54 protein-coding genes and 2 tRNA genes (1 of these 56 only partly in view) are annotated in these 55,743 nt (G+C 62.3%); 34 read left to right on the top strand and 22 right to left on the bottom strand.

What is annotated here, in order from left to right; genetic code table 11:
* Positions 1-9: 9 nt before the first annotated feature.
* The 4 genes from AB5Y59_RS13820 to yjjG all read left to right on the top strand — a co-directional run bounded on the left by AB5Y59_RS13820 (position 10) and on the right by yjjG (position 2,602).
* Positions 10-86: transfer RNA gene (locus tag AB5Y59_RS13820), tRNA-Met, on the top strand.
* Between the two features lie 96 nt (positions 87-182).
* Positions 183-259: transfer RNA gene (locus AB5Y59_RS13825), tRNA-Met, on the top strand.
* 144 nt (positions 260-403) lie between these two features.
* A complete protein-coding gene (locus tag AB5Y59_RS13830; protein WP_368212165.1) occupies positions 404-1,888 on the top strand; it encodes a leucyl aminopeptidase family protein in 1,485 nt (494 codons plus the stop codon).
* 33 nt (positions 1,889-1,921) lie between these two features.
* A complete protein-coding gene (gene yjjG / locus AB5Y59_RS13835; RefSeq protein ID WP_010674855.1) occupies positions 1,922-2,602 on the top strand; it encodes a pyrimidine 5'-nucleotidase in 681 nt (226 codons plus the stop codon).
* 71 nt (positions 2,603-2,673) lie between these two features.
* On the opposite strand, the gene AB5Y59_RS13840 is transcribed toward yjjG, so the two are convergent.
* The 4 genes from AB5Y59_RS13840 to elyC all read right to left on the bottom strand — a co-directional run bounded on the left by AB5Y59_RS13840 (position 2,674) and on the right by elyC (position 8,027).
* A complete protein-coding gene (locus AB5Y59_RS13840; protein WP_368212167.1) occupies positions 2,674-3,930 on the bottom strand; it encodes an amidohydrolase in 1,257 nt (418 codons plus the stop codon).
* A gap of 1,305 nt (positions 3,931-5,235) precedes the next feature.
* A complete protein-coding gene (gene pfkA, locus AB5Y59_RS13845; protein ID WP_368212169.1) occupies positions 5,236-6,207 on the bottom strand; it encodes a 6-phosphofructokinase in 972 nt (323 codons plus the stop codon).
* A 143-nt stretch (positions 6,208-6,350) separates the two neighbouring features.
* The gene (gene tpiA / locus AB5Y59_RS13850; RefSeq protein WP_029314576.1) at positions 6,351-7,106 is read right to left on the bottom strand and encodes a triose-phosphate isomerase; all 756 of its coding nucleotides are present in this window, start codon (positions 7,104-7,106) and stop codon (positions 6,351-6,353) included.
* Positions 7,107-7,241: 135 nt separating this feature from the next.
* Positions 7,242-8,027, bottom strand: a complete 786-nt coding sequence (gene elyC / locus AB5Y59_RS13855; RefSeq protein ID WP_041215094.1) for an envelope biogenesis factor ElyC — start codon at positions 8,025-8,027, stop codon at positions 7,242-7,244.
* Positions 8,028-8,155: 128 nt separating this feature from the next.
* On the opposite strand from elyC, the gene cmoM reads away from it, so the two are divergent.
* The 13 genes from cmoM (at position 8,156) to AB5Y59_RS13920 (ending at position 20,999) form a co-directional block, all read left to right on the top strand.
* Positions 8,156-8,932: a tRNA uridine 5-oxyacetic acid(34) methyltransferase CmoM gene (gene cmoM, locus AB5Y59_RS13860; protein ID WP_368212171.1), complete on the top strand. Its 777-nt coding sequence runs from the start codon at positions 8,156-8,158 to the stop codon at positions 8,930-8,932.
* Positions 8,933-9,046: 114 nt separating this feature from the next.
* Positions 9,047-10,366 (top strand): chromosome partition protein MukF, encoded by a 1,320-nt coding sequence (gene mukF / locus AB5Y59_RS13865; RefSeq protein ID WP_039040724.1) that lies wholly within the window; start codon positions 9,047-9,049, stop codon positions 10,364-10,366.
* A complete protein-coding gene (gene mukE, locus AB5Y59_RS13870) occupies positions 10,347-11,084 on the top strand; it encodes a chromosome partition protein MukE (RefSeq protein ID WP_368212173.1) in 738 nt (245 codons plus the stop codon). Before mukF ends, mukE begins: the two co-directional genes overlap by 20 nt.
* A 45-nt stretch (positions 11,085-11,129) precedes the next feature.
* Positions 11,130-15,557, top strand: a complete 4,428-nt coding sequence (gene mukB, locus AB5Y59_RS13875; protein ID WP_368212175.1) for a chromosome partition protein MukB — start codon at positions 11,130-11,132, stop codon at positions 15,555-15,557.
* A 171-nt stretch (positions 15,558-15,728) separates the two neighbouring features.
* Positions 15,729-16,130: a septal ring lytic transglycosylase RlpA family protein gene (locus AB5Y59_RS13880; protein ID WP_368212177.1), complete on the top strand. Its 402-nt coding sequence runs from the start codon at positions 15,729-15,731 to the stop codon at positions 16,128-16,130.
* Between the two features lie 382 nt (positions 16,131-16,512).
* Entirely contained in the window at positions 16,513-16,878 is a 366-nt protein-coding gene (locus AB5Y59_RS13885; RefSeq protein WP_168967601.1) for a RidA family protein, read from the top strand.
* 13 nt (positions 16,879-16,891) lie between these two features.
* Entirely contained in the window at positions 16,892-17,545 is a 654-nt protein-coding gene (locus AB5Y59_RS13890) for a transcriptional regulator (RefSeq protein WP_368212179.1), read from the top strand.
* Positions 17,535-18,341: a PhzF family phenazine biosynthesis protein gene (locus AB5Y59_RS13895; RefSeq protein WP_017787996.1), complete on the top strand. Its 807-nt coding sequence runs from the start codon at positions 17,535-17,537 to the stop codon at positions 18,339-18,341. Before AB5Y59_RS13890 ends, AB5Y59_RS13895 begins: the two co-directional genes overlap by 11 nt.
* A gap of 295 nt (positions 18,342-18,636) precedes the next feature.
* A complete protein-coding gene (locus tag AB5Y59_RS13900; protein ID WP_368212180.1) occupies positions 18,637-19,110 on the top strand; it encodes a cupin domain-containing protein in 474 nt (157 codons plus the stop codon).
* Positions 19,111-19,127: 17 nt separating this feature from the next.
* Positions 19,128-19,613, top strand: a complete 486-nt coding sequence (locus tag AB5Y59_RS13905) for a GNAT family N-acetyltransferase (protein ID WP_042889034.1) — start codon at positions 19,128-19,130, stop codon at positions 19,611-19,613.
* Positions 19,614-19,866: 253 nt separating this feature from the next.
* On the top strand, positions 19,867-20,175 hold the full coding sequence (locus AB5Y59_RS13910; RefSeq protein ID WP_010674842.1) for a putative quinol monooxygenase: 309 nt from the start codon (positions 19,867-19,869) through the stop codon (positions 20,173-20,175).
* Between the two features lie 92 nt (positions 20,176-20,267).
* Entirely contained in the window at positions 20,268-20,480 is a 213-nt protein-coding gene (locus AB5Y59_RS13915; RefSeq protein ID WP_316287543.1) for a hypothetical protein, read from the top strand.
* Between the two features lie 66 nt (positions 20,481-20,546).
* Positions 20,547-20,999 (top strand): histidine phosphatase family protein, encoded by a 453-nt coding sequence (locus AB5Y59_RS13920; protein WP_368212182.1) that lies wholly within the window; start codon positions 20,547-20,549, stop codon positions 20,997-20,999.
* A gap of 66 nt (positions 21,000-21,065) precedes the next feature.
* On the opposite strand, the gene AB5Y59_RS13925 is transcribed toward AB5Y59_RS13920, so the two are convergent.
* The 4 genes from AB5Y59_RS13925 to AB5Y59_RS13940 form a co-directional block, all read right to left on the bottom strand.
* Positions 21,066-21,656: a hypothetical protein gene (locus AB5Y59_RS13925; RefSeq protein ID WP_263308929.1), complete on the bottom strand. Its 591-nt coding sequence runs from the start codon at positions 21,654-21,656 to the stop codon at positions 21,066-21,068.
* Between the two features lie 121 nt (positions 21,657-21,777).
* Positions 21,778-21,981, bottom strand: coding sequence for a hypothetical protein (locus AB5Y59_RS13930; RefSeq protein WP_039040737.1), 204 nt, complete (start codon positions 21,979-21,981; stop codon positions 21,778-21,780).
* A gap of 134 nt (positions 21,982-22,115) precedes the next feature.
* Positions 22,116-22,751, bottom strand: a complete 636-nt coding sequence (locus AB5Y59_RS13935) for a LysE family translocator (protein WP_323956078.1) — start codon at positions 22,749-22,751, stop codon at positions 22,116-22,118.
* A gap of 522 nt (positions 22,752-23,273) precedes the next feature.
* Positions 23,274-23,852, bottom strand: coding sequence for an alkylphosphonate utilization protein (locus AB5Y59_RS13940; protein ID WP_039040739.1), 579 nt, complete (start codon positions 23,850-23,852; stop codon positions 23,274-23,276).
* 179 nt (positions 23,853-24,031) lie between these two features.
* Between AB5Y59_RS13940 and AB5Y59_RS13945 the strand changes: the two genes are divergently transcribed.
* The 6 genes from AB5Y59_RS13945 (at position 24,032) to AB5Y59_RS13970 (ending at position 28,667) form a co-directional block, all read left to right on the top strand.
* Entirely contained in the window at positions 24,032-25,225 is a 1,194-nt protein-coding gene (locus AB5Y59_RS13945; RefSeq protein ID WP_368212184.1) for a methyltransferase, read from the top strand.
* Positions 25,226-25,413: 188 nt separating this feature from the next.
* Complete coding sequence (locus tag AB5Y59_RS13950) at positions 25,414-26,859, top strand: chitinase (protein ID WP_139737403.1); 1,446 nt, start codon at positions 25,414-25,416, stop codon at positions 26,857-26,859.
* Positions 26,860-26,981: 122 nt separating this feature from the next.
* A complete protein-coding gene (locus AB5Y59_RS13955) occupies positions 26,982-27,347 on the top strand; it encodes a VOC family protein (RefSeq protein WP_221365486.1) in 366 nt (121 codons plus the stop codon).
* Positions 27,348-27,554: 207 nt separating this feature from the next.
* On the top strand, positions 27,555-27,953 hold the full coding sequence (locus tag AB5Y59_RS13960) for a GFA family protein (protein WP_041211468.1): 399 nt from the start codon (positions 27,555-27,557) through the stop codon (positions 27,951-27,953).
* A gap of 29 nt (positions 27,954-27,982) precedes the next feature.
* Positions 27,983-28,210: a DUF4287 domain-containing protein gene (locus AB5Y59_RS13965; RefSeq protein ID WP_368212185.1), complete on the top strand. Its 228-nt coding sequence runs from the start codon at positions 27,983-27,985 to the stop codon at positions 28,208-28,210.
* Between the two features lie 46 nt (positions 28,211-28,256).
* A complete protein-coding gene (locus AB5Y59_RS13970; protein ID WP_201997566.1) occupies positions 28,257-28,667 on the top strand; it encodes an SRPBCC domain-containing protein in 411 nt (136 codons plus the stop codon).
* A 90-nt stretch (positions 28,668-28,757) separates the two neighbouring features.
* Here the strand turns inward: AB5Y59_RS13970 and smrB are convergent, their stop codons facing one another.
* Positions 28,758-29,282, bottom strand: a complete 525-nt coding sequence (gene smrB, locus AB5Y59_RS13975; protein WP_041211465.1) for an endonuclease SmrB — start codon at positions 29,280-29,282, stop codon at positions 28,758-28,760.
* 65 nt (positions 29,283-29,347) lie between these two features.
* Between smrB and prmB the strand changes: the two genes are divergently transcribed.
* Together prmB and aroC are read left to right on the top strand one after the other, a co-directional pair.
* Entirely contained in the window at positions 29,348-30,283 is a 936-nt protein-coding gene (gene prmB / locus AB5Y59_RS13980) for a 50S ribosomal protein L3 N(5)-glutamine methyltransferase (RefSeq protein WP_041211581.1), read from the top strand.
* Between the two features lie 16 nt (positions 30,284-30,299).
* Positions 30,300-31,388, top strand: a complete 1,089-nt coding sequence (gene aroC, locus AB5Y59_RS13985; RefSeq protein WP_010674829.1) for a chorismate synthase — start codon at positions 30,300-30,302, stop codon at positions 31,386-31,388.
* Between the two features lie 93 nt (positions 31,389-31,481).
* Here the strand turns inward: aroC and AB5Y59_RS13990 are convergent, their stop codons facing one another.
* A complete protein-coding gene (locus AB5Y59_RS13990; protein WP_368212219.1) occupies positions 31,482-32,267 on the bottom strand; it encodes a substrate-binding periplasmic protein in 786 nt (261 codons plus the stop codon).
* A gap of 338 nt (positions 32,268-32,605) precedes the next feature.
* On the opposite strand from AB5Y59_RS13990, the gene AB5Y59_RS13995 reads away from it, so the two are divergent.
* The gene (locus tag AB5Y59_RS13995; RefSeq protein WP_368212186.1) at positions 32,606-34,012 is read left to right on the top strand and encodes a DEAD/DEAH box helicase; all 1,407 of its coding nucleotides are present in this window, start codon (positions 32,606-32,608) and stop codon (positions 34,010-34,012) included.
* Positions 34,013-34,098: 86 nt separating this feature from the next.
* Here AB5Y59_RS13995 and AB5Y59_RS14000 read toward each other — a convergent pair whose 3' ends face one another.
* The 4 genes from AB5Y59_RS14000 to cra form a co-directional block, all read right to left on the bottom strand.
* Positions 34,099-34,788, bottom strand: a complete 690-nt coding sequence (locus tag AB5Y59_RS14000; RefSeq protein WP_368212187.1) for an RES family NAD+ phosphorylase — start codon at positions 34,786-34,788, stop codon at positions 34,099-34,101.
* Entirely contained in the window at positions 34,788-35,192 is a 405-nt protein-coding gene (locus tag AB5Y59_RS14005) for an antitoxin Xre-like helix-turn-helix domain-containing protein (RefSeq protein WP_039040750.1), read from the bottom strand. Before AB5Y59_RS14005 ends, AB5Y59_RS14000 begins: the two co-directional genes overlap by 1 nt.
* A 243-nt stretch (positions 35,193-35,435) precedes the next feature.
* Complete coding sequence (locus AB5Y59_RS14010; protein ID WP_041211460.1) at positions 35,436-36,629, bottom strand: aromatic amino acid transport family protein; 1,194 nt, start codon at positions 36,627-36,629, stop codon at positions 35,436-35,438.
* Positions 36,630-37,242: 613 nt separating this feature from the next.
* Positions 37,243-38,229 (bottom strand): catabolite repressor/activator, encoded by a 987-nt coding sequence (cra, locus tag AB5Y59_RS14015; protein ID WP_010674823.1) that lies wholly within the window; start codon positions 38,227-38,229, stop codon positions 37,243-37,245.
* 307 nt (positions 38,230-38,536) lie between these two features.
* Between cra and fruB the strand changes: the two genes are divergently transcribed.
* Genes fruB through fruA form a run of 3 tightly spaced genes read left to right on the top strand, consistent with a single transcriptional unit; the run spans position 38,537 to position 42,347 of the window.
* A complete protein-coding gene (fruB, locus tag AB5Y59_RS14020; RefSeq protein WP_010674822.1) occupies positions 38,537-39,637 on the top strand; it encodes a fused PTS fructose transporter subunit IIA/HPr protein in 1,101 nt (366 codons plus the stop codon).
* Positions 39,637-40,626 (top strand): 1-phosphofructokinase, encoded by a 990-nt coding sequence (gene pfkB, locus AB5Y59_RS14025; RefSeq protein ID WP_368212188.1) that lies wholly within the window; start codon positions 39,637-39,639, stop codon positions 40,624-40,626. Before fruB ends, pfkB begins: the two co-directional genes overlap by 1 nt.
* On the top strand, positions 40,623-42,347 hold the full coding sequence (gene fruA, locus AB5Y59_RS14030) for a PTS fructose transporter subunit IIBC (RefSeq protein WP_048207769.1): 1,725 nt from the start codon (positions 40,623-40,625) through the stop codon (positions 42,345-42,347). Before pfkB ends, fruA begins: the two co-directional genes overlap by 4 nt.
* A gap of 82 nt (positions 42,348-42,429) precedes the next feature.
* Here the strand turns inward: fruA and AB5Y59_RS14035 are convergent, their stop codons facing one another.
* A complete protein-coding gene (locus AB5Y59_RS14035; RefSeq protein ID WP_039040754.1) occupies positions 42,430-42,681 on the bottom strand; it encodes a DUF1289 domain-containing protein in 252 nt (83 codons plus the stop codon).
* Positions 42,682-42,831: 150 nt separating this feature from the next.
* Between AB5Y59_RS14035 and mltA the strand changes: the two genes are divergently transcribed.
* Positions 42,832-43,983 (top strand): murein transglycosylase A, encoded by a 1,152-nt coding sequence (gene mltA, locus AB5Y59_RS14040; protein WP_029314565.1) that lies wholly within the window; start codon positions 42,832-42,834, stop codon positions 43,981-43,983.
* Positions 43,984-44,099: 116 nt separating this feature from the next.
* Here the strand turns inward: mltA and yfaE are convergent, their stop codons facing one another.
* From yfaE to ubiG, 5 genes are all read right to left on the bottom strand, one after another.
* Complete coding sequence (gene yfaE, locus AB5Y59_RS14045) at positions 44,100-44,399, bottom strand: class I ribonucleotide reductase maintenance protein YfaE (RefSeq protein ID WP_269472855.1); 300 nt, start codon at positions 44,397-44,399, stop codon at positions 44,100-44,102.
* Between the two features lie 69 nt (positions 44,400-44,468).
* Positions 44,469-45,602, bottom strand: a complete 1,134-nt coding sequence (nrdB, locus tag AB5Y59_RS14050) for a class Ia ribonucleoside-diphosphate reductase subunit beta (protein WP_010674816.1) — start codon at positions 45,600-45,602, stop codon at positions 44,469-44,471.
* A 79-nt stretch (positions 45,603-45,681) separates the two neighbouring features.
* Positions 45,682-47,949, bottom strand: coding sequence for a class 1a ribonucleoside-diphosphate reductase subunit alpha (nrdA, locus tag AB5Y59_RS14055; RefSeq protein WP_182975747.1), 2,268 nt, complete (start codon positions 47,947-47,949; stop codon positions 45,682-45,684).
* Positions 47,950-48,536: 587 nt separating this feature from the next.
* Positions 48,537-49,223: an HAD family hydrolase gene (locus tag AB5Y59_RS14060; RefSeq protein WP_029314563.1), complete on the bottom strand. Its 687-nt coding sequence runs from the start codon at positions 49,221-49,223 to the stop codon at positions 48,537-48,539.
* Positions 49,223-49,939 (bottom strand): bifunctional 2-polyprenyl-6-hydroxyphenol methylase/3-demethylubiquinol 3-O-methyltransferase UbiG, encoded by a 717-nt coding sequence (ubiG, locus tag AB5Y59_RS14065; protein WP_042017105.1) that lies wholly within the window; start codon positions 49,937-49,939, stop codon positions 49,223-49,225. Before ubiG ends, AB5Y59_RS14060 begins: the two co-directional genes overlap by 1 nt.
* A 199-nt stretch (positions 49,940-50,138) precedes the next feature.
* Here ubiG and gyrA point away from each other — a divergent pair, with 199 nt between their 5' ends.
* Both gyrA and AB5Y59_RS14075 read left to right on the top strand, forming a co-directional pair.
* The gene (gene gyrA, locus AB5Y59_RS14070; protein WP_041211452.1) at positions 50,139-52,886 is read left to right on the top strand and encodes a DNA topoisomerase (ATP-hydrolyzing) subunit A; all 2,748 of its coding nucleotides are present in this window, start codon (positions 50,139-50,141) and stop codon (positions 52,884-52,886) included.
* Between the two features lie 304 nt (positions 52,887-53,190).
* A complete protein-coding gene (locus AB5Y59_RS14075; RefSeq protein WP_164882096.1) occupies positions 53,191-53,364 on the top strand; it encodes a hypothetical protein in 174 nt (57 codons plus the stop codon).
* Between the two features lie 6 nt (positions 53,365-53,370).
* Here AB5Y59_RS14075 and AB5Y59_RS14080 read toward each other — a convergent pair whose 3' ends face one another.
* Positions 53,371-54,426: a PA0069 family radical SAM protein gene (locus AB5Y59_RS14080; RefSeq protein ID WP_139737381.1), complete on the bottom strand. Its 1,056-nt coding sequence runs from the start codon at positions 54,424-54,426 to the stop codon at positions 53,371-53,373.
* Positions 54,427-54,600: 174 nt separating this feature from the next.
* Here AB5Y59_RS14080 and AB5Y59_RS14085 point away from each other — a divergent pair, with 174 nt between their 5' ends.
* Positions 54,601-55,191, top strand: a complete 591-nt coding sequence (locus AB5Y59_RS14085) for a tetratricopeptide repeat protein (protein ID WP_368212189.1) — start codon at positions 54,601-54,603, stop codon at positions 55,189-55,191.
* A 3-nt stretch (positions 55,192-55,194) separates the two neighbouring features.
* Here AB5Y59_RS14085 and AB5Y59_RS14090 read toward each other — a convergent pair whose 3' ends face one another.
* The gene (locus AB5Y59_RS14090) at positions 55,195-55,407 is read right to left on the bottom strand and encodes a hypothetical protein (RefSeq protein ID WP_368212190.1); all 213 of its coding nucleotides are present in this window, start codon (positions 55,405-55,407) and stop codon (positions 55,195-55,197) included.
* 325 nt (positions 55,408-55,732) lie between these two features.
* On the opposite strand from AB5Y59_RS14090, the gene thrS reads away from it, so the two are divergent.
* Positions 55,733-55,743, top strand: partial view of a threonine--tRNA ligase gene (gene thrS / locus AB5Y59_RS14095; protein WP_151027421.1) — the start only. It continues 1,918 nt past the right edge of the window; the window shows 11 of its 1,929 coding nt (coding positions 1-11); it begins with the start codon at positions 55,733-55,735; its stop codon lies beyond the right edge, outside the window.

Below are 55,743 nucleotides of genomic sequence, written 5' to 3' on the forward strand. Positions count from 1 at the left end.
CAATTCGGACGCGGGGTGGAGCAGCTCGGTAGCTCGTCGGGCTCATAACCCGAAGGTCGTCGGTTCAAATCCGGCCCCCGCAACCAACCATTTGTATCCATGGCAAGCGCTAGCGCCTGTGGTGGAGACGAAGACAGCAAGAAGCAACTGCTCTGCTTTTTGTGGTGGCAATACAATTCGGACGCGGGGTGGAGCAGCTCGGTAGCTCGTCGGGCTCATAACCCGAAGGTCGTCGGTTCAAATCCGGCCCCCGCAACCAACTTCTGACTGATTTTCTTCTGCATTACCTCTCTGATCCCCTCCAGCATCTGTTGCTTGCACACAATAATGTGTGTTTTTCCGATCCCTCTCGCCATTTGTTCGGTATCATCCTGCTTTCTGTTCATGGATGAGGCCGCACCCTGTGATGACCCCTTTTAGCTATTCTTCTCCCCAAATCACGATGCAGAGCACCTCCCTCGCCGAAGTAATGGCAGGGCCGGCTGCTGTCAAACTCCTGCTCATTGCCGACTCAGCGCGCGATACCTTGCTGGCGACGCCTCCCTTTGCCGCCGTGGCAACCCAGATAGCCCTGGGTCAGAAGGCCCCCTATTCCCTTGACGACAGTCAGGGGCTGCAACGGGTGATCTTCATGGATGCCCGCCCGGCCCTGGATAATCGGCTCTACAAGCAGGTGCGCAGCTGGATGGGCTCGCTGGCGGGCCTCAAGGCGACGCACCTGGCGCTCCATCTGGAGGGCTTTGACGATGAGCATCGCGCCCAACTGGCAAGGGTGGTGCTCGCCTGCCTGCTCGCCGCCGATGTGACCCTGCCGACCCAGAAACGGAGTGAGGCGACAAGACCGGGTTATCAGCAGTTGCAACTTTCCCCCCCTTGCGAGCTGGACATGGCCCGCCTGAGCGCAGAAACCGAAGGCAATGGTCTGGCTCGCCACCTGGCGGTGCTGCCAGCGTCCGAGCTCAATGCCCGTCATTACCGGGCCTATGCCCGGGAGCTGGCGCAGCAGGAGGGGTGGCAGTGGCAGGAGTTTGATGAGACGACCCTGGCACAGAAGGGTGCTGGCGCCTTCCTGGCGGTGGCCCGTGGTTCGGCGGACGGTCAGGCCGCCATCGTCAGGCTCAGTTACTGTCCGGCCAACCCGGTGCGCCGCGTTGCGCTGGTGGGCAAGGGGATCTGCCACGACTCCGGTGGCTACAACCTGAAAGTCGGTGGCAGCATGTATGGCATGCACCTGGACATGGGGGGCAGCGCGGTGGCCCTTGGCACGTTGTTGGCCATCAGCCGGGCGAAACTCCCCATTGAGGTGCACTGCTGGCTCGCCATCGCCGAGAACCACATCGGCCCGCAGGCCTTCCGGCCCGGTGAGGTGGTGACCGCCCTCAACGGCACCACCATCGAAGTGGTGGACACCGACGCCGAGGGTCGCATGGTGCTGGCGGATGCCCTGACCCTGGCGGCCGGGGACAAACCCGACTTGCTGATCGACTATGCCACCCTGACCGGCGCCTGCAAACGGGCGCTCGGCAGCCGTTACAGCGGCGCCTTCACCAACCGCCCCGAGTGGCTCACCACTCTGATAGCGCTGGGACAGCAGAGCGGGGAGCGAGTCTGGCCCTTCCCCCTGGACGAGGATTACGATGACAACCTCGATAGCGAGTGGGCCGATCTGTTACAGTGCGCGCCGGGCGCCTCCCCGGATCACATCGATGCCGCCCGTTTTCTCACGCGCTTCGTGCCCGCCGAGCTTCCCTGGTTGCACCTCGACCTGAGTGGTTTTCGCAACAAGGGGGGCAATGGCGTGGTGGGCAGCGAGGTAACCGGCTTTGGTGTCAGGCTGACCCTGGCCCTGCTCGACAGCCCTCTGGGGATGGGTGCGCCCGACGCATGACAACGTGGCCAAGCACAATCAATAAGGACAAGCGTGAAACAAGCAAGCTATGACTGGGTGCTGTTCGATCTGGACGAAACCCTGCTCGATTTTCCGGTCGCCAGGGCGCTGGAGCGGACCCTGCAGATCTACGGCGTGGCGCCGACTCCCCCCAAGATGGCGGAGTACCATGCCCTCAACCAGCGGCTCTGGCAGCAGTACAACTCAGGGGAGATTGACGCCACCCACCTGCAGCAGACCCGTTTTTCGCTCTTTGCCGAGCAGGTCAACGTGGCGCCCATGGCGATGAACGAGACCTTCCTGCAGCAGATCATCGCCCTGAGCGTGCCGCTGGAGGGGGTGGAGGAGACCCTGCAGGCCCTGAAGAGCAAGGTCAGAATGGGGATCATCACCAACGGCTTCAGCCTGCCCCAGCGCGGGCGCCTCGACAAACTGGGCTGGAACAGCTGGTTTGAGCCTCTCGTTATCTCTGACGAGGTGCAGGTGACCAAGCCGGCGGCGGCCATCTTCCAGCATGCCCTGGCGCAGATGGGTCAGCCGAGCCCGGCGCGGGTGTTGATGGTGGGGGACAATCCCAAGACCGACATCGCCGGTGCCGCCGCCCAGGGGCTTGCCACCTGCTGGTACAACCCGGGACGGGAGACAGGCCCGTGCGAGGCGACCCACGAGATCCACCACTTCGCCCATCTCTGCGCGATCGTGCTGGGAGAGTAGGTCCCCTATGCCCGCAAGGATGTAAAAAAACAAGGCAGCCCATGGGCTGCCTTGTTTGCATCCGGCGTCTGCTAGCGGCCGAGGCGGGCGAGCAGCCAGGTCTCCAGCAAGGCCACTCCGGGGGCCAGCACGGTTTCGTCGAAGTCGAACTCCGGATGATGGTGGGGGGCCGCGAGGTTGGCTCCCAGGATGAGATAGGCGGCTTCGCCGCCGTGCTGCTGTACCCGCTCGATGAGGAAACCGGCATCCTCGCTGGCCCCGAAGCGGCGGGTGTGGATGGTATCAAGGGAGATCCCCTCTGCGAGAGGCACGATTTCCTCGATGAGGGCTGGGCTGTTCTCGATGCCGATCGCTTCCCCCTGTTTGCGGATGTGGTAGGTCGCGCCCTGCATCAGGGCCGCCCCCTCCACAATCTGCTGCACCTGATTGAACATGTAGTCGTTGAGGGCCGGCGTCGCGCCACGGGTCTCCCCCATCAGGCGGGCATGGCCCGGGATGACGTTGCGTCCACTGCCGCCGTTGAGCTGCCCCACGTTGATGCGGGTCATGCCGTCCCGATGGCGGGGAATGCCGAGCATGGCGGTGGTGGCCATGCAGGCCGCCGCCAGGGCATTGTGGCCCGCGTTGGGCTCGAGCCCCGCATGGGCGGCTTGCCCCATGAACTCCACGTCGAATTTGGTTGAACAGAGAAACTCGGTGGGGTTGACCACCAGCTCACCGCTGCTCGCGTGAATGCCGATGTGCAGTGCCAGCAGAGCGTCCACGTCGTCGAGCTGCCCCCCTGCCGCGAGCGCCTTGCCGCCTCGGCAGCCCTCTTCAGCCGGCTGGAAGAAGAGCTTGATGCGGCCAGTGAGGCGATCGGCGAGGGCCGCGATCCGCTCGGCCAGCACCAGCCCGATGGCGGTGTGACCATCGTGGGCACAGGCGTGCATCCAGCCCGGGTTGGCGGAGTGCCAGCCTCCCTGGCCGGGCAGGTGTGACGCCTCCTGGCTCTCTTCGACCTCCACCGCATCGATATCGAAGCGAAACGCCAGGGTGGGGCCGGGGCGCCCGCTCTCCCAGAGTCCCATCACGCCGGTGAGTGCGTCGATCCGCGTCAGCCACTCCGGATGCGCCCCCTGGTGTAGGGCACGGGCCTTCTGGGCCTCGGCGTCTATTTCCCGTCCCATGATGAGGGTGCTGGCGAGCAGTTGATCCCCCAGCATGATGGAGAAACCGAGTTCACTGAGGTGTTGGGCGATGAGGGTGGTGGTGCGAAATTCACACCAGGCGGCTTCGGGGTGACGATGAAGGTCGCGGCGCCAGTGGCGCAAGGCATCCTGAGTCATGGTGGTTCCTGCGTGGCAAATCCAGCGGCCATTGTGACGGGCAGGGGGGCAAGAGTAAATCCCGCAGGGGGAGATGCGACAAGGGGAGCCCGGGCTCCCCTTGAAAGATGGCATGGATGTCGACGAGGTCGTTTTGTGCGCGCAGATCGCGCTCAATGATGGCTTGGCATCATCCTTTGCCAGAGCGCGTCAAAAAACCATGTTGCAGTCTTTTTTTTGAACCACCCCTCTGGGACAGAGGTGGCAGATGGCTGATTGACCGACTTAGAGCTGTGCCAGCGACGGCATGGAGACGGCAACCAGAGTGAAAAACACGGTGAAAACGGCGGTAACTACGAACTCTTTCATGATTTTATCTCCCTTGGTTGGCTCATGATGGAACCAAGATACCACAATAGAACGATAAAACAACGAAAAATGTAATTATGAGGCGAAAATGGTTTGGCGGTGAAATATGGCTGTATTTTTCCAAGTTTAAGGGCGTTTTTTGTCCTGGGAAGGGTTTTGTGGTGATACCAGTGAAAGGGGAGTGCATATAAAATCTTTAAATACATTGAGTTATGTTGTTTTTGTGACCCTCCCCTTGGTGGTTCCGATTGGGGTCTTTGTGGTTATCTCCATTTTTCGGCAGCAAAATGGCCTGCGGGATGCGCCGATTGATGTCGTCCTAGGGGGGTTGGTGGCTGTCAGCCAGGTTTTGTCATCTCATGTCATGTTTTCTCACGACTTGTGTCCCAACCCCAGTCTGCAAAGCTATTGCCAGCCAGTGTTATCCGATGAAGGCTCAATTTTCTGCTCATCCCAAACAGGATGGGAGCAAAAAGAGTACGAAAAAACGACAAAATGGCCGTCAAAGGAGCATGGAAGGGAAGGGGGAAGGCGGGAAAATGGGGGGGCGATCTTCATGGGGTCTTGGGTGGCCGGAAGCCCCGTTTTTCGCTGTTTTCTTGGGGGGACGAGCCGCTGGGCCCGCGCGGGGAAGCGGGCGATATCGTCGGCCCACCCGGGTTGCTATATGGCGCCAGTGTGATGGGATGAAGGGCAGGGGAGGCCTGGCGCAGGGCCGTGGCACTGCGCCACCAAGGCCTTTATCCATAACCGTCGTGAACAAGGTGAGCAAGCAGAAAAGCGGGGGAAAGAAGTAAAGGAGAAGGTCGTGGGGTCAGAGGCTCAGGGCCGCCGGGCAAGGGGTAAGACATGGCGACAGTGGCCAGTGGATAGTCGGGCCCCAGCAGAGGGAGGAGGGGGTGAGGAGCACGCATAAAAAAACCCTCCAGAGGAGGGTTTTTTGTCAGACCACAGCCTTTAGAACAGGGTGGTGGAGAGATCGTAGAGCTCCTGATCGAACGGGCGTTTGAGGTTCTCGATGCAGTCGATGATGTCGTGGTGCACCATCTCGTTGCGCTGGATGCCGACGCAGCGGCCACCGTGACCGGCCAGCAGCTGCTCGACGGCGTAGGCGCCCATGCGGCTAGACATGATGCGGTCACGCGCGGTGGGGGTGCCGCCGCGCTGGATGTGGCCCAGGATGGTGGCACGGGTTTCGCGGCCGGTCAGGGCTTCGATGTCCTTGGCCAGGGCATTCACATCGGTGACGTGCTCACAGATGGTGATGATGGCGTGCTTCTTGCCCTTGGCTTCGCCTTCCTTGATCTGTTGCAGCAGCTTGTCCTTGTCGAACGCCACTTCCGGCACGATCACGTACTCGGCACCGCCGGCAACGGCGGCGGACATGGCCAGATCACCACAGTGACGGCCCATGATCTCGACCACGGAGATGCGATGGTGGGAGCTGCAGGTATCGCGCAGACGGTCGATGGCGTCTACCACCACGTTCAGCGCGGTATCAAAGCCGATGGTGAAGTCGGTACCGGCGATGTCGTTGTCGATGGTGCCCGGCAGGCCGATGCAGGGGAAACCCTCTTCGGTCAGCTTCTTGGCACCCATGTAGGAGCCGTCACCGCCGATGACCACCAGGGCATCGATGCCGTGTTTCTTCAGGTTTTCGACCGCTTCGGCACGGACTTTCGGATCCTTGAAGGCGGGGAAACGGGCGGAGCCGAGGAATGTACCGCCACGGTTCACGACGTCGGAAACGCTGTGACGCTCGAGCTTGACGATACGGTCCTGGTGCAGACCGAGGTAGCCATCATAGATGCCGTAAACTTCCAGGCCATGATGCAGACCGGCGCGCACCACGGCGCGGATGGCTGCGTTCATACCCGGTGCGTCACCACCACTGGTCAAAACACCAATACGTTTGATTTGTTTGGTCATGAGTGCCTCTGGATCTGAGTTGTCGAAAATCAAGATTCTGAAAAATACGGCTGGCCGCTTTTACTATATCGGCTTTCCTATGGCGAGAGGGTCCATAGGAAAGCGATATGCAAAGAGGGGCGGGGCCCCTCTTTGCTTGGCGCTTACTTGGCGGCGCCAGCGATGATCTGGGAGAAGTCGTCCACTTTCAGGGACGCGCCACCCACCAGGCCACCGTCGATGTCCGGCTGGCCGAACAGGTCGGCAGCGGTGGCGCCAGTCACGGAGCCGCCGTACAGGATCTGTACCTTGGCAGCCACGGCTGCATCAAAACCGGCCAGGTATTGACGGATGTGAGCATGCACGGATTGTGCGATCTCCGGGGTGGCGGTCTTGCCGGTGCCGATGGCCCATACCGGCTCGTAAGCGATGACGGCGTTCTCGAAGGAGGCGATGCCGCAGCGATCGATCACGGCCTTGAGCTGGGTCTCGACCACCTGATTGGTGGTACCGGCTTCGAACTGGGCCAGGGTTTCACCGATGCACAGCACGGGGATCAGGCCGCCCTTCTGGATGGCTTCGTACTTGGCAGCCACCACGTCGTCGGTCTCTGCGTGCAGGGTACGACGCTCGCTGTGACCGACCAGGGAGTAGGTGCAGCCGAAGGCTTTGAGCATGGAGGGGGCGTTTTCGCCGGTGAAGGCGCCGGACTCGTGAACGTCGGCGTTCTGGGCACCGTAGGCGATCTTGCTGCCAGCGGTCAGCTGTTCAACCAGACCCAAAAAGATAACCGGCGGGCAGACGGCCACTTGCACGGAAGGATGAGCGGCAGCGGCCGGGGTCAGTCCTTTGATCAGGGCTTCTACAGAAGCCTTGGTGCCGTTCAGTTTCCAGTTACCCATTACCAGGTGCTGTCTCATCTTCTATATCTCCTAGGCATTTGATTGCGCAACATTATATGAATTGAACCGAGCCCAAGATAGCTGACCCGGCGGCAAATGACGTAATTTTTTTTCGCTTTCCTGATCCAAATCAGGAATGCAAGGCGCGATTGCTCACTCGGTGACCTGCCCACGCAAACGGGCCCACCATACCCCAATCCACTCGTGAATGGCAGCCTCGGAATACATCAGATAACGCCCCTTTGGGAGGTAGCTGTAGAGGGGTTGTGGCTCCTGACTCTGCTTGGCGGTGTAATCGGTGGGAGCCGGCACCGCATCGAGTCCCTGACTGCGATAGAGAGCCATGGCCCGGGGCAGGTGGGTGGCCGAACTCACCAGTGCCACCCGCTTGCCGTTGAGGTGGGCGGCGATGCTGACCGCCTCATCATGGGTGTCTTTGTTGTTTTCAAACAACGTCATGCGCGCACGCGGGATGCCAAGGCTGGCCGCCATGCGGGCGTTGACCTCGGCGTTCGACAGGGGATCCCCGGTCACGGCACCGGAGAAGACCAGCTCGGCTTCTGGATAGGCCAGAGCCAGGCGAACTCCTTCCAGGGTGCGCGCCAGGGAGATGTTGTTTTGCCAGGCGCGCTCTGGGATGGCCGGATCGCTCACATGACCGTTGCCCAGCACGACGATGGCCTGGATGTCCGGATGCAGGCTCACCTCGAAGGGGGGATAGGTCTGCTCCAGGCTGCGGGCCAGCTCGTAGCTCACCGGCCGCGTCCCCATCAGGGCAATGATCACCAAGGAGAGGGTCGCCAGCAGCCTGCCGCTTTTTTGAAAGCGGGTGAACCAGAGCAGCACGAGCGCCAGCACCAACAAGGAGAGAGAGAAGGGGAGCGGCATCAGCAGATGACCCAGCCATTTCTTGATGACAAAGAAGTTGAGCTCGAACACGACAGACACGTCCTTGAGTTTTCAGCAAATTCGGGATGTGACAGAATACCCCTCTTTTTTCCTGTGGCCCAATCCTGTGTGGTTCCTCCTGCGGCCCTCATGGCGGGGCGGTCGAAGATGAGTGTGTCTTGAAGCAAGATCAGAGTTTTGACGGGCGCGCGGACAAGTTCGCTCGCAACATTTACGACTCCACCAAGGGGCGCATTCGCACCACCATTGTCTGGAGTGACATCGAAGCCTGCCTGGCGCGCCTGGGCAACCGGCCGCTGCGCATCCTGGATGCTGGCGGCGGCTTTGGCTACTTCGCCCAGAAACTGGCGGCCATGGGCCATCAGGTGGAGCTGTGCGATTTGTCGGCAGAAATGCTGGATCTGGCCCGGGAGCAGATCGCCCATAAGGGCTTGGAAGACAGAATTCGTCTCATCCATTGCCCCATTCAGGAGCTCAAGCAACACGTGACCGGCACCTTCGATCTGGTGCTCTGTCACGCGGTACTGGAGTGGCTCGCCGAGCCGCGCCAGACCTTGCTGGGTCTGTTCCCTTTCGTCAAGGCAGGGGGCATACTGTCGCTGCTTTTTTACAATCGTCACGGTCTCCTGTTCCAGAGCCTGGTGGTGGGCAATTTCGACTATGTGCGCCTGGGCCTTCGCAAGAAACGCCAGACAGCCCTGACTCCCACCAATCCCCAGTTGCCAGAGCAGGTCTATGACTGGATAGGCCGGGGGGGATTGCGGATCATCGGCAAGACCGGGGTACGCGTCATCCACGACTACATGCGCCACAAGCAGGATCAGGTCGAGAAGTTTGAGGACCTGCTGGCCATGGAGCAGCAATATTGCCGCCAGGAGCCCTTTGTTTCCCTGGGGCGCTACATCCATGTGATGGCCCAGAAACCGGCCGGTTGAGACACACCGGCGTGAATACGATGCGGGCTCCAGCCGCCGGGGCGCCACCGACCCCGGCCTATATCACCACGGCGGGCAAAGACCTGCCGACTATAACAACGAGATGATAACGTCATGATGAGTACATCCCGTACCCTGCCAGAGACGGTGGGATGGGTCAGACAGGAGGGGTTGGCGCTGAACCTCCCCACCGACAGGCTGGCCTTTCTGATAGCGATCAAGACGCTCTCCGAGGACGAGTCTGATCTCTCGGAGGCCGCGCTGCACGATGCCTTTGGCTATGTCAGCAGTGCCTTCGGCCAGATGGACGAGACCCTCACCGGTCGCGCCAACAACGCCATCAACGATCTCATTCGCCAGCAACTGCTGTCGCGTTTCACCACCGACATGGTGGCGGGGGAGAGCCTCTACCGCCTGTCGCGCCTTGGCATGAGCATCGTCGATTTCTTCATGGATCAGCGCCAGGTAGACTCCATCAAGCTCTCCATCCTGCTCGAGCACCTGGCGGCCGAGCTCGACACCGCCCGCAAGGCGGCGCTCGAGACCAACACCCGGGAGCAGTGGGACGCCGAGGTGCTGCCGCGCCTCTCCTTCTCCCTGGAAGAGACGCTCGGGCGCATCGATCTCACCCAGCGCGCCATGGACGAGCAGCAAAACCAGGTCAAGAGCGAGATCGCGGCCCTGCTGACCCAGAACTGGGTCGATGCCATCCACAGCTGCGAGAAGCTCCTGCACGAGACCGGCCAGACCCTGCGCGAGTTGCAGGACACCCTGGACGCCGCTGGCCACCGCCTGCAGGCGGGGCTGCTCAACATTCAGGAAGCGGCCCAGGGGCGTGATGATCTGTTCCACGTCGAGGAGCTGACCCACGCCCTGCAGGGGCGTCTGGACGTCATCACCGCCTGGGGCCAGCAGTGCATCGAGCTCTGGTCCCGTTATGACAGGCACGTCCACAAGTTCATCCGCAACGCCATCGACATGGACAAGAACCGCGCCTTCAGCCAGCGGCTGCGGGAATCCATCCGCAACTTCGAGCAGCACAGCTGGTTGTTGCGGGTGGCCGAAGAGCCCCGTTTGCTGGAGCTGCGGGATGAAACCATCGCCATCCACGACGAGGAGGTGACCGGCGAGGTGCCCCTCGAGATGGAGTACGTGGAGATGGTGGACATCAACCAGGAGCTGGCGGAGCGCATCGAGCGCTACCTGGCCCGCTACCCGGAGCAGGGAGATCGGCTGGATCTTGCCGACGTGCTGCGGGAATACCTGCTGGACTACCCGGCTCATGCCCACTTCGACGTGGCGCGCCTCCTGATCGATCAGGCCGTGCGTCTCGGCCATGCCAGCGGTGAGCGCGAACACCACCGCCAACCCGCATGGAAACCCATCAACCAAGCTGGATCCAAGGTTCAGGCCTATGTCATCGATCAATACTGAATTCCCCTTGCCCCTGCGCCTCGCAGAGGCCATCGCCAACCCCTTGTTTCCGCGCATCGACACCGCCCTGCGCTCCGGTCGCCACATCAGTGCCGACGAATTCGAGCAGCACTCGGCCCTGGTGGAGTACCACCAGGAGCTGGAGATCTTCTACGGTCGCTATCAGGTGGAACTCATCAAGGCGCCGGAAGGCTTCTTCTACCTGCGTCCGCGCCCGAGCGCCGACATCGGTACAACAGTGTTATCTGAGCTCGATATGCTGGTGGGCAAGGTGCTCTGCTACCTGTTCCTGAGCCCGGATCGCCTCGCCTCTGAAGGGGTGTTCGCCATGGGCGAGCTGCAAGAAGAGGTGCTGAATCTGGCGGACGAGAAGCAACTGCTGCGCATGGTCAACAGCCGCTCCGGCGGCACGGATCTGGACAAGAAGAAGCTGCTCGAGAAGATCCGCACCTCCATGCGTCGCCTCAAGCGCCTCGGGATGATCACCCCCCTTGGCAACAGCGACAAATTCCGGGTCAACGAGTCGGTGTTCCGCTTCGCCGCCGATGTGCGCTCCGACGAGGATCCCCGTGCGGTGCAACTGCGGATGATCCAGGAAGGGGAGGCCATTTTCCACGACGACGAGATGCCGAGCAGCGATTCCCTGTTCGAGGATATCGAAGAGGATCTGGACGAAGAGCAGCTGGAGCTGGAGGTGGAAGATGATCTGCAACGTTAATGTGCCGGCACTGATGGTGTCTGCCGGTTTGATGGAGAGTGTGGCGTGAGAGGCAAATTCAAATCCCTGACCATGGTCAACTGGAACGGCTTCTTCGCCCGCACCTTCGATCTCGACCAGCTGGTCACGACCCTGTCCGGCGGCAACGGCGCGGGCAAGTCCACCACCATGGCGGCCTTTATCGCGGCCCTCATTCCCGACCAGTCACTGCTTCACTTCCGTAATACCACGGAAGCGGGTTCCAGCAGTGCCTCCCGCGACAAGGGGCTCTACGGCAAGCTGCAGCGCGGCCACTGCTATTCGCTGCTGGAAGTGATGAACAGCCGCGAGCAGCGGATCTGGGTTGGCGTCCACCTCGAGCAAGTGGCCAACCGTGACAACAAGGTCAACATCACCCCGTTCGCCTTGGTGGATGTGCCTGAGCACCTGGCGCCCACGGATCTGCTGCTGGAGAAGCTCGACGACGGCAAGGGCCGGGTACGTGCCTTTGCCGATCTGAAGGGGGCGGCAGCGGAGCTTGGCGCCATCAAGGTCGCCAAGTTCAATACGGTGACCGATTATCACAACTTCATGTTCGAGTTCGGCATCACCCCGAAGAAGCTGCGGGATCAAAAGGATCGCGGCAAGTTCTACCGCCTGATCGAAGCCTCCCTCTACGGCGGTATTTCGTCTTCCATCAGCCGCTCCTTGCGTGAATACCTGCTGCCGGAGAACTCCGGGGTACGCAAGGCGTTCCAGGACATGGAGGCGGCCATCTACGAGAACCGCCGCACCCTGGAAGCCATCAAGGAGACCCAGGGTCAGCGGGATCTCTTCAAGAATCTCATCACCGAGACCACCCACTATGTGGCCGCGGAGTATGTGCGGGGCGCTGCCGAGAAGAGCCGCCTCTCCGAGCTGGCCCTCAAGGCCCGCCAGGAGCTGGCAGGCAAGCGTCGCCTGCTGGCCGAGGAGAAGCAGCGCGCCATCTATCTGGCCGACGAGGTGGAGCAGCTCACCAATCGCGAGAAGCTGCTGACCGACGAGCTGGAGTCTGCCGCCGAGCATCTGGCCAAGGTGATGGCGGCTGTCAGCTTGCAGAAGAAGATAGAGATGTATCGCGCCGATCTGGCGGATCTCTCTGACAAACTCGAACAGCAGCAGGCAGTAGTGGAGGAGATCCACGGCCAGCTGCTGGAAGTGGAAGAGCGCAAGGAGCTGGCTCAAGCAGAAGTAGATAGCCTCAAGACCCAGCTGGCCGACTATCAGCAGGCGCTCGATATCCAGCAGACCCGCGCCATCCAGTACCGTCAGGCGGTGCAGGCTCTCGATGCTGCCCGCGAGCAGTGCGAGCTGCCGGGGCTGACCGCCGAACAGGCGAGCGACACCCTGCACCAGTTCCGCGCAGCCGAGCAGAGCCTCACCAGCCGGGTGCTGGGGGCCGAGCAGCAGCTGGCGCTGGCCAAGGCGGCGGTGGCCGAGCACGAAGCGGCGCTGGCGCTGCTTTTGAGCATCGCCCCCGAGACAGTGCGCGAGGCCGCTTGGCCTACCGCCCAGTCGCTGCTCAAGCGTCACATCGAAGACAAGGCCCGCATTGCCCAGGGGCAGGGGCTGCGCGCCGCACTGGCTCGCCTCGAGAAAGAGAGCGAAAGCCAGAAAAATCTCTTCAAGCTGCGCGATGAGCTGCAGCAGACCTCTGGCCAGCTTATTGCCAGCAGCGATGAGCTGGAGATCTTCCTCGAAGCCCAACGTACCCGTCAGGAGGAGCTCTCCGAGCAGCAGGCAGAGGTGAACCAGCGCCGCGCCAGCCTCGAGCATCAGGGCACCCAGCTGGGTCGCGATATTGCGGAGCTCACCAAGCTGGCTCCGCGCTGGCTCAAATCCTTTGAAAAGCTCGAGCAGCTGCGCGAGCAGAGCGGCCTGCCGCTCGCCACCGCCGAAGAGCTTTCGGCCGGCATGCAGACCGTGCTCGACAAGGAGCGCGAGTTCGAGCAGGAGAGCAACCGCATCGCGGCGCAGAAACAGGCGCTGGAGCTGCAAATTCGCAACCTGCAGTTGGGTGCTGGCGAGGCGGATCCCCGCCTTGCCCGCATCGCCGAGCAAGTGGGGGGCGTGCTGCTCTCCGATGTCTACGACGACATCTCCATCGACGATGCCCCTTACTACTCCGCGCTCTATGGCCCGGCTCGCAGCGCTTTGGTGGTGCTCGACCTTGAGGGTGCCATCGAGCGGCTGAAAAAGCTGGAAGATTGCCCGGAAGATATCTACCTCATTCAGGGCAACCCCGACTCCTTTGACGAGGATCTGGTGGAAGCGGACGAGCTGGGAGACGCCGTGCTGGTGCGCACCAGCAAGCGTCAGGTGCGCTTCTCCCGCTACCCCGAGCTGCCGCTGTTTGGCCGCGCCGCTCGGGAAAAGCGGATCGAGCAGCTCGACCTTGAGCGCGAAGGGCTCATCGAGGGTTACGCCAAGGCCGCCTTCGAGCAGCAGAAGTACCACCGTCTCTACGGCCACTTCCGCGACTTTATCGGCCAGCATCTGGATATCGCCTTCCGCCCGGACCCCGAAGCCGAGGTGCAGGCCAAGCAGCACGAGCAGCGTAAGCTGCAAGAAACCATCGCCGAGTGCGACAAGCAGCTGAGTGATGCCAAAGCCGCCGCCGCCCAGCTGACCCGCCATATCCAGCTGGTGCAGGGGATGCTGCCCTTTGCCCACCTGTTTGCCGAGACAGAGCTGGCTGCCCGCCTTGAGGCGGCTCACGCCGACGTGGAGGCGCTTAAAACAGCCGAAGCCTTTATCGCCAAGCACGGCAAGTCGCTGGATAAGCTGGAAACCATGGTGCAGGTGCTGCGTCAGGATCCGCAAGATCTGGCCGCGCTGCAGGCTGCCTATGATGAGGTGAGCGACCTGCTGGCCGAGCAGAAGCGCCGTTGCTACGCCCTCGATCAGCTGGTGGCGCGTCTGCCGCACTTTGCCTATCAGGATGCGCAAGACCTGCTGGGCAAGGCCTCCGAGATGAGCGAGCGACTCAAAGAGAAGCTGAAAGCGGCCGAGCTTGCCGCCCGCACTGCCGGCGAGCAGCACAAGCAGATTGCCCAGCGCCACACCGAGGCGTTGCAACTGCGCACCGCGCTGAACTCCAGTGTCGAGGCCAAGTGCCAGACCCTGACCGAGTTCGAGCAGGAGCTGGCAGCCATGGGGCTGACCCTCTCTGACGACATGGAAGAGAAGGCGCGCGCCCACAAGAAAGAGATTGAAGAGCTGCTGATCCGTACCCGTTCCCGTCGCACCAGCGCCGAGGCCCAGCTGCAGGTCACCAAGCGCGAGATCGAATCCCTCGGTGGTCGTCTCAAGCTGGAAGGCAAGGATTACTACAGCGCCCGTAAATCTCTGGTGGGTCACAAGGCGAGCTGGTCGCGGGTGGTGCGTCTGGCGCGGGAGACCGACGTCGAGAAGCGTTTAAATAAGCGCGAGCTGGCGTACCTCGACAGCGACGAGCTGCGCTCCATGTCGGACAAGGCCCTCGGCGCCCTGCGGGTGGCGGTGGCCCACGATGAGGCCCTGCGCGATGCGCTGCGACTGTCGGAGGGCAACCGCAGTACCGAGCAGAAGGTGGCCTTCTACGTGCAGGTCTACCGTTACCTCAAGGATCGCATCCGCAACGACATCATCCGCTCCGATGATCCGGTGGAGGCGATCGAGGAGATGGAGATCGAGCTGGCGCGTCTCGCTGACGAGCTCAAGCAGCGGGAAACCCATCTGTCGCTCTCCTCCCACGAGGTGGCGGCCAAGATCACCAACATCATCCGCCGCGAGCAGAACCGCATCCGTGTGCTCAACCAGGGCCTGCAGAACATCGCCTTCGGTCTGGTGCGCGGGGTGCGCCTCAACGTCAATATCCGCGAGGCCCACACCCGTCTGCTGACGGCGCTGGCCGACCAAACCGCCATGCACAACGATCTGTTCGCCGACAAGGAGCTCAGCTTCTCCGAGGCGATGGCCAAGCTGTTCCAGCGCCTCAACCCGCAAGTGGAGCAGGGGGATCGCAGCTATCAGGTGATGGGCGACGTGCTGCTCGACTATCGCAACTACCTGGAGCTGGAGATCGAGGTGCAGCGCGGTGCCGATGGCTGGCTGCGGGCCGAGAGCGGCGCGCTCTCCACCGGCGAGGCGATCGGTACCGGTCAGGCCATCCTCTTGATGGTGCTGATCAGCTGGGAGGAGGAGTCCCGCCGTCTGCGCGGCAAGGATATCGCCCCCTGCCGCCTGTTGTTCCTCGACGAAGCGGCCCGTCTGGATGGCAAGTCCATCGCCACCCTGTTCGAGCTGTGCGAGCGGCAGGACATGCAGCTGCTTATCGCCGCGCCCGAGAACATCAGCCCCGAGAAGGGCACCACCTACAAGCTCATCCGCAAGGTGCAGGGCAAGCACGAGCATGTGCATGTAGTGGGCCTGCGCGGTTTTGGCTTCGCCGACGACAAGCTCATCGCCTGACAGAGGCTGACGGATAAGGTATGAAAACGGGAGGCTTGGCCTCCCGTTTTGTTTGGAAACTGTGGCAAAGTAGCGGCGCGGCCATGGCAGGCCGGCACCACGCCGGTTCGCTCACGCCTGCTACCGCTTCATTGGCATCGACAACCCCGCAGGGGAGCAAGGACAAGGCACATGGTTGAAAAGGGGCAATTTTTGCGAAAGGGGCTGCTGCTGTCGCTCACCGTGCTGCTGGCCGCCTGCAGCAGTCGCTATGACGAGAGCCATGGCGGCAGCTGGCGCGGCTATAGCGAGACGGGGCTCGCCTCCTACTACGCCGACCGCTACCACAACAAGCGCACCGCCAGCGGTGAGCCTTATCAGCGCCACGCCAACACCGCCGCTCACATGGAGTTGCCCTTCGGCGCCATGGTGCGGGTCACCAACCTCGCCAACGGCAAGAGCGTGGTGGTCAGTGTCAACGACAGGGGTAATTTCCCGCGCGGGCGCATCATCGACCTCTCCAAAGCGGCCTTCAGCGCCATCGGCAATCCTCGCGCCGGGCTTATCAAGGTCAGGGTCGAGGTAGTGAATTAGCCAGCGATCTGAAAAGGGGAGTGCCATAAATCCATATGGTACTGACTGTTCCATCAGGGACGGGTTTGATTAAGCCCGCCAGATGGCTGGCCTAATCTGCCCCCATCACTGTGACGGGAGGTTCTACAGCCCGCCAGCCCAGCTCACTCTCGTAATGCTTCAGCCATATCCCCTGTCCCTTTACATTCATTTCTCCTTATCTCAAGACTGTCTCACCCTAACCCTGCCTCGCATATTGTTCCAATAAACGATGAGTGCAATCTCAATAGATTGATATTTAATGTATTTTGTTGTTTTGTGTTGAATTTCCAAAAAAAGTTTAAAAAAGGGAGGCCTGATGCTATCTTAGGCGCAGTAACATTTATGAGGGAGTGCGAGCGTCATGACCATTGAACGATATGCCACCGACAAGCCTTTTCCCTTTGCCGATGCAGTGAAGGCGAACGGTTTTGTCTTCCTCTCTGGCCAGGTTTCGATGACTGCCAGTGGTGAGCCGCTGTATGGTTCGGTTGTGGAGCAAACCCGGCGGATTATGCAGTCGATAGACGGGACGCTGACACGGGCGGGCGTGAGCCTAGATCAGGTCGTCAGGGTGCAAGTGTGGCTGAGTGACATGAAACACTTTGCCGAATTCAACGCTGAGTATCGCACTTGGTTTTCAAATGGCTTCCCGGCTCGCTCGGTGACTAGCAGCGCGTTGGCATTTGGGCTGGATGTGGAAGTTGAAGTCCAGGCGACAGCTTCATAGAGAGAGAATTCACATGGACATGAAACATGGCAGTCTGATCACTGCCTTGACGGCATCCCTTGACACCCTTAGAACCACTATTCCCGCCAATACCGAAGCGGTATTACATGATCTGACCAGACCCGAGGCGTCCGTCATCGCCATCGTCAATGGGCATGTAAGTGGCCGCAAGAAAGGGGATGCGCTGTTATCCGGACCGGATGATGACATGGGCTTTTTGGGGCTGCTCGAGGCCTCATCCGATATTAGGCACCGCACATTCAGCGGTTATGTTTCCAAGACGGCTTCCGGGAAGCGCTTGAATAGCGCATCGACAATCTATTACGGCGAGGGTGGCACTCCATTGGTGGCATTTTGCATCAATGTCGATATGGAAACTGTCAATCAATTGAAGCGCGATCTGGATTATCTTTTCCTGCCAGCTGGCATGGAAGAAGGGCTGGATGGCAGGACGAGCAATATATCCATCCAGACGTTGGATGATGTGTTGCAGAGATATCGGCAGACAGGCTCAGAGAACAAGATTGACTTCAGAAGGCGCGTCGTATCAGACATTCATGGCATGGGGTTTTTCAAGATAAAAGGTAGTGTCAACCATGTCGCCAGAATGTTGGGGGTGACGCGATACACGATTTACAACTATCTGGAGAAATGCGATGAAGAGTAGTAGCTCGATAAAGATCCCCTTCTATCAAGTGGACGCGTTTACCTCTCAGCCTTTTGGCGGTAATCCGGCCGGGGTATGTCCTCTTGAGACGTGGCTGGATGATGAAGTGCTCCAGGCAATCGCCATTGAAAACAATTTGTCCGAGACGGCTTTCTTTATCCCGGCAGAGGATGGTTATCACTTGCGATGGTTTACACCGGGGGTCGAAGTCGATTTGTGTGGGCATGCGACTCTGGCCGCGGCCTGGGTGCTTTTTAACAAGCTGGACCATGCTGGTGAGCGCATTCATTTTCACACCCGCAGCGGACTTCTTACCGTGACCCGCTCAGGCCATGAATACTGCATGGACTTTCCTGCCAAGGCGGTGACTCAGATAACGCCTCCATCGGGATTGTTGGCTTCACTCGGTATAGAAGAAGGGATCGTTGGGGTATGGCAATCTGATGATCTGATCGTGCTGGTGGATGACAGGCAGATCATCGACAGACTGGCCCCGGATTTCAATACGCTGGTGCAGTTTGATACCCGTGGTGTCATTGTGACGGCGGCCGATGAACGCTTCGATTTTGTCTCTCGCTGGTTTGGCCCTCAGGTTGGCGTCAACGAAGATCCGGTGACCGGCTCTGCGCATACCTTCTTGGCGCCGTTCTGGGCAGCACGAACAGGAAAGAAAGAGCTAATTGCCCAGCAAGGGGGGGCGCGTAAGGGCACATTGCGTTGTCTGGTACGGGATGACGGTCGCGTGGAGTTGTATGGTGAGGCTCGCATGACGATCGAAGGCTTCTTCCTGCTGTAGTGGTTCCAAACGCCTTATTACCTTGCCCTATCGGAGGCGGATGCCGAGCGCTATCTGCTGGCGCGGTGCAAGAGGGAGTGGGTCGACGAGATAGGCCAGATGATAGAGGGGCATCACGCTCTGCGTTCCCGGCAAGATTCCCCCTTTGCCCTGGTGGAGCTCTTTCTCCGGGCCCCGACATCGCCGACTTCTCTCTTGGCATGGTGTGCGAGACACTCCTTCAACTCCCTGCTGATGTTTTGCCGCTAAGAAGCAGGCTATAAAGAGAGACGTCATTCACAGGGAGGATCAGAACATGACTGACAAGCGCGCCATTCAGGCAGCGGCCATCCCCGAGCACAAGGCAAAGTCCCTTTATCCGGAGCCCTTTGACTCCTTGGTCAAGCACCGCACCCGGCGCAGGCTGGGGGATCATTTCGGCCTCACCAATTTCGGGGTCAATTTGACGACCCTGGCACCGGGGGCCATCTCGGCGCTCAAACACCATCACGGCCTGCAGGACGAGTTCGTCTATGTGCTCTCGGGCAATCCCACCCTGCGCCACGGGGAGGAGGAGTACCGGATGTCGCCAGGGGAGTGCATCGGCTTCAAGGGTGGCAGCGGCCTGGCCCACCAGTTGCTCAACCACGGTGAAGTGGACGCCGTCTATCTCGAGGTGGGGGACAGGCTGCCAGGGGACACCGTCGACTATCCCGATGACGATCTGGCCCTGGTACAGGGTGCCGATGGCGCCTGGTCAGCCAGACACAAGGATGGCAGCCCCTACTAGGGGCGCCTCTTCGCGCAATGAGAGAGACCTCCATGGTGTTCAGCCCCTTTTCTGCTGTCAGGGCAGAGGATTTTCTGCCGCTGCTCAACGATGAGACGCTGCGAAAGCACCTGATCCCTCACCCGCTTTTCGATGTGGCCGGGGTGCGCGACTGGATGGCGTACAAGCTGGGAGTCGACGCCCGGCCAGGTTGCCGCGTGCGCGCCATCTTTCTCGACGGCACCCTGGTGGGGTGGTGCGGTATCCAGCCCGATGACGAGGGGGTGGAGCTTGCCATCGTGCTCACCAGGGTTGGCTGGGGAAGCGGCGTGGCAATTTTCAACGAGATGATGGGGTGGGCGAGGGCGCTTGGCCATCGGACGATCCTCTTTCACCTGCTGGATACCCGCCCACCTTACCGCTCCCTCGCCAGACGGGCCATCTGGGTGAGGAAAACACGCCTGGGCGAACACCCTTTCACCACCTATTGCCTTGATGTTGAATCCTGGTCTGCAGACCCTTAGCCCTTAGCAAGGGGGTAGCAAGCCGTGCCGCCTCCTGGCGGGTCACGTTGCCACCCTTTGCGTAATGACCCCTCCCGCTCGTTTGTTCCTCTGTGCACGGCGTGGTGAACACTGTGTTCATTCTGCCCCCCTATATGCCCCCCACCGTCCTGCCTACACTGGGCAACGTCTGATGGGGGCGCATCCGGCAGTATAAATCGCTGTCCAGGTTGCACTCTCTGGCGTGTTGACGATGTACAACGGAGAAAACTGGATGAAAAAAGAGACAGACAAACTGGTATCGATCGCGGTGCTCAAGGCCCGTGACGGCATGGGAGAGCGCCTTCGCGATGCCCTGCTTACCTTGATTGGCCCCACTCGCCAAGAGCCAGGCAACCTCGATTACGTGCTGTTCGAGTTGAAGGATGAACCCGGTACCTTCTACATGCGGGAAGCCTTCGTGAGTCAGGCCGCCCTGGATGCCCACTGTGAGACCGCGTATTTCCAGGCTTTCGCTCGCCAGGCGGACGAACTGCTGGCCGAACCCCTTCGGCTTGTCTTCATGGAAGAAGTGAGCCCCTGATCCTTGCCGCAGAGCCCGATGCTCCCCTCATCGGGCTTTTTTCCTTCAGCCTCGCTCCCGGCAATCGCATCTACCTGCTCGGCTGCGTGGCCATGGCCCTCAACCCCATCCTGATCAAGCGCTGCTACCGGGGGGAGTCCTTCCTCCACCTGACCGGCTGGACCCTCATCTGCGCCACTGTGCTGCTCACCGGCATGCTGACCGGGGAGACAGTACACTGGGAGCAGGTAGGCTGGGGAGGAGGGGGTGTGCTGCTGACCATGGTGCTTCTGCCCCTTCATGCTGGCAAACGTGGGGCGGTCTGAGGGGCTGCCTGTGGCCCTGATCAACCAGGGAGTGCGTCATGAGAAGAACCCTGATCCTGGTACGCCATGGCAAGTCGAGCTGGGAGGACGCGTCTTTGTCTGACCGCGCTCGTCCGCTGGCGGCGCGATGCGCCCCTGATGGGGGCTCGTCTGGCGCGCCTGGGGGTGAAGCCCGATCTCATCCTCTCGAGCCCCGCCTGCCGGGCTATGACAACCGCCCGGCTGCTTGCCGCAGAGTTGGGTTATTCCCCGAACCGCATCGCCATCGACGAGGGCCTCTACGAGAGCGATGCCGGGACCCTTCTCGGGGTGGTGGGGGCGCTTTCAGATGCTCTCGCCTGCGTGCTGCTGGTGGGCCATGACCCTGCCTTCACCGACCTGGCTCATGGCTTTTCCTCCGGTATCACTCGCATGCCGACCTGCGCCGTCGCCCGCTTCATCTTCGACGCCCCCTCCTGGTCGGCGCTCCCGTCCTGCTCGCCGGTGGTGGCCGTGCTGGACTTTCCGAAGAAAGGGTAGAGGGGGGGCAAGCAGGCAGAAATGACAAGGGGAGCCGCGGCTCCCCTTGTCGGGATGGTGACGGGGTCATTTGGCCGCGATGGGCCCCTTGGTGCCCGCGTCGTTGTCGACCCAGCCATCTTCTCCCTTGAGGCGGCGATCCCCCTGGATGGTGTAGATGACCATCCCCTCCTTGAACACCAGGGCGCCGTCGGATTTCCTGGCACTGACCTGCTTGTCGTTGACCCACACCTGATCCTTGTCATCGATGCGGATGTTCGCGACAGTGGCGCCCGTCTCGGGGAAGGTGGCGACCCAGTTGCCGGTGTAGGGGCTGGCGCTGGCCGCTGCGGGGGCGGCGCCAAATCCGGCGGCGGCGTTCTCGGCCTTGCTCTTGTTGATGTCACAGCCGCTAAGCTCGCTCACCTGGGTACAGCCTGAGCGCTCCAGCTTCTGCTCATAGCTCATGTTCAATCCGCCTTCGTCGGCCGGGGCGGCGGTGCCAAATCCTGCCTTGGCGTTTTCCGCCTTGCTCTTGTGAATATCGCAGCCCTGGGCTTCGGTCACCTGGGTGCAGCCGGAGCGTTCCAGCTGCTCGGCGTATTTGTGGTTGATGGCGTGAACCTGGGCGCTGCCCAACAGGGTGAGGGTCAGGATGAGCGCGGTCTGTCTGAACATGATCAATACCTCTGGCAATGGGTCATTCGGGCTTGCTGCTCCCTGGGCGGCAAGGGGTTTGCGTTGGCGAGCTGCAGCCCTCTCTCACCATAGCAGGAGGGAGCGAAAGACGATGTCTGCGTCAGCTCTGGGGGATGCGGACCCCCTTGTCGAGGTAGAGGCTGCTGTAGTGGGCGCGGTGGGTGACGAACATCACCTGATGGCGACTGCCATCGGAGAGAATGATGAAATCACCGGCCTGTGCCGGGCTTTGCAAGCGGATCTCGTGTTCGGGGGCCGTCAGCTTGTCGGCCTCCTCCCGGAAGGTGAGGGTGTAGGAATACATATGGCGCTCCACCGCAGGCTCATATACAGACACGCCTACAACTCTAGCCCCGGTAGCCGGGATCCGCGGCGCCCAAGCGGCGCCCAAGCGGCGCCGATGGTGCAGATAATGTCAGCCGCGGTGAGGCACAGGGATCAGGGACGACCACTGAGCAGGATGGCGCCGCCCAGGGTGATGAAGAGCCCGCCGGTGATGCGGCCAACGAGGCGCTCGCCGCGACCTGGCTTGAAGTAGCGACCGGCGCGCCTGGCCAGGGCGACATAGCACAGATGCACCAGGCTGACGATGGCGCAGATGGTCAGGTACATGGTGATGAACTGCAGCGTCAGCGGACTCTGGTGATCGAGGAACTGGGGCAGCAGGGCGCAGAGGAAGACGATGGTCTTGGGGTTGCTGGCGGAGACCAGAAAGGCTTCTCGCAACAAGGAGAGGGTGGTTCTGGTGCGTCCCCGCGCGGTGGAGGGAGAGAGCCTTTGGCCACCGGTATTGGCCGCGCGCAGCGCCTTGTAGCCCAGATACACCAGGTAGCCACCCCCCGCCAGCTTGAGTGCGACAAAGAGAGGAGGCAGGGTTTGCAGCAGGGCCCCCACCCCCATGGCGACCAGACCGATGAGGATGGCCTGGCACCCCAGGTTGCCGAGGATACTGACAAGGGCGGCGCGCCAGCCGTGTTGCAGACCGTTCTTGACCACCAGCAGCACATTGGGGCCAGGAGTCAGGGTCGCCAGCAGATAGGCCAGCGCAAACAGCATCCAGGTATTCGGGTTCATGAGCACGTCCTTGGCGTCAAAGCTGGCATGATGCCAGCCTCTTTGACGAGCCGTCCAGCGGCGTCTCTCCCGACCCCGAAGAGGATCCAGGCGAGAGCAATCAGGTGCAGCATGGTCTGCGGCTGGAAATGCAATAGGCAAGGATATGTATAAAAAAAACCGCCATCAGGCGGTTTTAATGGTTGTCAGCCCCTATTTCAGGGCTTTTTTCAGTTTTTTGATCTTGCCTTCGTGCTTGGCGATTTTCGCCTGGCGGGCGGCGATCTTCTTCTTGATCTCTTTCTTGCTGGCCATGGGGCGGCTCCTTGGTCTCGTGGGCGCCATGGGGATCAGGGTGCCCGGGGTCTTTCCATCCGTGCCGGGAAGGCCCTCTCCATTGGCGCACTGACAGTCAGGGGAGGGGCATACCGCGGAACTGGTTTGCAGGATAGTCCAGTTTCCCGCGGGTGCCACCCGAACGGTGGGAAACAGAGGCAACAAAAAAGCGCCCCTGGGGGCGCTTCTGGCTTGAAGGGGTCGGTATCAGGCCTTCTTCAGGTAGGCGGCCACCAGCACGATCTGCATGCCGTTGACCTTGCCCTCGATGTGCAGCGGGTTGTTGGTCAGGCGAATGCCCTTGACCAGGGTGCCGCGCTTGGCGGTGAAGCCGGCGCCCTTGACGTCCAGATCCTTGATCAGGGTGACGGAGTCCCCTTCCACCAGCACGGCGCCATTGGAGTCGACGGTCGGCACGCTGTCGTCATCGTCGCTGGTCACGCCGGCGTCTGCCCAGGCCTTGACCTCGTCTTCCATGTACATCATGTCCAGCATGTCCTGGGCCCAGAGCTCGCCCCGGGCGACGAGGGCCTTCAACTGGCGCCAGGCCATCACCTGCACCGCCGGCACCTGGCTCCACATGCTGTCACCCAGGCAGCGCCAGTGGTTCACCTCCGTGGTGTCCGGCTGCTCCAGCTGGCCGCGGCAGGTGGCGCAGAGGGCCACGCTGTGGTCGTCGTCGCTGGCGGGGGAGTGCGGCACCGGGAAGGCAGTCAGCGCATGTTCTGCGCCACACAGCTCGCATTTGGCATTTGCACGGGCTTGCAGGATGGCATTGATGGTCATGATTGGGTTCCGTTTATAGGGGTAAAGCGGCTCGCCGTGGCGGGCTGCGCGAATGAGGGGGCGGAATATAGCACAAATCCCTGCTTTTTGTCAGGCTACCAGCGGCGCACAGGCGAGTGCTTTTTGACGGCAGATCGCTAGAATGAGCCTCCCTTTTTGCGCCAAAGGACAGGTTCACCGTGCTGGCCCACCGTTTTCGACAACTGGACTGCTTGCTCACCGCCGAGCGACGCTGGTGGCAATACCAGCCCTATCACCATTTGGGGATCGCCTTTGCCCGCGAGGCGCCAGCCCTTGCGAAGTGCCTGGCAGCCCTGACCCTTGACGAGATAGCGCACCTCGACGGGGACATGGATGCGCTCTGCACCCTGCTCGCCCCCTGGATCCCGGCGGGGGCCGAGTTGCAGGCTCTCGGCGAGCTTGCCCCTTTCGCCCCAGAGCCCGTCCAGTGCGCCAGGGCCATGGCGATGTACATGCCGGGACGCAAGCAGGGGCAGATAGAGGCCTTCACCGGCTGTCTGCCCCCCCACCAAGGTCCCTATCTGGAGTGGTGCGCCGGCAAGGGGCATCTGGGGCGCCTGGTGTCGCTGCACCGTGGCGCCGAGATCCTGAGCCTGGAGTGGCAGGGGGCGCTCTGCGAAGAGGGGCGGCGGCTCGCCGCGCGCGACGGCGCCAACATGCGGTTCGTGGAGGCGGATGCCTTTGCCGCCGAGTCCGGGGCCCTCATCGCCCCGCACCATCACGCCATGGCGCTCCATGCCTGCGGCGATCTGCACACCCATCTGCTGACGCGGGTGGCCGAGGGGGGCGCCCAGGGGGTGACCCTCTCCCCGTGTTGCTACCACCTCATCAGGGGAGAGCGCTATGCGCCCCTCTCCCGGGCCGCCAGGGCCAGTGCCCTGCGCCTTGGCAAGAGCGACCTGAAGCTGCCGCTGCAGGAGACGGTGACCGGCGGCGCCCGCATCGCCCGGTTGCGGGAGCGGGAGGTGGTGTGGCGCCTCGCCTTTGACTGCCTGCAGCGCCAGGTGCGCGGGGTGGATGAGTACCTGCCGGTGCCCAACCTGCAAAAGAGCCTGCTGACCGGGGGCTTCGAGGATTTCTGCCACTGGGCCGCCGAGCGCAAGGGGATGAGCTTGCCCGCGGGGCTCGACTACGCCGCCTTGCTGGCACAGGGGGAGCGCCGTTTTGGCGATGTCGCCCGCATGGAGCTGGTGCGCCACCTGTTTCGCCGCCCCCTGGAAATCTGGCTGCTGCTCGATCGCGCCCTCTTTCTCGAGGAGCAGGGCTACCGGGTCGAGGTGGGCACCTTCTGTCCCAAACCCATGACCCCGCGCAATCTGCTGATCCGGGCGGTGCGCGCAGGGGGGAGCTGAGCAAGCGTCCGCACAGGTCGGATGGCTGCGCCAACAAGACCTGGGGCTGGATCCCCCTGCAAACGAGCGCCATCTGAGTGCAGGGAGGCATGGCTCACAATTTCGCCAAATTCTTAATTCTTGTCGTGAATTTAGTTGCCAGGATGCCTATGCTCGCCCTGACATTTTCAAGACAAGGATGGTTACCCATGTTCATGCTCACGCGCACCGCCTGCCTGGTTGCCCTCGTCTGGGCGCTGCCCGGCCAGAGCGCCATGACAATCCAGCCCGATCCCCAGAACAGCGGCGGCTATGTGATGGCGGCGGCGGATCTCGCCAGTGCGGCCCAGGCCAAGACCGCCAACCCCATGTACGGGATCTGGTCCCACGCCCTGGCCACCCGGCCCAACACTGTGGTGGAGGCCATCGTAGCCCGCGCCCCCGGCAACCCGGACAACGTCAAGCGGGTCGAGCGGGTCTTCACCGAATCGGACTGGGAGTTCCTGACCCAGATGGCCGCCCCGGAGTACACCTACGAGCGCTTCCTGCGGGCCGTGGGCAAGTTCCCCGCCTTCTGCGGCGACTACACGGACGGGCGCAATGCGGACGCCATCTGCAAGAAGTCCATCATCACCGCCTTCGCCCACTTTGCCCAGGAGACCGGCGGCCACATCGCCAAGGAGAATGTCTCCGACAACCCCCTGGGGCTGGAGGAGTGGCAACAGGCCCTGGTGCACGTGCGGGAGATGGGCTGGTCTGAAGGGCAGACCGGCTACACCACGGGGTGTGGCCAGAGTGACTGGCAGAACCGGCGCTGGCCCTGCAGCACCGGTCAGGGCTATTTCGGTCGCGGCGCCAAGCAGCTCTCCTATCACTTCAATTACGGCGCCTTCTCCGAGGCCATGTTCGACGGCGACGCCACCGTGCTCCTCAACAACCCCGGACTGGTGGCGGACTCTTGGCTCAACCTCGCCTCCGCCATCTGGTTCTTCCTGACGCCCCAGGCTCCCAAACCCGCCATGCTGCACGTCATCGACCGGACCTGGGTGCCCTCCCAGCGTGAGCTGGCGGCGGGCATCGGCTACGGCTTTGGCACCACCATCAACATCATCAACGGTGGCATCGAGTGCGGCGAGCAGAACAAGAACAAGGGCCAGCCGGTCAACCGTATCCGCTACTGGGAGGGGCTTGCGGCCCACTACGGGATCCCGCTGCTGGCGGACGAGAAGAACACCTGCTGGCAGCAGACCCCCTATGGCAGCCTCAACCTCAACGGCGCCACTGACGTGCTCTACACCAACTGGGACGGCAACTGGAAATACTACCCGGACAGACCCGGCGGCTACTCCTTCGAGTGTGATCTGGTGGGGTACCAGACCGCCTATTCGGCCCTGGTGCCGGGGGATTACGAGAAGTGCGTGACCAACTTCTACGGCTCCCACGCCAGCTGGCCCAAGGTTCGGGTGGTGGCCACGCTGGATCCGGCCCCGGTCGACCCCGGCACGCCGCCGGTGGACGGGGTACCGGCCTGGGAGGCAGGCAAGGTCTACACCGCGGGCAACAAGGTGAGCCACAAGGGGATCATCTATCAGGCCAAGTGGTGGACCCAGGGCAACGAGCCGGGCAAGGGCGACCCCTGGGCACCGGTGACCTGAGAGTCAGTACAAGCGCAAGCACCCCGGGGAGGCCGCGCGCCTCCCTTGTTGATCGCCGCGCTGGCTTGTTGCGCCTCTTTTGGCACTGATAGCCTGCGGGTTCACACCGAGGGAGGATGACCATGAACATCGCCATTCATTTTGAAATTCCGGTACAGGATTTGGAGAGAGCCATTCGCTTCTATGAGGGGGTCTTCGAGACGGTGCTGGAGCGGGTGCAGATCGATGGCAACGAGATGGCGCTCTTTCCCCTGGAAAGTGGCACGGCGGGCTGCTCCGGCGCCCTGGCGAAGGGGGAGAGCTATGTGCCGAGCCTGGATGGCACCCGGATCTATCTGCGGGTGCCTGACATCGAGGGGGCCATGGCCCGGGCGCTGGCATCGGGCGGGGCCTGTCTCTATCCCGTCACCCGGGTCGGGGAGAGCCTCCGGGTGGCGGAGTGTCGGGATTGCGAGGGGAATCGCATCGCCTTGCAGGAGGGAACCTGACCATTATTTATCCGGTGCATGGGGTGTGTTAAGTCATTCACGCGATGAATAAAGAGGGGGATTTTCCCGCTCCGGAAGCCTCAGACCCGCGGTGAGGCCCCGGTATGGTCAGTTGCCGCCCCCCGGATCCCGTGCTACTTCATCTGGTGCGGCAAGAAGGCGAGCACCCGTTCGCCCGGTCTGTCGCCCCAACTCTCAGGAGGCATCATGGAAGGACATTGTCTGTGTGGCGGGATCACCGTGTCGAGCGGCGATCACAAGGAGGTCAACCTGTGTCACTGCGCCATGTGCCGGCGCTGGTCAGGGGGACCCATGTTCGCGGTGCACGGGGGCAAGGGCGTACGGTTCACCGGGATGGCCCCGGTGGCCTACCGCTCGTCGGAGTGGGCGGAGCGCGGATTCTGCCCCACCTGCGGCACCCATCTTTTCTACCATCTGTTGCCGACGGACGAGTACATCCTCTCCGCCGGCCTGTTTCAGGATCAGGGGTTCGAGCTCACCGGGCAGATCTTCATCGACGAGAAGCCCGACTTCTATGCCCTCAAGAACGACACCCCGACCCTGACCGGACAGCAGGTGTTCGAGCAGTTCGCCCCCAAACCCTGAGCCTGTGGCCACCTTGAGGAGAAGCCATCATGGATGAACAACCGAAGGTGAAGGGGCCTGCCTCCTATTTTCCCGCCATCGAGCAGAAATACGGCCAGCCCATCGTCCACTGGCTGACCCTGCTGGCAGGGCGGGAGGAGCGCAAACACATGGCGCTGGTGGCCTGGCTCAAGGACGAACACGCCATGGGTCACGGCCATGCCAATGCCCTGGTGGCCCACTTTTTGGCGCAGCCCGATGCGTCCGGCGTGGCATGACAGTGCCACAGTGCAAAACGTGCAGGAAAGCCAGAGGAGCAGAGAGATGAAGATAAGCGTCAGCGTCTGGGTTGCCAGGCCGATTGCCGATGTGTGGCAGGGCTGGAACACCCCCGCCAGCATCATGGCGTGGAACGCCGCCTCCCCGCAGTGGCACTGCCCCCAAAGCCGGGTGGATCTGCGGGTGGGTGGGCGTTTTTGCCACCACATGGCGGCGCGGGATGGCAGCACGGGGTTTGATTTCGAGGGGACCTTCACCGAGGTCACGGCGCCGACGGGGCTCGGCTACGTCATGGACGATGGCCGCGAGGTGAGCGTGCGGTTCGTGGCAGAGCAGGGGGGCACCCGGGTGGAGGAGCGGTTCGATGCCGAGTCCCTGCACAGCGGCGAACAGCAGCGGGCGGGGTGGCAGAGCATCCTGGATAACTTCAAGCGCCATATGGAAGTCGTCGGCTGACCCCTGTGGGGCGCCAAGAAAAAACCACCGCAAGCTGGCGGTGGTTTTTTTATGGCGTTCGCCCGGGGCAAGGCGGGGCGGGGAAGGGGATCACTCCTCGATGTCCAGCAGCACCAGGATGGCGCTCTCGCCCCCCCACTCCCGCGGCGCCTGGTGAAAGGCGCGCACAGCGGGGTGCTGGGCCAGCCAGCTCGGGATGCGCTGCTTGAGGATGTGCTTGCCGATGCCGTGCATCACCGAGGCGACGTGGATGTTCTCTTTTCGGCACAGGGTGAGCAGGGCCGCCAGCTCCTGCTTGGCCTGGTGCTGGTTCATGCCATGCAGATCCAGATAAATCTCCGGCGGGTAGCTGCCGCGCTTGAGCTTTTTCAGCTCGAATTTTGACACGTCGTCGCGCACGTAACGGGTCGGCCCGTCCGCCTCGAGATGGGGCTGGTACTCGTCGCTGAAAAAGTGGTCAACCCCAAGCTTTTCGCGGCTCTCGCGCACTTCGCGTTTCTGCTTGACCGGGCTTGAGGAGGCCCTTATGGTATCTTGCTTAATTTTCCGGGTACCTTTGACAGCATCACGAAACAGCAGGCTTTCCTCGTCTGTGAGTGAGGGCGTTTTTTTCATCAGGTACTCGTCTTGCTCGCTGTATAAAATTCTCGGGCCGGATATTACTCGACTTGGAGGTGGATTTGGACAAGATATTTATCGATGAGGTGGTTGCCGAAATGCACACCATCCAGGACATGTTGCGCTGGGCCATGAGTCGTTTCAACGACGCCGGGATCTTCTACGGACATGGTACCGACAACGCCTGGGATGAGGCCGTGCAACTGGTGCTGCCCGCGTTACATCTGCCGCCGGACGTGGATCCGGGCATGCGCCACTCCCGCCTGACCACCAGCGAGCGCCACCGCATCGCCGAGCTCATCATCCGCCGCGTGCAGGAGCGCATTCCGGCGCCCTACCTGACCAACAAGGCCTGGTATGCGGGCTGGGAGTTCTATGTGGACGAGCGGGTGCTCATTCCGCGCTCCCCCATCGCCGAGATGGTGGCCAACCGCTTCGCCCCCTTCCTGAAAGACGAACCGACCCGGATCATGGACTTGTGCACCGGCTCCGGCTGCATCGCCATCATCATGGCCCACGAGTTCCCCCATGCGGAAGTGGATGCCATCGACATCAGCGTCGATGCCCTCAACGTGGCGGAGCGCAACATCAACGATCACGGGCTGGAGCAGCAGGTCATCCCCATTCGCTCCGATCTGTTCCGGGATCTGCCGGCCGGTGACAAGTACGATCTCATCGTCTCCAACCCGCCCTACGTGGACTCCGAAGACATGTCGGATCTGCCGGAGGAGTTTCGCCACGAGCCGGAGCTGGCGCTGGCGTCGGGCTCCGACGGCCTCAAGCTCACCAAGCGCCTGCTAGCCAATGCCGCCGACTTCCTGAAAGAGGATGGGGTGCTGGTGGTCGAGGTGGGCAACAGCATGATCCATCTGGAAGCCCAGTTCCCCGAGGTGCCCTTCACCTGGGTCGAGTTCGAGAACGGCGGTCACGGCGTCTTTGTGATGACCCGCGCAGAGCTCGAGCAGTACCAGGCCCATTTCGCCATTTACAAGAACTAAGCAGCAAGGAGCATCCATGGCAGGGAACAGTTTCGGCCAACTCTTTCGGGTCACCACCTTCGGCGAGAGCCACGGTCTGGCGCTGGGCGCCGTGGTCGACGGCTGCCCGCCGGGGCTGGAGATAAGCGAAGACGATTTGCAGGGGGATCTGGACAGGCGCAAGCCCGGCACGTCCCGCTACACCACCCAGCGCCGCGAGGCGGACGAGGTGAAGATCCTCTCCGGGGTGTTCGAGGGCAAGACCACGGGCACCTCCATCGGGCTGCTCATCGAGAACACCGATCAGCGCTCCAAGGACTACTCCGAGATCAAGGATCTGTTCCGACCCGGCCACGCCGACTACACCTATCACCAGAAGTACGGCCAGCGTGACTACCGTGGCGGCGGCCGCTCCTCGGCCCGCGAGACCGCCATGCGGGTCGCGGCGGGGGCCATCGCCAAGAAGTACCTGAAACAGGTGCACGGCATCGAGATCGTGGGTTTTCTCTCCCAGCTCGGCCCCATCAAGGCGGAAGGGTTCGACGAGAGCCAGATCGAGCAGAACCCCTTCTTCTTCCCCGATGCGGGCAAGCTGGAGGCGCTGGATGAATACATGCGTGCCCTCAAGAAAGAGGGCAACAGCGTGGGCGCCAAGGTGTGTGTCGTGGCGCGCAACGTGCCGGTGGGCCTGGGGGAGCCGGTGTTCGACCGCCTCGACGCCGACATCGCCCACGCCATGATGGGCATCAACGCGGTGAAAGGGGTGGAGATCGGTGACGGCTTCGCGGTGGTGGAGCAAAAAGGCTCCGAGCATCGGGACGAGATGACTCCGGCCGGCTTTGCCAGCAATCATGCGGGGGGCATCCTGGGGGGCATTTCGTCGGGTCAGGAGATCGTGGTGAGCATGGCCCTCAAGCCTACCTCCAGCATCACGGTGCCGGGCAAGACCATCACCACCAGCGGTGAGGCCACCGAGATGATCACCAAGGGTCGTCACGACCCCTGCGTCGGCATCCGTGCCGTGCCCATCGCCGAGGCCATGCTGGCCCTGGTGCTGATGGATCACCTGCTGCGCCACCGCGCCCAGAACCAGGGCGTGCACACCCAGACCCCGCAGCTGCGCTGATCACGCGGCGGGCCAGGTGAGTGATCACCAGACACCATAAGGCGACCCCAGGGTCGCCTTTTTCATGGATTTTTTCCGGTGTAGGCGCCTGCCTCAGGGGGCCGATGGCGTCGAGAGCGATGGGGTCCGGGTTGCATCCAGGCGGCAGCGGGGCGGCGCAAAGGCGGGATCCGGTGAGGGCAGGGCGGCGATGGCGGCATCGATGCGGGCGAGCGCCTCATCGTTCACGGCCTCTTTGGCAAACATCAGGCGCACTGGCTGCTGGTGCAAGAGCACCTGGCACTGGATGGCATCGCTCGCCCCGAGCTGGCCGAGCCGGTAGCGGGCGTACTGCCACTCCATGATGACCCCGTCGAGGCGGCGCGCCAGCAAGAGGGTGAGCAGCCTGTCATCGCTGTTGTATTCACTCGCCTGCCCGAGGGCAGGGCACTCCTCGTTCATCGGCAGGGGGCGGGTACCCCGCAGCTTGCCAAGTCGCAGCCCCTTGGCCTGGCACAGGGTTGCCAGCTCGGTGAACCCTTGCCAGCTGTCGGGCTCCCCGGCCTGCGGGCGCTGGCTCAGCAGCACGAAGCTGGCGCGCCGATAGGGGGAGGAGAAGCGGGCGAACCGCTCCCGCTCGGGGGTTTTCAGGGCGCCCATGGCCACGTCCAACTGCTGGCGCTCCATGAGGTAGAGGGCCCGGGCCCAGGGGAGGTTGCGAAAGGCGGGCTCCACGCCTGCCTTGCCCAGGATCTGGCGGGTCAGGGTCACGTCCAGTCCGCCGAGGGTGCCGTCGGCAGCGATTTGACTGAAAGGGGGCCAGTGGCTCCAGGCCACCGACAGGGTCTCCCTGGCGGCGAGGGGCTGGGCGAAGAGCAGGGGCAAGACGAGGCCCAGCATGCGCCGGGCGGTGGGGGTGAACTTCCGTTTCAATCAAAACCTCCTGTTCCGTGTATCGCGCCGTCCCCGGCAGGCTGTGCAGGGGCTTTGATACATACGGCGATTCGGGCCATTTTGTCCTGCCTTTGTCGCTATTTCCAGCCGCGCTGGGAGGTGCATCACATTTTCCTCGTCTAAGTGCGCCAACTCCGTTAGACTGCGCCTCTATTCTTTCCCCTTTGCTCTGCTCCCCGGGGAAATCGTTGTTTTCTCTATAGGCCCGGATCCTGTGAGATGGCATCGGCTCAGCAGAGGAGCCCCACCACGATCTTTGGCGCCCCTATCCCTAGCAGGTAACTATGAGTTTTACTTCCCTCGGTCTGGCCGAACCCTTGTTGCGTGCCGTTGCCGAGCAAGGCTACGACACCCCGTCTCCCATTCAGCAACAAGCGATCCCGGCGGTACTGGCTGGCCGTGATCTGATGGCCGCCGCCCAGACCGGGACCGGCAAGACCGCAGGTTTTACCCTGCCGATGCTGCAGCGTCTGACCGAAAGCAAGCGCAAGGTCTCCCCGAATCGCATCCGTGCCCTGGTGCTGACCCCGACCCGCGAGCTGGCCGCCCAGGTGGGCGAGAGCGTGCGCAACTACGGCAAACACCTGCCGATCCGCAGCCACGTGGTATTTGGCGGCGTGAGCATCAACCCGCAGATGATGGCGACCCGCCGTGGTCTGGACGTGCTGGTGGCCTGCCCGGGCCGCCTGATGGATCTCTACAACCAGAACGCCGTCAAGTTTGATGAAGTGGAGATCCTGGTACTGGACGAAGCGGATCGCATGCTCGACATGGGCTTTATCCGCGACATCCGCCGTATTCTGGCCCTGCTGCCGAAGAAGCGCCAGAACCTGCTGTTCTCCGCCACCTTCGCCGACGAAATTCGCGAGCTGGCCACCGGTCTGCTGGACAACCCGGCGGTGATCGAAGTGACCCCGCGCAACAGCACCGCCGAGCGCATCGAGCAGCTGGTGCACCCCTGCGACAAGGCCAACAAGATTGCCCTGCTGAGCCATCTGGTCACCAGCAACGACTGGCAGCAGGTGCTGGTGTTCACCCGTACCAAGCACATGGCCAACCGCGTTGCCGAGACCCTCGACAAGAACGGCGTCAGCGCCGCCGCCATCCACGGCAACAAGAGCCAGGGTGCCCGTACTCGCGCGCTGGCCGGTTTCAAGGATGGCAGCGTCAAGGTGCTGGTGGCGACCGACATCGCCGCCCGTGGCCTGGACATCGACAAACTGCCGCAGGTGGTCAACTTCGAGCTGCCGAACGTGGCGGAAGATTACGTGCACCGTATCGGCCGTACCGGTCGTGCTGGCGCCGCCGGTCACGCCATCTCCCTGGTTGCGGCCGATGAAGGCAAGCTCATCAAGGCCATCGAGCGTCTGACCAAGCAGAACATTCCGTGCGAGCAGGTGGCCGGTTTTGAAGCCTCCCGCGAGACCCTCGACAACATCGCCCGTGGCATCGGCGCGCCGCTTCGCAAAGAGCCGCGGGATCCGAGCGAGCAGCGCCGTGCGCCGCGTCCGCAAGGTCAAGGCCAGCGTCAGGGGGCCGGTCGCTCCGGCAATAGCGCCGGTGGTAACGGCGGTGGCAATCGCTCCGGCAACGGTGGCAAGCCCAAGTCCCAGGGCGGTCAGCGTCCGGAAGGCGGCGCCGGCAAACCGGCCCAGGCCCGTCGTCCCCGCCGCGCCAGCCACAACCAGTAAGCGGTCAGGGAGCCAGGCTCCCCCACTGTTCGGTTGATGTAAAAAGCCCCGCCAATCTGGCGGGGCTTTTTTTGTCCTGGTAGACGCTATTCACCGTAGAGGCGGATCTCCAGCACATGGGTGATGGCCTCGCCGCTCCAGTGGTACTCCAGATGACGGGCGTGGTCCACCCGGCTGACCAGACGGGGGCGATAGAGCACGTGACAGTCGTGACCGGGGTGGCGCACCGAGCGGTAGTGGATGCCGTCCGCCCCGGCGACCTTCTGCTCCCGGGCAAAGGCCTGGGCGGGGCTGTAATCGGTGGCGTGATAGAGGGGGCCTGGCAGAAACGCCGGGCCCGTGATGTCGATGAGGTTGGCGCTGAACTGCGCCTGGATCACCCGCATCTGCACCTTCTGGGCCGGCTCCCGGGTGTACCCGAAGATCCGCTCCCTGTGGTAGACCGTCTCCTTGATGCCGGTGTCGAGGGAGGGGGCACAATAGTAGCCGCCAAAGTCCCCCGTGGTGAAACGGGCACCCTCGGGATTGAGGTGGGTGAAGGCGGCCATCACATAGCTGCCGCCGGGCAGCCCCACCAGCCAGTCTTCCCTGGGCACCCGCATCAGCTCGCCCGCCTCTTCCCTCAGCCTGTCGTTGGTCAGGGCCTCGACGGCCCAGACCGCCTCCAGCTCGTCGGCGGTAGCGACGTCTTCATAGAGGCAGATGGGGGGAAAGCGGCTCGGGATGATGCGATAGGCGCAGGCATTGTGGAAGGCGCGCAAGGGCGGGGAGGACATCAGGCCATCTCCCCGCGCCAGGCGTGCAGCCGGGTGGCCACTTCGTAGAGATCGGCCACCCGCCCACCCTGCATGACCTCCATCGCGCTGCGCCCGGCGAAGAAGGGGTGGCTGTTGGGCTTGCGCACCCAGCCATAGATGCTCTCATCCAGGCTGAACAGCAGCCGCAGGCTCTTGTGGATGTTGAGTAGATAGCTCATCCGCTCCTGGAGATCGGCGCTCAGCCGAATGCCGCCGCTGGCCTCCTTGTACTTGTTCAGGGTGGAGCGGGAGGTAATGCCAAGCAGCCTGAGCTGTTCATCCGTGCTGCACTGCCATTTGTCCAGGATGCGAAACACCACGGGCAGGGCCTTGCTGGGATCGACGGCGGGCTGTTGCCGGGGAAGAGATGCGGTGGCGGCCATGTTGCCTCCCGGGTTGGCGTGCCAGACGGGCACGGGATCATGGGTTGTCTGCTAAGCAGTGTAGGGCAGGGGCGCAGTCATGTACATATCTATACATGGCTGTACTCAAATGTTCATTATTGGATGGATTTCGCGCTGAGTGGTGTGGGTCGGCCAAGTGAGCCCGTGCCAATGAAACGCCCCGCCAACTGGGTTGGCGGGGCATGTCTCTTTGCGGCGTTTCTGCTTGTCGGGTCGGGGAGATCAGAGGGCGGGCAGCAGCCCCATGCTGACGCTGACCTGCACCCCGACGATCAGTACCCCCATGGCACCGGCCAGACCCAGGGCCAGCACGCCGCCCGGGACGCGGTAGTGGTCTGCTTCGGCCTGCTTGCGGCTCTGCCACACCAGGGCCACCGGCAGCAGCACCGCCAGCACCGCCAGCGCAATGGCGGCGTAACCCAGCGCCATGATGAAGCCTTGCGGGAAGTAGAGGGCGAACAGCAGGGGCGGCACGAAGGTGATGAGGCCGGTCTGGGTGCGGCCCTGCCAGTTGTCCTTGCGACGGGTCACCTTGGCCATGAAGTCGAACAGTCCCAGGGTCACCCCGAGGAAGGAGGTGGCGAGCGCGAGATCGGCGAACAGATGCATCGCCTGGTTGAAGGCGGGCCAGCTCACCAGGCCGCCGACGTTGGCCAGCAGGCTATCCAGGGCGCCGCCGGTCTGGATCAGGGATTGCTGGCCCAGCAGCCCCAGTATGGCGACCTGCCACAGCACGTAGAGCACGAGCGGCAAGGCGGAGCCCCACACGAAGACCCGGCGCAACTGCCTGGGGTTGTCCCCGAGGTAGAGCATGACACTCGGGATGGAGCCGTGGAAGCCGAAGGAGGTGAAGATGACCGGCAGGCCCGCCAGCAGCAAGCCTTCCCCGAGGGGCATGGAGAGCAGGTGCTGCCCCTGGGCGCGGGGCAGCAGCAGCGCCAGCACCGCCACCATGATCACCAGCTTCACGGTGAACATCAGGCGGTTGAGGTAATCCACCTGCCTGGTGCCGACGCACACCATGCCGCCAAACAGCAGGGTAAAGACCCAGGCCGCCTGCTCCTGGCCGAGGGGCAGGCCGGCATCGGCCAGTGCCTGGGCCAGCAGGCTGCTGCCGCCGCTGATGTAGGCGGAGGCCAGGGCGTAGAACAGCATCAGGATGCAGAAGGAGGCGATGCCCTTGCCCCAGGGGCCGAGCAGGTGATCCGCCAGCTGGTGCAGGTACCACTTGCCGGTGCTGAGGCTGGCTTCCACCTGCAGCATGGCGGTGAAGGCCATCAGGGCCCAGAGGCCGATCATCAGCATCAGGGTGGCGGGGCCGCCCAGGGACGAGGAGGCCAGCGGCAGGGCCAGCATGCCGGCGCCTATGGTGGTGCCGGCAATCAACAGGGTACAACCCAGGGTCTTGGTATTCATGTCATCCATCCGAAAGTGAGGGGCGCTGTTGCAAACAAGAGAGAGCCAGTTGGCTGTGTCGGGAGACGCCTCCGGGGAAAAGCCGGAGGCTAGCAATATCGGTGTGGATACATCTGTACCTGAAACCTGTCAGTTGTAAAAATTGGTTGCCAAGTTAGCGGATTGAAATGGCGGAAACAACCCCTTAAAAGCGGATTTTGTGCTGTAGCAAGCCGAAGGGTGGCAATAAAAAGTGACACATTGCGCCATGCGCCGAAAAAACGCGCCCCTCAGGGGGAGGCTGCCCGTCAGGCTGCGTTGCGGGTCGACATCGAGAGCGCCCGCGTTGGCGGCAACAGGGCTTGCAGAGGGTAACACGGGGCCCTGGTGGTGCGGCTGGCCCGATATAAGCAAACATCGGGTCATACTCCCAAAAGCCATCATTTTCACTTATAGCGAGCCGAGGCGCCGATAAACGTGCCCTGGCGCGGGGTTGCCGCCCGGCAGATCACCTCAAAGCCAGAAGGCGAAGGGCAAAAGCGGAGACAACAGGGGAGAACACAAGCAGGTGTGGGGGAGCAGGCTCAGGGGCTGGCACTGCGGGCCGCCCCCGGGGTGGTGCGTCGTGGCCGGGTCAGCGGCGGCGTTTGAGAGTACGGCTCACATAGTGCAGGCCGCTCTGGTAGTCACCATTGACCGCCTTGAGGGCCAGCGTCAGGGCCTGGCTTGCCAGGGCGTCGTGCTGCTGGGGCAGGGAGTTGATACCAAAGGGGAGGAAATCGAGCAGGCGGTCATCCCCGAAGGTAGCCATGGCGAGCTGGCTCATGTCGGCCTCCTGCTCCAGCAGGTAGTCGAGCACCCCCTCCATCAGGATGTAGGAGGTGGTGATCAGCGCCTCGGGCAGTTGGCCGAGCTGCTGATGGAGCGTCTTGATCAGGCGATACCCTTCGGTACGCGAGAAGTGGGCCCCTTCACACAGGTGGCGGGTCGCACTGTGACTGGCAATGGCCTGCTCGAAGCCCGCTTTTCGCTCCTGACTGATCGTCAGTTCCGGCAGTGCAGTGATCAAGGCGATATGACCGATGGCCGGGGTGAGCAGGGAGGCGGTGAGATCCAGGCTCGCCTTCTGGTTTTCACTCGCCACGGTGACGAAGTGCTCGGTGGCCATGGCACGGTCGATGGCGAGGATCTGCACGCCCCGGGACTGCTGCTCCAGGTAGAAGGGATCCGCCGGTGGGAGGCAGCTTGCCACCAGGAGCGCGTCCACATGGCGGCTCACCAGCATCCGGGCCAGCTCCTTTTCGGTGTCCGGATCGTCCTCCGAGCAGACGATGAGCAACTGATATCCCTGGGTGCGGGCCCCTTGCTCCAGGCGCTTGGCGAGCTTGGCGTAACTGGCGTTTTCGAGGTCGGGCAGGATGAAGCCGAGGGTGCGGGTCTGGCCGCCGCGCAGGGAGGCGGCGCGGCTGTCCGGCTGATAGTTGTGGGCATGGACCACGGCCATCACCTTGTCGCGGGTTGCCTGGCTGATGCGGTATTGATCGGCCTTGCCATTGATCACATAGCTGGCGGTGGTGCGAGAGACACCGGCCAGCGCGGCGATTTCATCCAGTTTCATCATGTTGGCTCTGTTTGAGTTGCAAGGCCCGCGCCGGTTCCTGGTTGGGGCGCCGAAAAGTGTGCGCGGGATCATATCATTGAAACGTACTTTCTGCGGGATCTTGAACAATGCGCTGAAACGATTCAGTCTGAGTGTAAGTGAAACGATTCAGCTTGTCAGTAACGGATGATAATCTGCACTTGGAAATGGGTTCCGGCTCACCAAAGCGAGAGATCACCGTCTATTGTCAGCAGGCAAGTTACCCGAAAATCGAGTTGAGTTGAGCCGGTACGCCGCGAGGTGAAGCCGGACCTGATGGAGAATCTCTATGTTGAAGTTGGCGCGACAGCAAATCCTGCTGGGACAATCGGTGACGACCAAGGCGGACGCCATCGCCCTGCTGGCAAGCAAACTGACCGACGCCGGTCTGGTTGAAGCAGGTTACGTGGACGGCATGCTGGCGCGGGAAGCGCAGCACGCCACCTATCTTGGCAGCGGTATCGCCATTCCCCACGGCACCACGGACACCCGTCATCTGGTGAAGAGCACCGGCGTCATGGTGGCCCAGTTCCCCCACGGCATCGAGTGGGACGAGGGGCAGATTGCCTACGTCGCCATCGGCATCGCCGCCAAGTCCGACGAGCACCTGGGCATTTTGCGCCAGCTCACCCACGTGCTGGGTGACGAGCAGGCCGCAGCCCAGCTCAAGGGGGCGACCGACGAAGAGACCATCATCAATATCCTGACTGGTGCGACTGCCGCCAAAGAGGTGCAATACCTGACCCTGGCGGACTTCCCGGCCGACGACCAGGACCAGTTGCTGCTGGGGGCTGCGGCCCGCGCCAAATCCGCAGGCTGGGGAGACGCCGCCATGGTGAGCGCCCTCCTGGCCAGTCAGCCTGTTCACCTTGGGGAGGGCATCTGGCTGGCCCGTGCGCAAGCGGCCCAGACCGGTTGGGTGCTGGCCACTCCGAGCACCCCGCTGAACGTCGGTGAATTGCCGGTCAGCGCCCTGCTGCTGCTGTGTGCCGCAGATAGCGGCCATTTGCCGCAACTCGAGAATCTGGCCAAGCTGGCCGCAGCCGGCCAGCTGGCCACCCTTTCTGGCAGCGACGGTCTGGCCATGTTGCAGGCGGGTCCGGCGAGCGGGCTGTCCGAGACCTTCACCATCATCAACCCTCACGGTCTGCACGCCCGTCCGGGCGCCATGCTGGTCAAGGTGGCCAAGGAGTATGAATCCGACATCCGCGTCGCCAACCTCGATGGCAGCGGTGAAGCCGTCTCTGCCAAGAGCCTGATGAAGGTGATCGGGCTTGGGGTCAAGTGCGGTCATCGTCTGGCGTTTCGCGCCGAAGGAGCGGATGCCGAAGCCGCCCTCAAGGGCATTGGCGAAGCCATTGCCGCCGGCTTGGGCGAGGGGGCGCACTGATGGACATCGTCACCATCACCCTTAATCCCGCGCTCGATCTCACCACCCGTCTGAAGACCATGCACCCTGGCGAGGTCAATCTGGTGAGCGAGGCCAACTTGCGCGCCGCGGGCAAGGGGATCAACGTCGCCATGGTCTTGAAAGATCTCGGCCGTGACGTAGGCCTGACCGGCTGGCTCGGTGAGGGCAACCAGCAGAGCTTCGTCTCCCTGTTCGAGGAACGTGCTCTTGCCGATCACTTCGTGCGCGTGGCGGGCGACACCCGGATCAACGTCAAGATCTCCGAACAATCCGGCCGGGTGACCGATCTCAATCTGCCGGGACTCGCCGTGCAGGAGGGCGATGTCAGCGCCCTGGAGGCGGCGCTGGAGCGACTGGCTCCCCACTCCGACTGGTTCGTGCTGGCGGGCAGCCTGCCCAAAGGGGTGGCCCCCGATTACTGCGGCCATCTGATCCGCCTGCTCAAGGCCAAGGGCAAGCAGGTGATCTTCGATTGCAGCGGTGCGGCGTTGAGCGAAGGGATCAAGGCGGCGCCGACCCTGGTCAAACCCAACCTGGAAGAGCTGAGCCAGTGGGCCGGTCGCCCCGTGAAGACCCTGAGCGAGCAGGCCGAGTGCGCCCGTGCGCTGCAGGCAAGCGGGATCCCCAACGTGGTGATCTCCAATGGTGCCGACGGCCTCATCTGGTTTGCACCGGATGCCACCTGGCAGGCGATTCCGCCGCGCATGGAGGTGGTCAGCACCGTGGGTGCCGGCGACTCCCTGGTGGCGGGCCTGGTCCATGGCATGAGCCTGGACTGGACGCCGGAGCAGACCCTGCGGCTGGCCACCGCCGTCTCGGCACTGGCGGTGAGCCAGGTCGCGGTCGGCTTCAACGATATCAATGTGCTCAAACCGTTACTCGAGCAGGTGCGCGTACAGCGTCTGGATGATCTGGCACCGACTCAACCCCAACCCCATTTGATGGCTAACTCAGGAGATGCCCAATGAAAGCAATTCTGGTTACGGCTTGCCCGGCGGGCATTGCCACCAGCTTTCTCGCTGCAAAACGGATAGAACAGCAGGCCAAACTGGCTGGCTGGGAGCTCACCCTCGACGTCGACTCCAGCGTGCAGCCCCGTCAGGTCCCCTCGAAAGAGCAGATTGCCGCCGCCGACCTGGTGCTGGTCGTTGCCAGCGCACCGGTGGATCTGGCCGCCTATGATGGCAAGTCGCTCTATCGGGGCGACATGGATCTGGCGCTCCAGGATCCCGCTGCCCTGCTGGAAGCCGCGCGCAGCGGTGCCAGCGTCTATCGCCATGAGGCGGCACCTGTGGTTGCCAAACCGGCCAGCGGTGCCAAGCGCATCGTGGCGGTGACGGCCTGCCCGACCGGGGTGGCCCACACCTTCATGTCGGCCGAGGCCCTGGAGACCATGGCAAAGCAGCTGGGTCACCAGATCCGCGTCGAAACCCAGGGCTCGGTCGGTGCCCAGAATGCCTTGACGGCGGACGAGATTGCCGCCGCCGATCTGGTGTTCCTCGCCACTGACATCGAGGTGGACATGGCGCGCTTTGACGGCAAGCCGGTCTATCGCACCAGCACGGGTGCGGCGCTCAAGAAAACCCGGGCCGAGCTCGACAAGGCCTGGACCGAGGCGAAGGTCTATCGCCACAGCGGCGCGGCTGCGGTCAAGAAAGAGGAAAAGGCGGGCCCCTACAAGCACTTGCTGACCGGCGTTTCCTTCATGCTGCCCATGGTGGTGGCGGGGGGCCTTATCATCGCGCTCTCCTTCATCTTCGGCATTGAAGCGTTCAAGGAAGAGGGGACGCTGGCCGCGGCCCTGATGAAGATCGGTGGCGGCTCCGCCTTCGCCCTGATGATCCCGGTGCTGGCAGGCTACATCGCCTACTCCATCGCCGACCGTCCGGGTCTGGCGCCCGGCATGATCGCCGGTATGCTGGCAAGCTCGCTCGGCGCCGGTTTCCTTGGCGGCATCGTCGGCGGCTTCCTCGCCGGTTACAGCGCCAAGTTCCTGAGCGACAAGGTGCGCCTGCCGGTGACCCTGGAAGCCCTCAAGCCCATCCTCATCATTCCGCTCTTTGCCAGCCTGTTCACCGGTCTGGTGATGATCTACGTGGTAGGTGGCCCGGTGGCGGGCATCATGAACGCCATGACCGAGTTCCTCAACAACATGGGCTCTGCCAACGCCGTGCTGCTGGGTGTCATCATCGGCGCCATGATGTGCTTCGACATGGGTGGCCCGGTCAACAAGGCGGCCTATGCCTTCGGTGTCGGCCTGCTCGCCTCCAAGACCTATGCCCCCATGGCAGCGGTCATGGCCGCAGGTATGGTGCCTGCACTGGGGATGGGGATCGCGACCTTCCTGGCCAGCAGAAAGTTCATCAAGGCGGAGCAGGAAGCGGGCAAGGCCTCCTTCGTGCTGGGTCTGTGCTTCATCTCCGAGGGGGCCATCCCGTTTGCCGCCAAGGACCCCATGCGCGTCATCCCGGCCTGCATGGCGGGCGGTGCCCTGACCGGTGCGCTCTCCATGCTGTTCGGCTGCGAGCTGGTGGCACCCCACGGTGGTCTGTTCGTGCTCTTCATCCCGAACGCCATCAGCCATGTGATGATGTACATCCTGGCGATCGCAGCCGGTTCTCTGGTGACCGGGGTGGCCTACGCCATGCTCAAGCGTGGCGAGGAGCAGGCCAAGCTGGCGACCGCCTGAGGAGATTACGGCGTGACACACTCTTCATGACAAGGCGGCCCTGGGGCCGCCTTTCTTGTTGAGGGGAGGGGCAACATGGGATTTAAAAATCCCAGCCCGGCGGGGGCGGCGGATCGGCCGCCTCTGCGGCCTGCGCCTTGCGGCGGGCGGCCTCGACCCTGGCCTTGCGGCTGCGGCACAGGCGCATCACCTCCTGCTGCTGGGCAGGGGTCATGGCAAGCCAGTTGAAACGCTCCTCGCGACTTCGCAGGCATCCCTTGCAATACCCCTTGTTGTTCAGTTCGCAGACCCCGACACAGGGGCTCTGGAGCGGGAAGATTTCGAGCTGTTCCATCCATGACCTCTCACACCTTGTCACCTTGTTATAACCCAGAAGATCACGGCAGGAGAAATCCGTCGTCAGGGGCGTGAAGGCGTTTGCTTTCCCCGGGCAATTTTGGCATCTTCCCCGCCGTGCAAGACACTCGGTGTTATATGAGGACATATGAATAGACATGCGTACTGGTTGGCCGCCGCCGTGGTGGGGCTGGCCGGTTGTGCGGGCAACCCTGAACCGGTCAAGGTGCCCCAGAAGAAGGCGGAATCCGGATGTTTTCTGAACTGCGAGATCCCTGTGAATCTGGGCAAGCAGTATCTGGATGGTGCCCTGCCGGGGGATCTGGTGCGGGTGGAGCGGGTCAACAGCCGCGCCCGTGCCGATTACAGCAAGTTCGGTCCCCAGAGCCGGATGGTGATGGAACGCTCCGGCCGCATGGCGAGCCGCTATGGGGAGCTCTACCGTCAACTCTCACGCTGGGTCGCCAATGGGGGCAATCCCGCCCATATCACCCAGTACGGCATCAGCCTGGCGCAGCTTGGCGGTGCCGACCGCATGGGCAACGTGCTCTTCACCGGCTACTACTCGCCGGTGCTGGAGGTGCGCCATCGCCCGGACGCCCAGTACAAGTATCCCATCTATGCCATGCCCAACTGCGGCGGTCGCTGCCCGAGCCGGGCCGAGATCCACCGGGGGGCGCTGGCCAACCGGGGGCTGGAGCTGGGCTACAGCAAGTCCCTCATCGACAACTTCCTGATGGACGTGCAGGGTTCCGGCTTCGTTCACTACGGCGATGACGACCGGTTGCAGTACCTTGGTTACAGCGGCAAGAACGGCCACGGCTATGTCAGCATTGGCCGGGTGCTCATCGACCGTGGCGAAGTGCCCAAGGAGCAGATGTCCATGAAGGCCATCAAGGAGTGGGCCAATCGTCAGCCGGAAGAGAGCGTGAAGGAGCTGGTGGAGCAGAACCCCTCCTATGTCTTCTTCGAGCGCCGTCCCACCAATGACGTGGTGGGGGCCGCCGGCATTCCGCTCTTGCCCATGGCGGCGGTGGCTGCCGACAAGACCCTGCTGCCCATGGGCACCCCCATCCTCGCGGAAGTGCCGCTGCTGGACAAAGAGGGCAACTGGACCGGCAAGCACCAGCTGCGGCTGCTGATTGCGCTGGATGTGGGGGGCGCGGTGAAGAAGGGCCACCTTGACCTCTACCACGGCATGGGGGAGAAAGCCGGTGTCGCGGCCGGTCACTACAAGCACTTTGGCCGGGTCTGGAAGCTGGGTCTGCACCACGGGCCGACCGCCGCCCCCTGGTTGTAACGCAAGAGGGTCATGGCCCCTCATTTCCCTCAAGAGACGGGACATTCCCATGAAAAAAGCCGCCGGAGCAATCCGGCGGCTTTTTGTTTGCGGGGCAGATCTGGCGACAAGGGCCGTCAGCCCTTTCGGATATCGAGCTTGATGGCGCCCACCGGCTGACAGCAGCAGGGGAGGCACTCCCCCTGGGAGACAAAGGCGAGCGGGACGGCGGCGTAGTGCACCTTGCCCGCCAGCAGCGGGGTGCGGCAGGCGCCGCAATAGCCGCTGCGGCACTGGAACTCCACGTGATGGCCGTGGCGCTCCAGGGTCTCCAGCACGCTTTCGCCGGGATGGGGGTGCAGCACACCGTCCAGGGTCTGTACCTGGGGGGCTTGCCCCTCCGGCGCCGTGGTGGCGGTATGCAGGGGCGCGTTCAGGGTGGCGGTGGCGTCACTCACGGACGTCGCTCTCCCGCATCATGGCCTGCCAGCAGAGGTCGCCTAGCATCACAGCTCGAAGTCACCCAGATCGTCGGCGTGCACTTCACTGTCTATCTGACCCACCAGATAGGAGCTCACTTCCACTTCCTGGGGCGCCACCTGCACGTTGTCGGAGGAGAGCCAGGTGTTGATCCAGGGGATGGGGTTCTGCTTGGTGCCGGCAAAGGCCGGTTGCAGGCCGACGGCCGCCATGCGCAGGTTGGTGATGTATTCCACGTACTGGCAGAGGATGTCCTTGTTCAGGCCGATCATGGAGCCATCCTGGAACAGGTACTCGGCCCACTCCTTCTCCTGCAGGGCTGCTTCCTTGAACAGCTCGAAGCAGGCCTGCTCGCACTCGACGGCGATCTCCGCCATGTCGGGGTCGTCGTTGCCGCTGCGCATCAGGTTCAGCATGTGCTGGGTGCCGGTCAGGTGCAGCGCTTCGTCACGGGCGATCATCTTGATGATCTTGGCATTGCCTTCCATCAGCTCGCGCTCGGCGAAGGCGAAGGAGCAGGCGAAGCTCACGTAGAAGCGGATTGCTTCGAGGGCGTTGACGCTCATCAGGCACAGGTAGAGCTTCTTCTTGAGCTCCCGAAGGCTGATGGTGACTTCGCGATCCCCGATCCGGTGGGTCCCCTCACCGTGCAGGTGATAGACGGAGGTGGCCTCGATGAGATCGTCATAGAAGTGGCTGATGGAGCCGGCGCGCTTCAAGATCTGCTCGTTGGTCACGATGTCGTCGAACACCTGGCCCGGGTTGTTGACGATGTTGCGGATGATGTGGGTGTAGGAGCGAGAGTGGATGGTCTCGGAGAAGGCCCAGGTCTCGATCCAGGTCTCCAGCTCCGGGATGGAGACCAGGGGCAGCAGGGCCACGTTGGGGCTGCGGCCCTGAATGGAATCCAGCAGGGTCTGGTACTTCAAGTTGGAGATGAAGATGTGCTGCTCGTGGGGCGGCAGAGCCTGGAAGTCGATGCGGTCGTGGGAGACATCCACCTCTTCCGGGCGCCAGAAGAAGGAGAGCTGCTTCTCGATCAGCCGCTCGAAGATGTCGTGCTTTTGCTGATCATAACGGGCCACGTTGACCGACTGGCCGAAGAACATCGGCTCCTTGAGCTGATCGTTTTGGGTCTGGCAAAAAGTAGAGTAAGCCATGGTTCGAATGCCGTGAAATAGGGAAAACAGGAGGGCGGGAGCTTGATGCTCCCGCCCGGTTTATCAGTGCGTTTCGCGGTTAGATCTTGCAAGCCCCGCCAGCGCAGCCGTCATCTTGCAGATCGGTCTGGGTGTCGTCGGCACCATCACGGGTGTTGTGATAGTAGAGGGTCTTGAGACCGTATTTGTAGGCGGTCAGCAAGTCTTTGAGCAACTGCTTCATCGGCACCTTGTTGCCTTCGAAGCGGGCCGGGTCGTAGTTGGTGTTGGCGGAGATCGCCTGATCCACGAACTTCTGCATGATGCCGACCAGCTGCAGGTAACCGTCGACGCTCGGCTGTTTCCAGAGCAGCTCGTACTGATCCTTGAGGCGATGATACTCCGGCACCACCTGCTTGAGGATGCCATCCTTGGAGGCTTTCACCGACACCAGGCCGCGGGGCGGCTCGATGCCGTTGGTGGCGTTGGAGATCTGGCTGGAGGTCTCGCTCGGCATCAGGGCGGTCAGGGTGGAGTTGCGCAGACCCACGGTCTTGATCTCTTCGCGCAAGGTTTCCCAGTCCAGGTGCAGCGGCTCGTTGCACAGGGTGTCCAGATCCTTTTTATAGGTATCGATGGGCAGGATACCCTGGGCATAGGTGGTCTCGCCAAAGGCCGGGCAGGGGCCGAACTCGCGGGCCAGTTGCACGGAGGCTTTCAGCAGGTAGTACTGGATCGCCTCGAAGGTGCGGTGGGTCAGGGCCAGACCGGAACCATCGGAGTAGCGGGCACCGTTTTTCGCCAGGTAGTAGGCGTAGTTGATGACGCCGATCCCCAGGGTGCGGCGGTTCATGCTGCCCTTCTTGGCGGCCTTGAGCGGGTAGTCCTGATAGTCGAGGAGGGCGTCCAGAGCGCGCACGGCCAGCTCGGCCATCTCTTCCAGATCTTCCAGCTTCTCGATGGCGCCCAGGTTGAAGGCGGAGAGAGTGCACAGGGCAATCTCGCCGTCCTCGTCATCCACGTTGTTGAGCGGCTTGGTGGGCAGCGCAATCTCGAGGCAGAGGTTGGACTGGCGCACCGGTGCCACGCTCGGGTCGAACGGGCTGTGGGTGTTGCAGTGATCCACGTTCTGGATGTAGATGCGACCGGTACCGGCGCGCTCCTGCATCATCAGGGAGAAGAGATCCACTGCCTTCAGGGTCTTCTTGCGAATGGCCGGATCCTGCTCGTACTTGACGTAGAGCGCTTCGAACTTGTCCTGGTCCGCGAAGAAGGCATCGTATAGGCCCGGTGCATCGGACGGGGAGAACAGAGTGATGTCGCCGCCCTTGATGAGGCGCTGGTACATCAGCTTGTTGATCTGCACGCCGTAGTCCATGTGACGGACCCGGTTTTCTTCCACGCCGCGGTTGTTTTTCAGTACCAGCAGGCTCTCCACCTCGGTGTGCCACAGCGGGTAGAACAGGGTGGCCGCACCGCCGCGCACGCCGCCCTGGGAGCAGCATTTCACCGCCGTCTGGAAGTATTTGTAGAAGGGGATGCAGCCGGTGTGGAAGGCTTCGCCGCCACGGATGGGGCTGCCCAGACCACGGATGCGACCGGCGTTGATGCCGATGCCGGCGCGCTGGGACACGTAGCGCACGATGGCGCTGGCGGTGGCATTGATGGAATCCAGGCTGTCGTCACACTCGATCAGCACGCAGGAGCTGAACTGGCGGGTCGGGGTGCGCACGCCGCTCATGATCGGGGTCGGCAGGGAGATCTTGAAGGTCGAGACCGCATCATAGAAGCGCTTGATGTAGTCCAGACGGGTATCTTTCGGATACTTGGAGAAGAGGCAGGCCGCTACCAGGATGTAGAGGAACTGCGGGCTCTCGTAGATCTCGCCGGTGACGCGGTTCTGTACCAGGTACTTGCCTTCGAGTTGCTTGACCGCCGCGTAGGAGAAGTCCATGTCGCGCCAGTGATCGAGGTAGCCGTTCAGCTCCTCAAATTCCGCCTGGGTGTAGTCTTCCAGCAGGTGCTTGTCGTACTTGCCCATGTCCACCAGTCTGGCGACGTGCTGATACAGGTGGGGCGGCTCGAACTGGCCGTAGGCCTTCTTGCGCAGGTGGAAGATGGCCAGACGGGCAGCCATGTACTGGTAGTCCGGGCTTTGCTCGGAGATGAGGTCAGCAGCAGCCTTGATGATGGTCTCGTGGATGTCGGCGGTACGGATACCGTCATAGAACTGGATGTGGGACTTGAGCTCTACCTGGGAGACCGACACGTTGTCGAGCTTCTCGGCAGCCCAGTCGAGCACACGGTGAATTTTATCCAGATCGATGGGTTCTTTGTGTCCGTTACGCTTCGTCACAAACAAGTTCATTGGCTGATGACCCCTTTCATTGATACCTGCCGGTATCGGTTGATTCCCGAAAAGCCATCGCACAATGGCGCAACCCGGCTCCGTCTGTCGAGGGAAACTGGGCAGGGATTGTGCGATGAATCACAAGATGTAGTGTTATTTTTAATGCGAACTACAAGATAGTGAGGTCGATGCGGTAATGCAATCTGTGGATAACGCATTAGCTGTGGATAAATTGTGGGTGTCAGGACGGGAGTTAGTGGACGCTCACAGCGAACGGGTTTTCATCCGTCCGATCCGTCAAATGCAAGTCCGGCGATCGAAGATGGAAAATTAAAATAACTTTTTTTGCTTGCGAAAGCAGGGTGTTTTTACTAGCAAATCCGGCCTGCTCATCCCTTGTGCAGTCAGGGTCAAAAGGTGTCCTGTTACGCCGTTCGGGGGGTTGCCAAGCCCGTAAAAAGAGGGATCGTCCGGGATCCCTCTGGTGCGCTGCGGGGGATCTGCGCGTCGGGGCCGATGCCCGCACTGCCATCGGAACATCATCAAAGTTGCCCCGCAGATCCACCTCTATCCGGATGCCTTGTCGCTCATGGGCAATGAACGTGTCAGCTCAGCTCGTAACGCAGCCAGTGGTGAAGGGCCTGCACGGTATCAAAGTGAAGATCGGCGCCCCAGAGGGCGGGATCCTCGTCATCATTGAGATAACCCCAGCCAGCCACCGCGGTACGCATGCCGGCATTGCGGCCAGCCTCGATGTCGCGCACGTGATCCCCCACATAGAGACACTGGCTCGCCGCGATGCCGAGGCGCTCGCAGGCAAAGAACATGGGGGCTGGGTCGGGCTTGCGCACCGGCAGGGTGTCGGCGCTCACCGTCACGCCGCAACTGGCGAGTTCAGGCAGGGCTGCCAGGAGCGGTTCGGTGAGAAAACCCGGCTTGTTGGTGACAATGCCCCAGGGCAGCTTTTTCTCGTCGAGCCACTCGATGAGATCCACCATGCCTTCATAGGGGCGGGTGCCGACGCAGAGGTTGGCGGCGTAGTAGTCGAGCAGGGCGGTGCGAAGGCGGGTGGCCCCCAGCTCCTCGAGCAGCTCGTCACCAAGACCGGCCCTGAGCAGCCCGAGGGCCCCGTGGGAGGTGGTCTGACGGATGATGTCGTCAGAGAGCGGGGCAAAGCCTTCGCTTATCAGCACGTGATTGACGGCGGCGCCAAGGTCTGGCGCGGTGTCGAGCAGGGTGCCGTCCAGATCAAACAGCACGCAGCCAAGGGGCATCGGGTGAGGTGTGCTCATCAGCCTTGCTCCGGGCGCTCGAACGCCACCATGTAGTTGACGTCGACATTCTTGCCGAGCTTGAAGCTGTTGGAGAGCGGGGCGTAGTGAACGCCGCTCATGTCCCGCACCAGGAGGCCCGCCGCTTCCCCCATGCGACAGAGTTCGGCGGGGGTGATGAACTTCTTGTGATCGTGAGTGCCCTTGGGGACCATCTTCAACAGGTACTCGGCCCCGAGGATCATCATCAGATAGGCTTTGGGGTTGCGGTTGATGGTGGAGACGAACACCTTGCCCCCCGGCCGTACCAGGGTGGCGATGGCGCGCAGCACCGAGGCCGGGTCCGGCACGTGCTCCAGCATCTCCATGCAGGTGACCACGTCATACTGGCCCGGCACTTCATCGGCGTGGGCTTCGGCGGTGATCTGGCGGTACTCGAGCTCCACACCTTGTTCCAGCGCGTGGAGGCGGGCGACGCCGAGGGGCTCCTTGCCCATGTCGATGCCGGTGACCCGGGCCCCCCGGCGGGCCATGCTCTCGGAGAGGATGCCGCCACCGCAGCCGATGTCGAGCACGCGCTTGCCAAACAGGCCGCCGCTCTTGTCGGTGATCCAGTCAAGGCGCACCGGGTTGATTTGATGCAGCGGCTTGAATTCGCCCTCCATGTCCCACCAGCGGGAGGCGATGGCTTCAAATTTGGCGATTTCTGTCAGATCGACATTGGCATCACTATTCATGTTTTGATGATCCTGTGGCAAGGCGCGCAGCGGGCTGGGCGCGCGCAATCTATTGTCCTGGCGCGCATTATAACGGACCGACCTCGTCGCACCAGCCCGATGTGCTCATCGGATTTGTGGCTTAATGTATTTGGCTCAGTGTGTTACCATGTCGCGCTGTTTAAGCCAAAGAACAACTAATTAGGGATTAAGGCTTTCTATGAGCGATCTGGCCAGAGAGATCACGCCGGTCAACATCGAAGAAGAGCTCAAGAGTTCCTATCTGGATTACGCCATGAGCGTGATCGTAGGACGAGCTCTGCCGGATGTGCGTGATGGCTTGAAACCGGTTCACCGCCGCGTTCTGTATGCAATGAACGAGCTGGGGAACGACTGGAACAAGCCCTATAAAAAATCGGCCCGTGTGGTCGGTGACGTAATCGGTAAATATCACCCGCATGGCGACATCGCCGTGTATGACACCATCGTCCGGATGGCGCAGGATTTCTCCATGCGCTACATGCTGGTCGACGGTCAGGGCAACTTCGGTTCGGTGGACGGCGACAACGCCGCGGCCATGCGTTACACCGAAGTGCGGATGGCGCGCATCTCCCACGAGCTGCTGGCCGATCTGGACAAAGAGACCGTGGACTGGGTGCCGAACTACGACGGCACCGAGATGATCCCGGCTGTCATGCCCACCAAGGTCCCCACCTTGCTGGTCAACGGCTCCTCCGGTATCGCGGTGGGCATGGCGACCAACATCCCGCCTCACAACCTCACCGAGATTGTCAACGGTTGCCTGGCGCTGATCGAAAACGGCGACCTCACCATTGACGAGCTGATGACCCATGTCACCGGCCCGGATTTCCCCACCGGCGGCATCATCAACGGCCGTTCCGGCATCGTGCAGGCGTACCGTACCGGTCGCGGCTCCGTCTATGTGCGGGCCAAGGCTGAAGTGGAGGTGGACGAGAAGACCAGTCGCGAGACCATCATCGTCCACGAGATCCCCTATCAGGTGAACAAGGCTCGCCTGATCGAGAAGATCGCCGAGCTGGTCAAAGAGAAGAAAATCGAGGGCATCAGCGCCCTGCGCGATGAGTCCGACAAGGACGGCATGCGCATCGTCATCGAGATCAAGCGCGGCGAGTCCGGCGAGATTGTGCTGAACAATCTCTACAAGCACACCCAGATGCAGACCACGTTCGGCATCAACATGGTGGCGCTGGACAACAACCAGCCCAAGGTGATGAACCTCAAAGAGATCCTGGATGCCTTCCTGCTGCACCGCCGTGAAGTGGTGACCCGCCGGACCGTGTTCGAGCTGCGCAAGGCGCGGGATCGGGCGCACATCCTGGAAGGGTTGGCGGTGGCATTGGCCAACATCGACCCCATCATCGAGCTCATTCGCCACAGTGCGACCCCGGCGGATGCGAAAGCCGCCCTGGTAGCCAAGGGCTGGGAGCTCGGCAACGTGGCCGCCATGCTGGAAAAAGCGGGCGACGACGCGGCTCGCCCCGAGTGGCTGGAGCCGGAGTTCGGCATCCGTGAAGGGCAGTACTTCCTGACCGAGATCCAGGCCCAGGCCATCCTTGACCTGCGTCTGCACAAGCTGACCGGCCTCGAGCACGAGAAGATCCTGGAAGAGTACCAATCTCTGCTGGATCTCATCGCCGAGCTGCTGCACATCCTGGCAAGCCCGGAACGCCTGATGGAAGTGATCCGTGACGAGCTGCTTGCCGTGCGCGAGCAGTACGGCGACGAGCGTCGCACCGAGATCAGCATGTCCAGTGCCGAGATCAACATCGAAGATCTGATCACCCCGGAAGACGTGGTTGTTACCTTGTCTCACCAGGGCTATGTGAAGTATCAGCCGCTCTCCGACTACGAGGCCCAACGCCGCGGTGGTCGTGGCAAGTCGGCCACCCGGATCAAGGAAGAGGACTTTGTGGAGCGTCTGCTGGTGGCCAACACCCACGACACCATTCTGTGCTTCTCCACCCGTGGCAAGGTCTACTGGCTCAAGGTGTATCAGCTGCCGGAAGCGTCCCGTGGCGCCCGCGGTCGTCCGATCATCAACCTGCTGCCGCTGGATGAGGGTGAGCGCATCACCGCCATCCTGCCGGTGAAAGAATATGACGCCGACAAGTATGTCTTCTTCGCCACCGCCAACGGCACCGTGAAGAAGACCAGCCTGTCTGACTTCAGCCGCCCGCTCTCCTCCGGTATCCGTGCCATCAACCTCAAAGAGGGTGATGAGCTGATCGGGGTGGACATCACCGATGGCAGCAACGAGATCATGCTCTTCTCCGATGCGGGCAAGGTGGTTCGCTTCGCGGAAGGCAGCGGTCGCGCCGATGCCGATGCCACTGACGAGGTCGACACCGACGACGACGCCGGCAACGATGATGATGGCAGTGACAACGGCGAAGGCACCGAAAGCAAGGGCACCTTCAAGGGCGTACGTCCCATGGGTCGTACCGCTGCCGGTGTGCGCGGCATCAAGCTGGGCGCCGGTGACAAGGTGGTCTCCCTCATCGTGCCCCGTGGTGATGGTGCCATCCTCACCGCCACCGAGAACGGCTACGGCAAGCGCACCGCGCTGGACGAGTACCCGACCAAGAGCCGTGGTACCCAGGGCGTCATCTCCATCAAGGTGGATGAGCGCAACGGCAAGGTGATCGATGCAATCCAGGTCGAAGATACCGACCAGATCATGCTGATCACCAACGGCGGTACCCTGGTACGTACCCGGGTGTCCGAGGTGAGCGTCATCGGCCGCAACACCGGCGGTGTGCGTCTGATCCGTACCGGTGAAGACGAGACCGTGGTCGGCCTGCAGCGCGTTGCCGAGAGCGACGAAGAGGAAACCGAGGCCCTGGCTGTTGAAGGGGAGGTGTCTGAAGGCACCGACACCGCAGCGGACGCTGGCGCCGTCGATACCGGGGAGGCGGGCGACGAGTAATCGTCCCCCTTTGTCCGGTGCAAAAGAGCGACCTTGATGGTCGCTCTTTTTTTGTCCGCCTCACCGCAGGCTCTCCCCGTCCTTGTGCTTGCCCAGCAGCTCTCTTCTCTGCTGCCAGGCTCCGTCTGCCGTGCATGCAGCCCTGCCTGCCACGGCGTCATCTTCCTGATATGCAGGGCTGGCCTCATCGCATCAACACGATTCCTTCACTCGGCTGTCATGGCCCTGTCATGACGGCCAGCCATGCTGCCTGCGTTGAATGAGGCCACCACAGAGGCAGGCATCGCTTGCCAGGAGCACTGTTATGACGAGCTGGGTAATGTGGGAGATCTGGTGGAGCCGGATGTGGGGAGGGCAGGAGAAGGCGCGCCTTAGGGTGGATGAGGAGGAGGTGGCGCACGAGCCATCACGCCTGCCTGCGGAGCTGATTGCACAGCGCCACCCAGCGGGGAGCTGCCCGCCGAGACCACGGGGCTGATGGTGCTTAGAACAGACGCAACTGCTCGCCCGGGCGGATGAAGGCGGCTGTATTGAGTGCTATATGGCGCTTGCCCAGTTGCAGCCGCCTGCTGATCAGGCGAAAGCGCTGGGCGAGCAGGTCGGCAAACTGTCCTTCACCTCGCATGCGGCTACCAAAGGTGGCGCTGTTGAGTGCGCCACCCCGGCTTGCCCGCAGCTGGTTGAGGATCGCCTCTTTCTGGCCGGGATAGTGCGTATCGAGCCAGTCGCAAAAGAGGGTGGTGAGCTCGTGGGGCAATCGCAGCAAGATGTAATCCGCACAGCCCGCCCCGGCGTCGACGGCGGCCTTGATGATCTGTTCCAGTTCCGGCTCGTTGAGCCTGGGGATCATGGGGGCGGCGAGCACGCCGACCGGCACACCGGCCTTGGCCAGTCGTTCGATCACCTTGATCCGCCCAACCCCCGTGCTGGCCCTGGGCTCCAGCTGTCGCCTCAGCGTCTCATTGAGGGTGGTGACCGACACCATCACCTGGCATAACCCTTCCCGGGCCAGCTCGGTCAGCAGATCGAGGTCGCGCAGGATCATGGCGCTCTTGGTGATGAGCCCTACCGGATGGCGATGAGCCAGCATCACCGTCAGGAGTTCGCGAGTCAGGCGATAGTGGTGCTCGATGGGTTGATAGGGATCGGTATTGGCCCCCAGCACGATGGTTTGTGGCTGATAGGCTGGCTTGGCAAACTCCCGTCGCAGCAGCTCGGCAGCATTGATTTTGGCAAACAGCTTGCTCTCGAAATCCAGCCCGGGGGAGAGCTCAAGGTAGGCGTGGCTGGGTCTGGCATAGCAGTAGATGCAGCCATGCTCGCACCCCTGATAGGGATTGATGGAGCGACCGAAGGGAAGATCCGGCGAATCGTTGTAGCTGATGATGCTGCGGGCGCTGATCTCCGTCACCTCGGTGCGGGGAGCGCTGGCGGCAAATGCCGCGTCCCAGTCGCTCTGACTCCAGCCGTCGTCAACTGGTTCGATTTGCGGGCCGCTGAAGCGGTGCTCGACATTGTGGTTCGCGCCTCGTCCTGCCATCACATCACCAATGCACTGTTTATATATACAGTTATTTTGCTGTGTAGCCCGTCAAACTGCAAGTTCGCAAAGAGCGACCCCATGAAAGAGGGTGAACCCGGGTGATCTCCTGCTTGATCTGTTGCTACATTTCGTTTACATAGACGAAATGCGAACCAGATCACGGAAAATGTCATGCAACCTACTATCGCCCGCTGGCTCTTCATCGCCCTCATTGCGCTGGTCATCTGGCGTCTGATCCCGCTCTCCACCGAGCAGGAGCTGGCGGCGGCCAACCGCGCCTGGCGGACAGGGCACTTTGATGAGGCGACCCGGATCTGGTCGCCCCTGGCGGAGCAGGGCCAGCCACGGGCACAGGCGCTGATGGGTTGGAGCCATGAAGTGGGGCAGGGGAGCGAGCAGGATATGGATCGCGCCATCCGACTCTATCGTCAGGCTGCGCAGGCGGGGGACGCTGTCGGCCAGTATCGGCTGGGAGAGGTCTATCTGCGCGGGGCCGGGGTGAAGCGGGATCTGCACGAGGCGTTTCGCTGGATGCAGCTGGCAGCCAGAAACGGTGATGTGCCCGCCATGCTGAAGGTGGGCATCCTGCACCTGATGGGGGTCAACGGGCGGGTTGAACTGGCCGAGGCGAAGCAGTGGCTCTATCAGGCCTCGCAAAAGGGCAACAAGATGGCACTCCAGGTGTTGCAGGAGATGGCGCTGGCCGAGGAGGGACGCAGCGCCTTCGATTTCAATGGCCACTCTTTTCTGAACGCCGGTTAGGGATCAACGGCTGGCGGTGGCTTTGCCGGGCGTCACGTCGGTGACATAGAGGGTACTGCGCTCGGCACTGTGGACGATGCTGCATACCTCCCGCTTGCAGCCATCGCCCAGGATCACCAGCTCACCGATATGGACGGGACAGTGAGTCGTGAGAAGGTGATCCGGATGAACCAGCTTTTCTGCATGCTCCGGAAATGAAATGTCGTAGGTGTACATCATGCTCTCCTTGCTTTGGCTGACGCCTCAATCTGGTACAGGGTATGGCAGCAGAAGGGCGCCCTCGCAAGTAGGACAGGTTGACACCCGCGCTTAGGCGGTATGCAAAATCGCCAAGACAGCTTGTCTGGGTTGTCGCGTCTGATACAATCCCCCGCTGTACCTCTCAATGGATGGCCTTGCACACGCCATATGGTGTGCCACTGCCGTGTACCAACCGTATTGTGAACGGTGAAACTCGGGAGTGAACAGCTGGACATGAAAGGGTTTCTCCAACCTGCATGTGGCCTTTGGTAGGGGTCACCACTGTATAAGGAAACACCTAATGCCAATCAT

This window comes from Aeromonas sp. s10, assembly GCF_040907975.1.
GTDB lineage: Bacteria > Pseudomonadota > Gammaproteobacteria > Enterobacterales > Aeromonadaceae > Aeromonas > Aeromonas caviae.

What these genes read in the sequence shown, in the direction of transcription:
- AB5Y59_RS13915 (WP_316287543.1), top strand. Translation starts at nt 20,268, where the DNA reads ATGGCCCTCAACCCCATCCTGATCAAGCGCTGCTACCGGGGGGAGTCC.
- pfkB (WP_368212188.1), top strand. Translation starts at nt 39,637, where the DNA reads ATGGACATCGTCACCATCACCCTTAATCCCGCGCTCGATCTCACCACC.
- AB5Y59_RS13955 (WP_221365486.1), top strand. Translation starts at nt 26,982, where the DNA reads ATGAACATCGCCATTCATTTTGAAATTCCGGTACAGGATTTGGAGAGA.
- AB5Y59_RS14090 (WP_368212190.1), bottom strand. Translation starts at nt 55,407, where the DNA reads ATGTACACCTACGACATTTCATTTCCGGAGCATGCAGAAAAGCTGGTT.
- nrdA (WP_182975747.1), bottom strand. Translation starts at nt 47,949, where the DNA reads ATGAACTTGTTTGTGACGAAGCGTAACGGACACAAAGAACCCATCGAT.
- AB5Y59_RS13840 (WP_368212167.1), bottom strand. Translation starts at nt 3,930, where the DNA reads ATGACTCAGGATGCCTTGCGCCACTGGCGCCGCGACCTTCATCGTCAC.
- AB5Y59_RS14080 (WP_139737381.1), bottom strand. Translation starts at nt 54,426, where the DNA reads ATGGCAGGACGAGGCGCGAACCACAATGTCGAGCACCGCTTCAGCGGC.
- AB5Y59_RS13960 (WP_041211468.1), top strand. Translation starts at nt 27,555, where the DNA reads ATGGAAGGACATTGTCTGTGTGGCGGGATCACCGTGTCGAGCGGCGAT.
- AB5Y59_RS13995 (WP_368212186.1), top strand. Translation starts at nt 32,606, where the DNA reads ATGAGTTTTACTTCCCTCGGTCTGGCCGAACCCTTGTTGCGTGCCGTT.
- AB5Y59_RS13925 (WP_263308929.1), bottom strand. Translation starts at nt 21,656, where the DNA reads ATGTTCAGACAGACCGCGCTCATCCTGACCCTCACCCTGTTGGGCAGC.
- AB5Y59_RS13970 (WP_201997566.1), top strand. Translation starts at nt 28,257, where the DNA reads ATGAAGATAAGCGTCAGCGTCTGGGTTGCCAGGCCGATTGCCGATGTG.
- ubiG (WP_042017105.1), bottom strand. Translation starts at nt 49,939, where the DNA reads ATGAATAGTGATGCCAATGTCGATCTGACAGAAATCGCCAAATTTGAA.
- AB5Y59_RS14000 (WP_368212187.1), bottom strand. Translation starts at nt 34,788, where the DNA reads ATGTCCTCCCCGCCCTTGCGCGCCTTCCACAATGCCTGCGCCTATCGC.
- AB5Y59_RS14075 (WP_164882096.1), top strand. Translation starts at nt 53,191, where the DNA reads ATGACGAGCTGGGTAATGTGGGAGATCTGGTGGAGCCGGATGTGGGGA.
- mukE (WP_368212173.1), top strand. Translation starts at nt 10,347, where the DNA reads ATGTCATCGATCAATACTGAATTCCCCTTGCCCCTGCGCCTCGCAGAG.
- mltA (WP_029314565.1), top strand. Translation starts at nt 42,832, where the DNA reads ATGAATAGACATGCGTACTGGTTGGCCGCCGCCGTGGTGGGGCTGGCC.
- AB5Y59_RS14035 (WP_039040754.1), bottom strand. Translation starts at nt 42,681, where the DNA reads ATGGAACAGCTCGAAATCTTCCCGCTCCAGAGCCCCTGTGTCGGGGTC.
- AB5Y59_RS13950 (WP_139737403.1), top strand. Translation starts at nt 25,414, where the DNA reads ATGTTCATGCTCACGCGCACCGCCTGCCTGGTTGCCCTCGTCTGGGCG.
- AB5Y59_RS13990 (WP_368212219.1), bottom strand. Translation starts at nt 32,267, where the DNA reads ATGCTGGGCCTCGTCTTGCCCCTGCTCTTCGCCCAGCCCCTCGCCGCC.
- AB5Y59_RS14085 (WP_368212189.1), top strand. Translation starts at nt 54,601, where the DNA reads ATGCAACCTACTATCGCCCGCTGGCTCTTCATCGCCCTCATTGCGCTG.
- smrB (WP_041211465.1), bottom strand. Translation starts at nt 29,282, where the DNA reads ATGAAAAAAACGCCCTCACTCACAGACGAGGAAAGCCTGCTGTTTCGT.
- AB5Y59_RS13900 (WP_368212180.1), top strand. Translation starts at nt 18,637, where the DNA reads ATGACTGACAAGCGCGCCATTCAGGCAGCGGCCATCCCCGAGCACAAG.
- AB5Y59_RS13885 (WP_168967601.1), top strand. Translation starts at nt 16,513, where the DNA reads ATGACCATTGAACGATATGCCACCGACAAGCCTTTTCCCTTTGCCGAT.
- fruB (WP_010674822.1), top strand. Translation starts at nt 38,537, where the DNA reads ATGTTGAAGTTGGCGCGACAGCAAATCCTGCTGGGACAATCGGTGACG.
- AB5Y59_RS13940 (WP_039040739.1), bottom strand. Translation starts at nt 23,852, where the DNA reads ATGACCATCAATGCCATCCTGCAAGCCCGTGCAAATGCCAAATGCGAG.
- nrdB (WP_010674816.1), bottom strand. Translation starts at nt 45,602, where the DNA reads ATGGCTTACTCTACTTTTTGCCAGACCCAAAACGATCAGCTCAAGGAG.
- AB5Y59_RS14060 (WP_029314563.1), bottom strand. Translation starts at nt 49,223, where the DNA reads ATGAGCACACCTCACCCGATGCCCCTTGGCTGCGTGCTGTTTGATCTG.
- AB5Y59_RS13935 (WP_323956078.1), bottom strand. Translation starts at nt 22,751, where the DNA reads ATGAACCCGAATACCTGGATGCTGTTTGCGCTGGCCTATCTGCTGGCG.
- tpiA (WP_029314576.1), bottom strand. Translation starts at nt 7,106, where the DNA reads ATGAGACAGCACCTGGTAATGGGTAACTGGAAACTGAACGGCACCAAG.
- AB5Y59_RS13920 (WP_368212182.1), top strand. Translation starts at nt 20,547, where the DNA reads ATGGCAAGTCGAGCTGGGAGGACGCGTCTTTGTCTGACCGCGCTCGTC.
- AB5Y59_RS13905 (WP_042889034.1), top strand. Translation starts at nt 19,128, where the DNA reads ATGAGAGAGACCTCCATGGTGTTCAGCCCCTTTTCTGCTGTCAGGGCA.
- AB5Y59_RS13965 (WP_368212185.1), top strand. Translation starts at nt 27,983, where the DNA reads ATGGATGAACAACCGAAGGTGAAGGGGCCTGCCTCCTATTTTCCCGCC.
- cra (WP_010674823.1), bottom strand. Translation starts at nt 38,229, where the DNA reads ATGATGAAACTGGATGAAATCGCCGCGCTGGCCGGTGTCTCTCGCACC.
- gyrA (WP_041211452.1), top strand. Translation starts at nt 50,139, where the DNA reads ATGAGCGATCTGGCCAGAGAGATCACGCCGGTCAACATCGAAGAAGAG.
- AB5Y59_RS13930 (WP_039040737.1), bottom strand. Translation starts at nt 21,981, where the DNA reads ATGTATTCCTACACCCTCACCTTCCGGGAGGAGGCCGACAAGCTGACG.
- AB5Y59_RS13895 (WP_017787996.1), top strand. Translation starts at nt 17,535, where the DNA reads ATGAAGAGTAGTAGCTCGATAAAGATCCCCTTCTATCAAGTGGACGCG.
- AB5Y59_RS14010 (WP_041211460.1), bottom strand. Translation starts at nt 36,629, where the DNA reads ATGAATACCAAGACCCTGGGTTGTACCCTGTTGATTGCCGGCACCACC.
- AB5Y59_RS13880 (WP_368212177.1), top strand. Translation starts at nt 15,729, where the DNA reads ATGGTTGAAAAGGGGCAATTTTTGCGAAAGGGGCTGCTGCTGTCGCTC.
- AB5Y59_RS13890 (WP_368212179.1), top strand. Translation starts at nt 16,892, where the DNA reads ATGGACATGAAACATGGCAGTCTGATCACTGCCTTGACGGCATCCCTT.
- fruA (WP_048207769.1), top strand. Translation starts at nt 40,623, where the DNA reads ATGAAAGCAATTCTGGTTACGGCTTGCCCGGCGGGCATTGCCACCAGC.
- pfkA (WP_368212169.1), bottom strand. Translation starts at nt 6,207, where the DNA reads ATGACCAAACAAATCAAACGTATTGGTGTTTTGACCAGTGGTGGTGAC.
- AB5Y59_RS13910 (WP_010674842.1), top strand. Translation starts at nt 19,867, where the DNA reads ATGAAAAAAGAGACAGACAAACTGGTATCGATCGCGGTGCTCAAGGCC.
- mukF (WP_039040724.1), top strand. Translation starts at nt 9,047, where the DNA reads ATGATGAGTACATCCCGTACCCTGCCAGAGACGGTGGGATGGGTCAGA.
- aroC (WP_010674829.1), top strand. Translation starts at nt 30,300, where the DNA reads ATGGCAGGGAACAGTTTCGGCCAACTCTTTCGGGTCACCACCTTCGGC.
- AB5Y59_RS14005 (WP_039040750.1), bottom strand. Translation starts at nt 35,192, where the DNA reads ATGGCCGCCACCGCATCTCTTCCCCGGCAACAGCCCGCCGTCGATCCC.